The sequence below is a fragment of the Cupriavidus pauculus genome (genome assembly GCF_008801835.1).
In the GTDB taxonomy this organism is placed as follows: Bacteria; Pseudomonadota; Gammaproteobacteria; order Burkholderiales; family Burkholderiaceae; genus Cupriavidus; species Cupriavidus pauculus.
On the sequence record NZ_VZOW01000003.1, the window covers coordinates 1 to 57,671 of the forward strand.

General features: G+C 64.4%; 48 protein-coding genes and 1 tRNA gene (1 of these 49 running past the window's edge). 34 read left to right on the forward strand and 15 right to left on the reverse strand.

Annotated elements, in window-relative coordinates:
* Nucleotides 1–385: 385 nt before the first annotated feature.
* A complete protein-coding gene (locus F7R19_RS04485) occupies nucleotides 386–1,324 on the forward strand; it encodes a DUF3047 domain-containing protein (RefSeq protein WP_061960010.1) in 939 nt (312 codons plus the stop codon).
* 41 nt (nucleotides 1,325–1,365) lie between these two features.
* Here F7R19_RS04485 and F7R19_RS04490 read toward each other — a convergent pair whose 3' ends face one another.
* Nucleotides 1,366–2,397, reverse strand: coding sequence for a DUF2891 domain-containing protein (locus F7R19_RS04490; RefSeq protein WP_150979499.1), 1,032 nt, complete (start codon nucleotides 2,395–2,397; stop codon nucleotides 1,366–1,368).
* 41 nt (nucleotides 2,398–2,438) lie between these two features.
* Nucleotides 2,439–3,632 carry a M20 aminoacylase family protein gene (locus F7R19_RS04495; protein WP_150979500.1) on the reverse strand — a complete coding sequence of 398 codons (1,194 nt, stop codon included), beginning with the start codon at nucleotides 3,630–3,632 and terminating at the stop codon, nucleotides 2,439–2,441.
* Nucleotides 3,633–4,100: 468 nt separating this feature from the next.
* Between F7R19_RS04495 and F7R19_RS04500 the strand changes: the two genes are divergently transcribed.
* The 5 genes from F7R19_RS04500 (at nucleotide 4,101) to F7R19_RS04520 (ending at nucleotide 9,894) form a co-directional block, all read left to right on the forward strand.
* Nucleotides 4,101–5,699, forward strand: coding sequence for an ABC transporter substrate-binding protein (locus tag F7R19_RS04500; protein ID WP_061960007.1), 1,599 nt, complete (start codon nucleotides 4,101–4,103; stop codon nucleotides 5,697–5,699).
* Nucleotides 5,700–5,896: 197 nt separating this feature from the next.
* Nucleotides 5,897–6,874 carry an ABC transporter permease gene (locus F7R19_RS04505; RefSeq protein WP_061960006.1) on the forward strand — a complete coding sequence of 326 codons (978 nt, stop codon included), beginning with the start codon at nucleotides 5,897–5,899 and terminating at the stop codon, nucleotides 6,872–6,874.
* A 3-nt stretch (nucleotides 6,875–6,877) separates the two neighbouring features.
* The gene (locus F7R19_RS04510; RefSeq protein ID WP_061960005.1) at nucleotides 6,878–7,807 is read left to right on the forward strand and encodes an ABC transporter permease; all 930 of its coding nucleotides are present in this window, start codon (nucleotides 6,878–6,880) and stop codon (nucleotides 7,805–7,807) included.
* 24 nt (nucleotides 7,808–7,831) lie between these two features.
* The gene (locus F7R19_RS04515) at nucleotides 7,832–8,830 is read left to right on the forward strand and encodes an ABC transporter ATP-binding protein (protein WP_150979501.1); all 999 of its coding nucleotides are present in this window, start codon (nucleotides 7,832–7,834) and stop codon (nucleotides 8,828–8,830) included.
* On the forward strand, nucleotides 8,827–9,894 hold the full coding sequence (locus F7R19_RS04520) for an ABC transporter ATP-binding protein (protein ID WP_150979502.1): 1,068 nt from the start codon (nucleotides 8,827–8,829) through the stop codon (nucleotides 9,892–9,894). The genes F7R19_RS04515 and F7R19_RS04520 overlap by 4 nt, the downstream gene beginning before the upstream one ends.
* Before the next feature lie 61 nt (nucleotides 9,895–9,955).
* On the opposite strand, the gene F7R19_RS04525 is transcribed toward F7R19_RS04520, so the two are convergent.
* Complete coding sequence (locus tag F7R19_RS04525) at nucleotides 9,956–11,152, reverse strand: ABC transporter substrate-binding protein (protein ID WP_150979503.1); 1,197 nt, start codon at nucleotides 11,150–11,152, stop codon at nucleotides 9,956–9,958.
* A 310-nt stretch (nucleotides 11,153–11,462) separates the two neighbouring features.
* Here F7R19_RS04525 and F7R19_RS04530 point away from each other — a divergent pair, with 310 nt between their 5' ends.
* The 4 genes from F7R19_RS04530 (at nucleotide 11,463) to F7R19_RS04545 (ending at nucleotide 17,351) form a co-directional block, all read left to right on the forward strand.
* Nucleotides 11,463–13,568, forward strand: coding sequence for a molybdopterin-containing oxidoreductase family protein (locus tag F7R19_RS04530; protein ID WP_150979504.1), 2,106 nt, complete (start codon nucleotides 11,463–11,465; stop codon nucleotides 13,566–13,568).
* Complete coding sequence (locus F7R19_RS04535; RefSeq protein WP_150979505.1) at nucleotides 13,565–14,704, forward strand: aminopeptidase; 1,140 nt, start codon at nucleotides 13,565–13,567, stop codon at nucleotides 14,702–14,704. The genes F7R19_RS04530 and F7R19_RS04535 overlap by 4 nt, the downstream gene beginning before the upstream one ends.
* A 61-nt stretch (nucleotides 14,705–14,765) precedes the next feature.
* Complete coding sequence (locus F7R19_RS04540) at nucleotides 14,766–15,431, forward strand: TetR/AcrR family transcriptional regulator (RefSeq protein ID WP_200899109.1); 666 nt, start codon at nucleotides 14,766–14,768, stop codon at nucleotides 15,429–15,431.
* Between the two features lie 237 nt (nucleotides 15,432–15,668).
* Nucleotides 15,669–17,351: a long-chain fatty acid--CoA ligase gene (locus F7R19_RS04545; RefSeq protein ID WP_061955244.1), complete on the forward strand. Its 1,683-nt coding sequence runs from the start codon at nucleotides 15,669–15,671 to the stop codon at nucleotides 17,349–17,351.
* Nucleotides 17,352–17,432: 81 nt separating this feature from the next.
* Here the strand turns inward: F7R19_RS04545 and F7R19_RS04550 are convergent, their stop codons facing one another.
* From F7R19_RS04550 to F7R19_RS04565, 4 genes are all read right to left on the reverse strand, one after another.
* Nucleotides 17,433–17,897: a hypothetical protein gene (locus F7R19_RS04550; RefSeq protein ID WP_223505848.1), complete on the reverse strand. Its 465-nt coding sequence runs from the start codon at nucleotides 17,895–17,897 to the stop codon at nucleotides 17,433–17,435.
* Between the two features lie 35 nt (nucleotides 17,898–17,932).
* Nucleotides 17,933–18,439, reverse strand: a complete 507-nt coding sequence (locus F7R19_RS04555) for a MarR family winged helix-turn-helix transcriptional regulator (protein ID WP_061955247.1) — start codon at nucleotides 18,437–18,439, stop codon at nucleotides 17,933–17,935.
* Between the two features lie 74 nt (nucleotides 18,440–18,513).
* Complete coding sequence (locus F7R19_RS04560) at nucleotides 18,514–19,515, reverse strand: Bug family tripartite tricarboxylate transporter substrate binding protein (RefSeq protein WP_061955250.1); 1,002 nt, start codon at nucleotides 19,513–19,515, stop codon at nucleotides 18,514–18,516.
* A gap of 162 nt (nucleotides 19,516–19,677) precedes the next feature.
* On the reverse strand, nucleotides 19,678–20,862 hold the full coding sequence (locus tag F7R19_RS04565; RefSeq protein WP_061955252.1) for a porin: 1,185 nt from the start codon (nucleotides 20,860–20,862) through the stop codon (nucleotides 19,678–19,680).
* 343 nt (nucleotides 20,863–21,205) lie between these two features.
* On the opposite strand from F7R19_RS04565, the gene coq7 reads away from it, so the two are divergent.
* The 18 genes from coq7 (at nucleotide 21,206) to lpxC (ending at nucleotide 41,914) form a co-directional block, all read left to right on the forward strand.
* Nucleotides 21,206–21,829, forward strand: coding sequence for a 2-polyprenyl-3-methyl-6-methoxy-1,4-benzoquinone monooxygenase (gene coq7, locus F7R19_RS04570; protein WP_150979506.1), 624 nt, complete (start codon nucleotides 21,206–21,208; stop codon nucleotides 21,827–21,829).
* A gap of 526 nt (nucleotides 21,830–22,355) precedes the next feature.
* Complete coding sequence (gene mraZ, locus F7R19_RS04575) at nucleotides 22,356–22,784, forward strand: division/cell wall cluster transcriptional repressor MraZ (RefSeq protein ID WP_061955256.1); 429 nt, start codon at nucleotides 22,356–22,358, stop codon at nucleotides 22,782–22,784.
* Between the two features lie 7 nt (nucleotides 22,785–22,791).
* Nucleotides 22,792–23,769, forward strand: a complete 978-nt coding sequence (gene rsmH / locus F7R19_RS04580; RefSeq protein WP_150979507.1) for a 16S rRNA (cytosine(1402)-N(4))-methyltransferase RsmH — start codon at nucleotides 22,792–22,794, stop codon at nucleotides 23,767–23,769.
* Nucleotides 23,766–24,083, forward strand: coding sequence for a cell division protein FtsL (ftsL, locus tag F7R19_RS04585; RefSeq protein WP_061955260.1), 318 nt, complete (start codon nucleotides 23,766–23,768; stop codon nucleotides 24,081–24,083). Before rsmH ends, ftsL begins: the two co-directional genes overlap by 4 nt.
* Nucleotides 24,080–25,897, forward strand: coding sequence for a peptidoglycan D,D-transpeptidase FtsI family protein (locus tag F7R19_RS04590; RefSeq protein ID WP_061955262.1), 1,818 nt, complete (start codon nucleotides 24,080–24,082; stop codon nucleotides 25,895–25,897). The genes ftsL and F7R19_RS04590 overlap by 4 nt, the downstream gene beginning before the upstream one ends.
* On the forward strand, nucleotides 25,894–27,441 hold the full coding sequence (locus F7R19_RS04595; protein WP_150979667.1) for a UDP-N-acetylmuramoyl-L-alanyl-D-glutamate--2,6-diaminopimelate ligase: 1,548 nt from the start codon (nucleotides 25,894–25,896) through the stop codon (nucleotides 27,439–27,441). Before F7R19_RS04590 ends, F7R19_RS04595 begins: the two co-directional genes overlap by 4 nt.
* Nucleotides 27,438–28,838, forward strand: a complete 1,401-nt coding sequence (locus F7R19_RS04600; RefSeq protein WP_150979508.1) for a UDP-N-acetylmuramoyl-tripeptide--D-alanyl-D-alanine ligase — start codon at nucleotides 27,438–27,440, stop codon at nucleotides 28,836–28,838. Before F7R19_RS04595 ends, F7R19_RS04600 begins: the two co-directional genes overlap by 4 nt.
* A 15-nt stretch (nucleotides 28,839–28,853) precedes the next feature.
* The gene (gene mraY / locus F7R19_RS04605; RefSeq protein ID WP_061955266.1) at nucleotides 28,854–30,023 is read left to right on the forward strand and encodes a phospho-N-acetylmuramoyl-pentapeptide-transferase; all 1,170 of its coding nucleotides are present in this window, start codon (nucleotides 28,854–28,856) and stop codon (nucleotides 30,021–30,023) included.
* A 48-nt stretch (nucleotides 30,024–30,071) separates the two neighbouring features.
* A complete protein-coding gene (gene murD / locus F7R19_RS04610; RefSeq protein ID WP_150979509.1) occupies nucleotides 30,072–31,583 on the forward strand; it encodes a UDP-N-acetylmuramoyl-L-alanine--D-glutamate ligase in 1,512 nt (503 codons plus the stop codon).
* The gene (ftsW, locus tag F7R19_RS04615; protein WP_150979510.1) at nucleotides 31,580–32,821 is read left to right on the forward strand and encodes a putative lipid II flippase FtsW; all 1,242 of its coding nucleotides are present in this window, start codon (nucleotides 31,580–31,582) and stop codon (nucleotides 32,819–32,821) included. Before murD ends, ftsW begins: the two co-directional genes overlap by 4 nt.
* A gap of 109 nt (nucleotides 32,822–32,930) precedes the next feature.
* Complete coding sequence (gene murG / locus F7R19_RS04620; RefSeq protein ID WP_150979511.1) at nucleotides 32,931–34,001, forward strand: undecaprenyldiphospho-muramoylpentapeptide beta-N-acetylglucosaminyltransferase; 1,071 nt, start codon at nucleotides 32,931–32,933, stop codon at nucleotides 33,999–34,001.
* 10 nt (nucleotides 34,002–34,011) lie between these two features.
* Nucleotides 34,012–35,427 carry a UDP-N-acetylmuramate--L-alanine ligase gene (gene murC / locus F7R19_RS04625; RefSeq protein WP_061955273.1) on the forward strand — a complete coding sequence of 472 codons (1,416 nt, stop codon included), beginning with the start codon at nucleotides 34,012–34,014 and terminating at the stop codon, nucleotides 35,425–35,427.
* Nucleotides 35,424–36,407 carry a D-alanine--D-alanine ligase gene (locus F7R19_RS04630; RefSeq protein WP_150979512.1) on the forward strand — a complete coding sequence of 328 codons (984 nt, stop codon included), beginning with the start codon at nucleotides 35,424–35,426 and terminating at the stop codon, nucleotides 36,405–36,407. Before murC ends, F7R19_RS04630 begins: the two co-directional genes overlap by 4 nt.
* 37 nt (nucleotides 36,408–36,444) lie before the next feature.
* Entirely contained in the window at nucleotides 36,445–37,335 is an 891-nt protein-coding gene (locus F7R19_RS04635; protein ID WP_061955277.1) for a cell division protein FtsQ/DivIB, read from the forward strand.
* A complete protein-coding gene (gene ftsA / locus F7R19_RS04640; protein ID WP_061955279.1) occupies nucleotides 37,332–38,564 on the forward strand; it encodes a cell division protein FtsA in 1,233 nt (410 codons plus the stop codon). Before F7R19_RS04635 ends, ftsA begins: the two co-directional genes overlap by 4 nt.
* A 188-nt stretch (nucleotides 38,565–38,752) precedes the next feature.
* On the forward strand, nucleotides 38,753–39,943 hold the full coding sequence (gene ftsZ, locus F7R19_RS04645) for a cell division protein FtsZ (RefSeq protein ID WP_061955281.1): 1,191 nt from the start codon (nucleotides 38,753–38,755) through the stop codon (nucleotides 39,941–39,943).
* Between the two features lie 394 nt (nucleotides 39,944–40,337).
* The gene (locus F7R19_RS04650; RefSeq protein WP_150979513.1) at nucleotides 40,338–40,844 is read left to right on the forward strand and encodes a peroxiredoxin; all 507 of its coding nucleotides are present in this window, start codon (nucleotides 40,338–40,340) and stop codon (nucleotides 40,842–40,844) included.
* 152 nt (nucleotides 40,845–40,996) lie between these two features.
* The gene (lpxC, locus tag F7R19_RS04655) at nucleotides 40,997–41,914 is read left to right on the forward strand and encodes a UDP-3-O-acyl-N-acetylglucosamine deacetylase (protein WP_061955286.1); all 918 of its coding nucleotides are present in this window, start codon (nucleotides 40,997–40,999) and stop codon (nucleotides 41,912–41,914) included.
* A 118-nt stretch (nucleotides 41,915–42,032) separates the two neighbouring features.
* On the opposite strand, the gene F7R19_RS04660 is transcribed toward lpxC, so the two are convergent.
* Nucleotides 42,033–42,536, reverse strand: coding sequence for a DciA family protein (locus F7R19_RS04660; RefSeq protein WP_061955288.1), 504 nt, complete (start codon nucleotides 42,534–42,536; stop codon nucleotides 42,033–42,035).
* Nucleotides 42,537–42,642: 106 nt separating this feature from the next.
* Between F7R19_RS04660 and F7R19_RS04665 the strand changes: the two genes are divergently transcribed.
* The 6 genes from F7R19_RS04665 to F7R19_RS04690 all read left to right on the forward strand — a co-directional run bounded on the left by F7R19_RS04665 (nucleotide 42,643) and on the right by F7R19_RS04690 (nucleotide 51,472).
* Nucleotides 42,643–43,575 (forward strand): M23 family metallopeptidase, encoded by a 933-nt coding sequence (locus F7R19_RS04665; protein ID WP_150979514.1) that lies wholly within the window; start codon nucleotides 42,643–42,645, stop codon nucleotides 43,573–43,575.
* A gap of 253 nt (nucleotides 43,576–43,828) precedes the next feature.
* Nucleotides 43,829–46,621: a preprotein translocase subunit SecA gene (gene secA / locus F7R19_RS04670; protein ID WP_061955292.1), complete on the forward strand. Its 2,793-nt coding sequence runs from the start codon at nucleotides 43,829–43,831 to the stop codon at nucleotides 46,619–46,621.
* 142 nt (nucleotides 46,622–46,763) lie between these two features.
* The gene (argJ, locus tag F7R19_RS04675; RefSeq protein ID WP_150979515.1) at nucleotides 46,764–47,990 is read left to right on the forward strand and encodes a bifunctional glutamate N-acetyltransferase/amino-acid acetyltransferase ArgJ; all 1,227 of its coding nucleotides are present in this window, start codon (nucleotides 46,764–46,766) and stop codon (nucleotides 47,988–47,990) included.
* Between the two features lie 39 nt (nucleotides 47,991–48,029).
* Nucleotides 48,030–48,920: an ATP-binding protein gene (locus F7R19_RS04680; RefSeq protein WP_061955295.1), complete on the forward strand. Its 891-nt coding sequence runs from the start codon at nucleotides 48,030–48,032 to the stop codon at nucleotides 48,918–48,920.
* Between the two features lie 5 nt (nucleotides 48,921–48,925).
* Nucleotides 48,926–49,372, forward strand: a complete 447-nt coding sequence (locus tag F7R19_RS04685) for an NUDIX domain-containing protein (protein WP_061955297.1) — start codon at nucleotides 48,926–48,928, stop codon at nucleotides 49,370–49,372.
* 69 nt (nucleotides 49,373–49,441) lie between these two features.
* Nucleotides 49,442–51,472 carry an OPT family oligopeptide transporter gene (locus F7R19_RS04690; protein ID WP_150979516.1) on the forward strand — a complete coding sequence of 677 codons (2,031 nt, stop codon included), beginning with the start codon at nucleotides 49,442–49,444 and terminating at the stop codon, nucleotides 51,470–51,472.
* Between the two features lie 17 nt (nucleotides 51,473–51,489).
* Here the strand turns inward: F7R19_RS04690 and F7R19_RS04695 are convergent, their stop codons facing one another.
* From F7R19_RS04695 to F7R19_RS04725, 7 genes are all read right to left on the reverse strand, one after another.
* Entirely contained in the window at nucleotides 51,490–51,681 is a 192-nt protein-coding gene (locus F7R19_RS04695) for a DNA gyrase inhibitor YacG (RefSeq protein WP_061955301.1), read from the reverse strand.
* A 5-nt stretch (nucleotides 51,682–51,686) separates the two neighbouring features.
* Complete coding sequence (zapD, locus tag F7R19_RS04700) at nucleotides 51,687–52,445, reverse strand: cell division protein ZapD (RefSeq protein WP_061955303.1); 759 nt, start codon at nucleotides 52,443–52,445, stop codon at nucleotides 51,687–51,689.
* A gap of 251 nt (nucleotides 52,446–52,696) precedes the next feature.
* Nucleotides 52,697–53,320 (reverse strand): dephospho-CoA kinase, encoded by a 624-nt coding sequence (coaE, locus tag F7R19_RS04705; protein ID WP_150979517.1) that lies wholly within the window; start codon nucleotides 53,318–53,320, stop codon nucleotides 52,697–52,699.
* 51 nt (nucleotides 53,321–53,371) lie between these two features.
* Entirely contained in the window at nucleotides 53,372–54,265 is an 894-nt protein-coding gene (locus tag F7R19_RS04710; RefSeq protein WP_150979518.1) for a prepilin peptidase, read from the reverse strand.
* 18 nt (nucleotides 54,266–54,283) lie between these two features.
* On the reverse strand, nucleotides 54,284–55,549 hold the full coding sequence (locus F7R19_RS04715; RefSeq protein ID WP_061955312.1) for a type II secretion system F family protein: 1,266 nt from the start codon (nucleotides 55,547–55,549) through the stop codon (nucleotides 54,284–54,286).
* Between the two features lie 27 nt (nucleotides 55,550–55,576).
* On the reverse strand, nucleotides 55,577–57,301 hold the full coding sequence (pilB, locus tag F7R19_RS04720) for a type IV-A pilus assembly ATPase PilB (protein ID WP_061955314.1): 1,725 nt from the start codon (nucleotides 57,299–57,301) through the stop codon (nucleotides 55,577–55,579).
* A 366-nt stretch (nucleotides 57,302–57,667) separates the two neighbouring features.
* A tRNA-Pro gene (locus F7R19_RS04725) sits at nucleotides 57,668–57,671 on the reverse strand; it runs 73 nt beyond the window's last position.

Here is a 57,671-nt window from a genome sequence, read left to right on the forward strand (position 1 = left end):
AACAGGACCGTGAAACGACTTTGCGCCGATGATAGTGCGGACTACCCGTGTGAAAGTAGGTCATCGCCAGGCTCTTATCCCCAAAACCCCCAAGCCCTAAAAGCTTGGGGGTTTTGCTTTTGAGCGAGCGGTTTACAGCGCCGCCATACATCGGCGGGTTGCTGCCTCTACCCGGCCCTCTCCTGAAATCTCGGTTGTTCTCTGTTGTATTCAGGGTAGCCGAGCATTCCCGGCCAAATACGCATCTGATAATGTCCGCACTCAAGCGTGTCACTGAGGTGAGCGCGATGCATTCTGCAACAGCAAAGCTACGGCGCCGAAAGGCCTGACGCGCAGGATGTTGGGATTCGACGAACGGGTTGAGAAACAGGGTTCAGGGGGTTAAATGGCCACGAAGTTTCGGCCAGTAGTGGCATATGCATTGAGCGCGCTCGCGCTCGCCGGTTGCGCGAGTTCGCCGATGACAGCGACGGATCCATCGCAGATGGTTGCGGTCTCCGATGGGAATTGCGCGACGTTCGCGGCAAAAGCCGCTAAAACGCTTCAGACGTCCAACTTCACGCCGGACCCGCTGGAATTGGCCAATCGCCTGCAGCCATCGGATTCGGATAACGATGTCGGCTCAGACAGCGCCGATGGCGCCGACACCGAGCCGAAAGTCCCACTGCTGCCGCTGCTCACCCAGCTGCCGCAATTTTCCACATCGCCCGAAGTCGCCCCGATCCCGATCGGCTGGCAACCGTGGACCATCAATCGCAACAAGACGCCGACACGCTATTCGCTGACGGAAGTCGATCAACGCAAGGTGTTGCACGCGCAGGCGGACGGTTCTGCTTCCGGGCTCTATGTTCCATTGATTCAGCGGGATCCAGGCTCGCTGAGCTGGATGTGGAAGACGCGCGACGTCATCCGCGTAGCCGACAATGCGGTGAGCCATCGCGAGGATTCGCCGTTACGTATCTTTGTCGCATTCGACGGGGATCGCAGTTCTTTATCGCTACGCGATCAACTGATGTACGAAATGGCGCGAATCACCACCGGGCGCGAGATGCCCTACGCAACGCTGATGTACATCTGGGGCGGCAAGCGCCCGGTTGGCACCATCCTTAACAATCCTCATACCGATCGTGTCCGCATGATCGTGGTCGACTCGGGCACACGCCATACCAATGAATGGCGATGCCATGAGCGTGACCTGCGCGCCGACTACCGCAAGGCATTTGGCGCGGAACCGGGCAAGATCCTTGCGGTGGGATTGATGACGGATACCGACAATACTAAAAGCCGCGCCGAGGCTTGGTACGGCGACATCTTCCTAGATTGAGAGAATTTAGCGGGATTTGACGGGAATTGGAGCGGCCCGCGTCATCCACAACCCGCTCGCTCATCCTCGAGCGCCAGCAGCGCAAACGTCGCCAGCCAATGCGTGGCGACGTAATGACCATCGACGGCCTGCGGCAACGATGCTTCCAGATGATCGGACCATGCCCGTACCGCAAGCGCCTGCAGCTTGGGCGGTAACGATGGCGCAAGCAGCCTCCAGCACCAGGCGCGCGACAGGTTCAGGCCGTCGAGATGTGACATTTTCGGATCGGTCCGATCGGCAACTTCCACTGGCGTGAGCCAGGTTCCCATCTCGGCCTGGGCAGGCGCAAACAGCTCCCACCACTCGGCAAACGCCTCCTCGCTGGAGATCAGACGCATCAGCACCGCCTCCATCAGGCCGCCCGACAGGAATTCATCGCCGCCTGGTTCGTACCGCGCCGGGTAGCGTTGATCGTGTCCAAACCAGCGATGCGCGCGGCGTACGATTGCCTTGCGGAAGGCGGGATGATGCCCGATCTTCGCGTAAGACAACGCCATCACCAATGCAAAAGCGCTGTTGAAGTGCGTCCCGGTGCGAATAGGAAAGGTTGCCGTTTCGATGTAGTCGTGCAGCCGCTGCGCGAGATGATGGGCCAGCGGCGCGCAGGCGTCGGCCCAAGCCGCGGCCTCGCCATCGCGTTCGGCCAGCGAAGACATTTCGGCCTGAAGGCGAAGCATCCAGGCCCAGCCATAAGGCCGCTCGAAGGTGCGCGACGACGCGCGCTCGAAGTAGGCAAGCTCCACTGCAATGGCGTCGGCCCGCAGCCGCGCGGTCAGCGTTTCCCGAATCCGCTTGGCGATAGACAGATGCGGGCGTAGCGCCAGCAGTCTGACCAGCAGCCAATGCATATGGACCGACGAGTGCCAATCGTAGCTGCCGTAAAAGACCGGATGCGCAACGGTGGGCGTGGACAGGTCCTCCTCGCTCACCATCAGATGGTCGACCTTGTACGGATACGGCCGCACGATATTCTCGAGCGCGACTTCCGCGAATCGGGTCGCGGTAGCATCGTCCAGTTGCGTGTGAGTCATCGTGCGGCGTGGATTTCAGCGGAACAGATCGCGTCGCCGCATCACGCAGGCGCCAGCCATTTCTCCACCAGCTTTACGAAGAACGTCGAGCCCACCGGCAGCAGTTCGTCGTTGAAATCGTAGCTGGGATTGTGAAGCATGCACGGTCCCATGCCGTGACCGGCCTCGCGGTGCGACCCCTCGCCGTTACCGATAAACAGATAGCAGCCGGGCTTTTCCTGCAGCATGAAGGAGAAATCTTCCGCGCCCATCGTCGGCTCGACATTCCCGTCGACATTCGATGCGCCAACCACCTCCGCGGCCACATCGATTGCAAACTGCGCCTCGGCGCTGTTGTTGATCGTCGGCGGATAGTTGCGATGAAATTCGAAATCGATGGTGCAATCGAATGCCTGGGCCACGGCGCGCGCCACTTCTTCCATGCGACGCTCGATCAGATCCAGCACAGGCACGGTGAAGGTGCGCACCGTGCCGCCGAGCCACGCTTCATTCGGCACGATATTTGTCGCATCGCCCGCGTGGAACTGCGTGACGGAAATGACAGCAGTGTCGATCGGGCGCTTGTTGCGCGTGATGATGCCTTGCAATGCCGACACGATCTGCGCGCCGGTAAAGACAGGATCGCAACCGTTGTGCGGCATGGCCGCGTGCGCGCCCTTGCCCCGCACCACGATCTTGAATTCGTTGCTCGACGCCATCAGCGGGCCGGCCGTTGTGCCGAAGGCTCCCACCGGCATGCCGGGCCAGTTGTGCATGCCGAAGACGGCGTCGCACGGAAAGCGCTCGAACAATCCGTCCTTGATCATCTCGCGCGCACCGCCGCCGCCTTCCTCGGCGGGCTGGAAAATCAGGTTCACGGTGCCGTCGAAGTTGCGGTGCTCGGCCAGATAGCGCGCGGCGCCGAGCAGCATGGCGGTATGTCCGTCATGACCGCAAGCATGCATCTTGCCGTCGTGCTGCGAACGATGGCCGAAGGTGTTGGCTTCCTGCAGCGGCAGCGCGTCCATATCGGCGCGCAGGCCGATGCTGCGCGATCCCTTGCCGTTGCGGATCACGCCGACGAGTCCCGTTGTGCCAAGCCCGCGATGGACTTCGATGCCCCACGATTCGAGGCTTTTCGCCACAAGATCGGCGGTGCGCTGTTCCTGGAAGCAGAGTTCGGGATGGGCGTGGATATCGCGGCGAAGGGTTCGGATTTCGGCTTGCGCCTGCAGGATTTCGGGGATGAGCTTCATGATGCCAGTCCGGGCAATTGGGGCATTGGAATATCGGGATCATACGACGGCTATCCATCGCGCGCCAAAACCCAGGCGTTGTCGATGGCGCGCGGCCAGGTCGGACGTGCACGGCCGCGCGCCGCCCCAGGCCGTTCGATGTCGCCACAATTCGCCGCAAGCCGCTCCAGCGCAGTCACCCTCCGCTACCCAGCCGCCACGCGCGACGCCCTTCCGCAGCTTGCCCTCGGGGGGCAATGTGTGTCGCGGCGCAGCATTGCGCGCCCTATTCTGCGCGGGTGGGTTTCCCCGCATGGCGGCCGACTGGCAGTGCTGGAACAGTTCATGCTTGAAGTGCCCGGCCTGCCGCGCGCTACGCTGCCTTGCGGAACGCCGCACCAAAATGCGGCCGAATCCGTTATGGCACCGGCGATAAACGCGGTTGATCCTAAACGTCATTTCAAGCATTCCCACAGGGAGAATCGCGCGATGTCCCTTCGTCACTTCAAGAAGGTTGTCGGCAAGACGGTGGGCGCCGTCCTGCTGACCGGTGTCCTCGGCCTAGGTCTGGCTGTGCCGGCGCATGCGGCGGATCTGAAGATCGCCATGAGTTCGCCGCCGACCTCGATGGATCCGCACTTCTACAACCTGTTCTCGAACATCAATGTGTCCGAGCACGTGTTCGATACGCTGATCAAGCTCGATCCGGACAGCCGTGTGATTCCTGGTCTGGCCGAATCGTGGAAGCTGGTGAACAACCTCACCTGGGAATTCAAGATCCGCAAGGGCGTGAAGTGGCATGACGGCACCGAACTGACCACCGAGGACATCGCGTGGTCGCTCGATCGTCCCGCCACGATCGTCAATAGTCCCGGCAAGTTCGATGTGTATACGAAGGCGATCATCAACAAGAAGATCATCGACAAGTACACGATCCAGCTGACCACCAATCAGCCGTATCCGCTGATGCTGAACGACCTGACATCGGTCTTCATGGTGCAGAAGAAAGCCACGCAAGGACTGTCTTCGGACGATTTCGCGCAGGGCAAGGGCATGATCGGCACGGGTCCCTTCAAGTTCGTCAGCTATGCGCGTGACGACCGGGTCGAGCTGGTCAGGAATCCCGACTACTGGGGGCCCAAGCCTGCGTGGGAGAAGGTGACGCTGCGCTTCATCCCGAATCCGGCCACGCGCCTGGCCGCGTTGCTGTCCGGCGATGTGCAGGCCATCGAGAACGTCCCGACGCCGGATCTGCCGAAAGTGCGCAACGATCCCAAGCTGTCGTTCTTCTCGAAGATTTCCCATCGCGTGATCTATCTGTACTTCGACACCAAGCGCGACAAGTCGCCGTTTGTCACGACGAAGGACGGCCAGCCGATGGACAAGAATCCGCTGAAGGATGCACGCGTGCGCATCGCCATCAGCACCGCCATCAATCGTCAGGGCATCAAGGATCGCCTGATGGAAGGCTTGTCCGAGCCGACCAACAACCTCGTCCCGCCGACGATGTTTGGCCACAATCCCGCGCTCAAGACGCTCAAGTACGACCCGGAAGCGGCCAAGAAAATGCTGGCCGATGCGGGCTATCCGAACGGTTTCGGCCTGACGCTGCATACGCCGAACAACCGCTACGTCAACGACGAGAAGATTGCCCAGGCGATCGCGCAGAACCTCACCCGTATCGGTATCAATACGAAGGTGGAGGGTATGCCGATGGCCACGTATTCGTCGAAGGCAATCCGCCACGAATGGTCGTTCGGGCTGGTCGGATGGGGCGCGCAGACCGGTGAAGTCAGTTCGCCGCTGCGTGCGTTGCTGGCGTGCGAGGACTCGAAGAAGGGCTTTGGCACCACCAACTGGGGCGAGTACTGCAATCCGAAGATGGACGCGGTGCTGGAAAAGGCGCTGGCCACGGTCGATGACAACGAGCGCTCCAAACTGCTGCAGGAGGCCACCGCCATCGCCATCCTGGACGGCGGCATCATCCCGGTCCATCATCAGGTCACTACGTGGGCCACGCAGAAGGGCATCACCTATGTGCCGCGCACGGACGAGCGTACCTACGCGCACAACTTCAAGCCGCAGTAAGCCAGCGGCAGTCAGCCGGCCCCGGGACGGGCTGGCCTTCAGGCAATGCGGCGCCGGGCGCGTCATGCGCCGGCTCCGGTATGATCGCGGCCCCGGCCCGGACGGCGGGTCGGGGCGAATCTTCCGCGACGTGCGCGTGGGATCGCGAACACGCCGACCGCCTTCGCGGCGGTCAGCGAAAGGATAGCGTCTGAAAAATGCTGGTCTTCATCATTCGGCGTCTGATGCAGAGCGTGGTTGTGCTGTTGGTCATGTCGCTGCTCGTGTTCCTCGGCGTCTTTGCCATCGGCAACCCGGTCGACATCCTGATCAGCCCGCAGGCGGATCAGGAAGACATCAAGCGCACCATCGCGGCGCTCGGCCTGGACAAGCCGCTCTGGGAGCAGTACTGGATATTCCTGCAAAACGCCCTGCACGGTAACCTCGGCACGTCGTTCGCGCATGGCACGCCGGCGCTCAAGCTGATCTTCGAGCGCATGCCGGCGACGATGGAACTGGCCGTCTGCGCCATCTTGCTGGCCATCGTGCTGGGCATTCCGCTCGGGCTTTGGGCCGGCCTGCGGCCGAATGGCGTGGCGGGCAAGACCATCATGACCGTGTCGATCCTGGGGTTCTCGCTGCCCACGTTCTGGGTGGGACTGATGCTGATCATGGTGTTTGCCGTGCAGCTTGGCTGGCTGCCGTCAAACGGACGAGGCGAGACCGTCAGCGTGCTGGGCGTGCCGCTGAGTTTTCTTACGGTCGACGGCATTCGCCACCTGATCCTGCCGGCCGTCACGTTGTCGCTGCTGAATATCGCGATGGTGATTCGCCTGACGCGCGCGGGCGCGCAGGAGGCCATGCTGCAGGACTACGTGAAGTTTGCCCGCGCCAAGGGCCTGTCCAACGCGCGCATCGTGGGCGTGCACGTACTCAAGAACATCCTGATTCCGATCGTCACCGTTATCGCGCTGCAGTTCGGTTCGATCATCGCGTTTGCCATCGTCACGGAGTCGATCTTCGCGTGGCCTGGCATGGGCAAACTGATCATCGACTCGATCCAGTTGCTGGACCGGCCCGTGATCGTCGCCTACCTGATGGTGATCGTGACGCTGTTCATCCTGATCAACCTCGTGGTGGACATCATTTACAGCATGCTCGATCCGCGCGTGCGCATCGCCGACAACAAGGGCTGAGCCATGAGCACTTCCACCGCATCGCAGGAAGCCGCCGCGCCGGCCAAGACAGTCAAGGAACAGACGCCATTCCGGCGCTTCGTCCGGCAGTTCTTCGAAAGCAGGCTCGCCGTGCTTGGGCTGGTCGTGCTGGTGGCGATCCTGCTGATTGCCATCTTTGCGCCGCTGATTTCGCCGCAGAATCCGTACGATCTGTCGACCATCAGCACGCTGGAGAACTTCCGCACACCGGGCGAGGTGGGCGACGATGGCGTGCGCTATCTGCTCGGCACCGACGAGCAGGGCCGCGACATGCTGTCGGCCGTCATGTATGGCCTGCGCATCAGCATCGGCGTGGGCGTGTTCAGTACCGTGGTGGCGCTGATTCTGGGCGCCACGCTCGGCCTGCTGGCCGGCTTCGTCGGCGGTCGCGTCGAAGCGTTCATCATGCGCGTGGCCGATCTGCAGCTGTCGTTTCCGCCCATCCTGCTGGCGTTGATTCTGCTGGCATTCCTGCGCCCCGGCATCGGCAATATCGTCATTGCCCTCGTCGCCGTGCAGTGGGCCTACTACGCGCGCACCACGCGCAGCGCCGCGCTGGTGGAACGCCGCAAGGAATACATCGAGGCGGCCACCTGTCTTGGTCTGCCGCCGCAGCGCATCATGTTTCGCCATCTGCTGCCCAATTGCCTGCCGCCGCTGATCGTGATCGCCGCGCTGCAGGTGGCCTCGGCGATCACGCTCGAGGCGACGCTGTCGTTCCTCGGCCTGGGCGTGCCGGTGACGGAGCCGTCGCTGGGCATGCTGATCGCCAACGGCCAGCAGTACATGCTGTCCGGCCGGTACTGGATCAGCTTCTTTCCCGGGATCGCGCTGGTGGTCACCATCGTCGCGATGAATCTCGTGGCCGATCAGTTGCGCGATGTGCTGAACCCGCGCTTGCAGACCCAGTAATCGCGGGCACGGAACGGAGCCAATATGACGCAGCCAACCCTGGTCGTCGAACATCTGAAGACGCAGTTCTTTACACGCGCTGGCGTGGCCAAGGCCGTGGACGACGTGTCGTTCACGGTGGGTCGCGGCGAGATCCTCGGTTTGGTCGGCGAATCGGGATCGGGCAAGTCGATGACCGGCTATTCGATCATGGGATTGATCGACGCACCGGGCAAGGTCGTGGATGGCCGTATCGCGCTGACCAGCCGCGACGGCGTGACGCGCGACCTGCGTGCGCTGACGCCTGCGCAACAGCGCGACGTGCGGGGCAATCGCGTGGCGATGATCTTCCAGGATCCGATGATGACGTTGAATCCGGTCCTGCGCATCGATACGCAAATGATGGAAGCAGTGCGCGCGCACGATAACGTCAGCAAGGCCGTCGCGCGCGAGCGCTCGCGCAATGCGCTGGCGCGCGTCGGGATTCCATCGCCGGACGAGCGGCTGCTGGCGTATCCGCATCAGTTTTCCGGCGGCATGCGGCAGCGCGTGGCGATCGCCATCGCCTTGCTCAACAAGCCCGACCTGATCATCGCCGACGAACCGACCACCGCGCTCGACGTGACCATCCAGGGCCAGATTCTTTACGAGATGCAAACGCTATGCCGTGAATCGGGGACGTCGCTGATCTGGATCACGCACGACCTGTCGGTGGTGGCGGGCCTGGCCGACAAGGTTTGTGTGATGTATGCCGGCAAGATCGTGGAGTCGGGCGATGTGCGCCAGGTGCTCGAACATCCGCAGCATCCCTACACGCACGGACTGATTGGTTCGGCGCCGTCGCGCAATCCGCGCGGCACGCCGCTGCGGCAGATTCCGGGCATGACGCCGTCGCTGCTGAACCTGCCCGGCGGCTGTTCGTTCCGTAATCGGTGTCCCTATGCGACGGACGTCTGCAAGACCGACCCGCCCCTGGAAATCTCCGCGGACGGTCGCCAGTTGCGCTGTTTCCATCCAGTGCATGTCCAGCAGGAGGCAGCATGAACGCCACGGTGATTGATACCGCCGCCGAACGCGCCGCGACCGCGCCGGCCGGGCAGACGGCCATGCCGCCCGCGCCCTTGCTCGAAATGCGCGGCGTCTCGAAGCGCTTCGTCAAGTCGCTCGACGTTGCCGCGAAGATCGCCAACGTGTTTGGCGCGAAGCAGCGCACCGAGGTGGTCCACGCGGTCGACAAGGTCGACCTGGCGATCCGTGCGGGCGAAGTGGTCGGACTGGTCGGGGAATCGGGCTGCGGCAAATCCACGCTGGGACGCATGGTGGTCGGCCTGCACACGCTGACCGAGGGCGAGCGCTTCTGGCGCGGCACCGATCTGGACCGGCTGCCGCCGGAGAAAAGACGCGAACGGCAACTGGCGATCCAGATGATTTTCCAGGACCCCTATGCGTCGCTGAATCCTCGGCTACGCGTGCTCGATATCGTCGGCGAGGCGCCGGTGGTCCACGGCATGGTCGAGAAGCGTGCGCAACAGGCGTATGTCGAGGACATGCTCGTGCGCGTCGGGATGGACCCGACCGTCCTGCGCCGTTTTCCTCACCAGTTTTCGGGCGGGCAGCGCGCGCGCATCGGCATCGCGCGGGCGCTGGCCGTCAAGCCGGAATTTCTGGTCTGCGACGAATCGGTCGCGGCGCTCGATGTATCGATCCAGGCGCAGGTGCTGAACCTGTTCATGCGGCTGCGCGAAGAGCTGGACCTGACCTACCTGTTCATCAGCCACGATCTCGGCGTGGTCAAGCACATCAGCGACCGCGTGGTGATCATGTACCTTGGACGCGTGGTGGAATCGGCGCCGACCGAGCAGGTATTCTCCGCGCCGAACCATCCTTATACGCAGGCGCTGCTGGCCGAAGCGCCCAAGCTGGAGGTGGGCAAGAAGACGTACGTCGCGATCAAGGGCGAAATCCCGTCGCCGCTCAATCCGCCGCCGGGCTGCCATTTCCACCCGCGCTGTCCGCATGCGATGCCGCGCTGCAAGATCGAACAGCCGCAGTTGCGGGAAATCGCGCCGCTGCGGTTTTCCGCGTGTCACCTGAACGACATGAGCTGAACCCGGCGCGCCCGCTCATTCCCTTTGCCGGGAACGAACGGGCGGGCTGGCTGCATATCACTCAGCGGATCACGACGCCGCGCGAGTTGATGATGGTCATCTCGACAAACTTCGAGCCGACGTGGTTGTCCGGACCGAACTGGACGATAAAGCCGCCGAGATCGACGTTGCGCATGCTTTCCATCGCGCTGACAAAGCGTTCGCGCGTGAGGTCCTTGCCGGTGCGGCGCAGTCCTTCGACAAACGCCTTGGCGGCGATGAAGCCCTCGATGCTGGCGTAGTCGAAGTCGTTCTGCTTGCCGGCAGCCTGCAGCAGCCGCAGATATTCGCGCACCACCGGCAGCGTGGCATTGCCCGGATGCGGCATCACCTGCGAAATGATCACGCCGCTGCCTTGCGGGCCCACTTCCTTGGCCAGCGCCTGCGTGCCGACAAACGACACGTTGTAGAACTGTCCGCTGTAGCCGCGGCGCAGCGCTTCCTTCACGAAGGCGCCAACGGTGCGGTAGGCGCTGATCATGACGATCGCATCGGGTTTGGCCTTCATGGCACCCTGCATCGCGTCGCCGATTTCAACCGTGTTGCGGATCACGTTTTCCTGTGCCACGAGCTGCACGCCGCTGTCCGCAGGCAGCGACTTGATCGCATGCTCGATCCCCGCGATGCCGGCGCGGCCATAGGCGTCGTCGTTGTAGACCACGGCGACGCGCTTCAGGCCGGTCGTGCGGATCTGGCGCACGATAGCGGCCGTTTCCTCGTCGTAGCCGGCGCGCACATGGAACACGTAGCGGCTCTGCGGCTGGCGGAGCGATTGGGCGCCGGTGAACGGGGCGAAGAACGGCACGCGCGCCTGGTTGATCATCGGCAACACCGCCTGGCTGGTGGGCGTGCCGACATAACCGAACAGCGCAAAAACGCGTTCTTCCTCGATCAGCTTTTTGGTGTTCTTGATCGCCTCGTCGGGCTCGTACATGTCGTCGAGCGCCTTGAGTTCGATCTTGCGGCCAAACACGCCGCCCTGGCCGTTGATGAAATCGAAGTAGAGGCGCGCGCCTGCGTTCATCTGCTCGCCCAGCACGGCCGTGGGGCCGGTCAGCGCAGCCGATTGGCCCAGTACGATGGTGTCGGCGGTAACGCCCGCTTCGCCTGCCGTCGTGTTGGCGGCCAGCGCGACGCCCGGCACGCCCGTCGCGGCCAGCGCGGCCGCCATCATCGCGCCGACCACTTGCCGGCGCTTGACCCCAGTTGTGAAACCCATGTGAATCCCCGTCAAAAATCCGTAAAACGTTTCTTGTTGCTTCTGTGCTGCTTTCGGACCGTGCGTCCCGATCCGGTCTGGCGCCGGTGCGGGGACCCCGGCCCGCAAGCCGGGCAGTGCGGCCGGGGCCGGACTGCGCCGGCACATCATAATCGAATACAATCGGACTCAAACACTTTCTCCCGGTCCGGCATGTTCGGCCGAGGCCGCTGCGCCACAGTCGGTTCAATGACCAGCGCGCGGGGCCATCCGCCCGCCTCCATGCCCGTACCGGGCGCCCCCCACAGCCCCATTGCCTGCCGATACCACCATGGCCACCCGCATTGTCCGTGCCGCCTGTCCCCACGATTGTCCCGATACCTGTGCGCTGCTCGTCACCGTCGAGGATGGCCGCGCCGTCAAGGTGGCGGGCGACCCGGAGCATCCCGGCACCCAGGGCGTGCTGTGCACCAAGGTGTCGCGCTATACCGAACGCACGTATCACCCGGATCGCCTGCTCACGCCGTTGCGCCGCGTCGGCAAGAAGGGCGAAGGCAAGTTCGAGCCGATCTCCTGGGACCAAGCGCTCGACGAGATCGCGCAGCGCCTGTCGGCCATCGCCGCGCGCAGCCCCGAGGCGATCGTGCCGTACAGCTACGCCGGCACGATGGGACTGGTGCAGGGCGAAAGCATGGCGGCGCGCTTTTTCCACAAGCTCGGCGCGTCGTTGCTCGATCGCACGATCTGCGCCAGCGCCGGCGCCACGGCGCTGCGCTACACCTACGGCGCAAGCGTCGGCATGGACATCGAGCATGTGGCCGATGCGAAGCTGATCCTCATCTGGGGCGGCAACCCGATTGCGTCGAACCTGCACTTCTGGACGCGCGCGCAGGAAGCCAAGCGCCGCGGCGCTACGCTGGTGGCGATCGATCCGTACCGTTCCCTGACGGCCGAAAAGTGCCACCGGCATATCGCGCCGATGCCCGGCACCGATGGCGCGCTGGCGTTGGCGATGATCCATATCCTGATCCGCGACGATCTGCTCGACCACGACTACATCGCGCAGCACACGATCGGATTCGACGCGCTGCGCGAGCGCGCGATGGAATTCCCGCCGGCGCGCGCGGCGCAGATCTGCGGCGTGGCCGTCGAGGATATCGAATGGCTCGCCGGTCTCTACGGACAGTTGGCGATCAAGGAACGCGAGCCCGTCGCCATTCGTCTCAACTACGGCGTGCAGCGCGTGCGCGGCGGCGGTCAGGCGGTACGCGCGGTGGCGTCGCTGCCGTCGCTGGTGGGCGCGTGGCGCCATGCTGCCGGCGGTCTGCAATTGTCGACGTCGGGTTTCTTTCCGGTCGATACCGCCGCGCTGCAACGCCCAGACCTGCTGCCGAGCTGGCCGAAGCTGCCGCGCACCGTCAACATGAGCACCATCGGCGACGCGCTGCTCGACGACGGCACTGGTGGCAACGGTCCCAAGATCGAGGCCGTGGTGGTCTACAACAGCAACCCGGTGGCCGTGGCGCCGGAATCGGTCAAGGTGGCGCAAGGGTTTGCGCGCGAGGACCTGTTTACGGTGGTGCTCGAACACTTCCGCACCGATACCGCGGACTATGCCGATATCGTGCTGCCCGCCACTACCCAGCTCGAACACATCGACGTGCACAAGGCCTACGGCCACACCTATTTCCTGGCCAACAACCAGTCGGTGGCGCCACTTGGCCAGGCGTTGCCGAACACCGAGATCTTTCGCCGCCTGGCTGCGCGCATGGGCTTCACCGATCCGTGCTTTGCCGATAGCGACGAAACCATCGCCGACCAGGCCATTCTTCGCAATGACAGCCGTGCCGAGGGCATCAGTTGGGATTCGCTGAAGGCGCGCGGCTGGCAGAAACTGAATATCGGCGCGGCGCCGTTTGCCCAGGGCGGCTTCCCGACGCCGTCGGGCAAGTGCGAGTTTTATTCGGCAGCGATGGCGCGCGATGGCCTTGATCCCGTGCCCGCCTATTTGCCGCCCTACGAAGCGCCGGCATCCGCGCCGGAACTGGCGGCACGCTACCCGCTGGCGATGATTTCCCCGCCCGCGCGCAACTTCCTGAACAGCTCGTTCGTCAATGTCGACAGCCTGCGCGCCACCGAAGGCGAACCGCATCTGGACATCCATCCGGCCGACGCCGCCGCGCGCGGCATCGTGCACGGCGATATGGTGCGCGCGTTCAATGATCGCGGCAGCATGCAGGCGCGCGCCCGCGTGACCGATCGCGCCCGCCAGGGGCTGGTTGTCGGTCTGTCGATCTGGTGGAAGAAGCTCGCGCCCGACGGCAAGAACGCCAACGAGCTGACCAGCCAGCGCCTGACCGACCTCGGCCGCGCGCCGGTGTTCTATGACTGCCTCGTGGAAGTGGAGGCGGTCCGGTCCGAGACGCTGGCGTCATGATCCGCAGGCCGCGCCGCCGACGCATGGCAGGCATCGTGGCGATGCTTGCCGCGGTTTTGCTGGCGGCCGGCTGCGATACGGTCGGCTACTACTACCAGTCGATCGGCGGACACCTTGGCGTGATGTCGCGCGCGCAGTCGCTTGACGACGCCATCGCGACGGCCAACGGCGCGCACGACGTCAAGCTGGCCAGCCGGCTGGAACTGGCGCGCCGCATCCGCGACTACGCCTCACGCGAACTGAAGCTGCCCGACAATGGCAGCTATCGGCGCTATGCCAATCTGCATCGGCCCTATGTGGTGTGGAGCGTGTTTGCCACGCCGGAGCTGTCGATGGAACTGCGCAAATGGTGCTTTCCGATCGTCGGCTGCATCACATACCGCGGCTACTACGACCAGAACGACGCGCAGCATTACGCCCAAAACCTGCGGCATGACGGTTTGGAAGCTTATGTCGCAGGCATTCCCGCCTATTCGACGCTCGGCTACTTTGACGATCCGCTGCTGAACACGTTCGTCTACCAGCCCGAGGGCGAGCTGGCGCGTCTGATCTTCCACGAGCTAGCGCATCAGGTGGTCTACGTGCGCAACGACACCGCGTTCAACGAGTCGTTTGCCACCGCCGTGGAAACGGCCGGCGTGCAGCGCTGGCTGGCACAGGACGGTTCGCCCGATGCACGGGCCAGCTACGCGATCTACGATGCCCGGCGTCGCCAGTTCCGCGCGATGCTGCTGAGCACGCGCGACAAGCTGGTGACGCTGTACAAGTCGCCGCTCGACGACGCGGCCAAGCGCGAGGGCAAGGCGCGCATCTTCGACGGCCTGCGTCACGACTATGCGGCGCTGAAGACGGAGTGGGGCGGCTACACCGGATACGATCGCTGGTTCGACCAGCCGCTGACCAACGCCCATCTGGCTGCCGTGGCCACGTATCAGCAATGGGTGCCCGCGTTCACGGCGCTGCTGGCGCAGTCGGGCGGCGACTGGGAAAAGTTTTATACGGCCGTACGCCGCATTGGCGACCTGCCGCCGGCCGAGCGCGACGCCGCGCTGCGCAGGCTGGCGCCGCCCGCCACCGAAGTGACGCCGCTGACTGCGCGCGGCGCCGACGCCGCGTCCGCCGCACCCCATCCCTGAACGCCCGGACGCGGGACTTTCCCCGATGGTGGCGCGCGCGCTGCGTGCGAGAATGGCGCCCATGTCGCACGCTCCCCGAAAAACAGGTCACCCGCCACGCGCCACCGAAGCCGCCACGCTGAGCGAAGACGGCCCGGCTCGCTCGCACGTTGCCGAGCGCCAGGAAGCGCGTCGGCGCCAGATCCTCGACACCGCCGCCCAGCTTTTCTACACCAAGGGCTATCCGGGCATGACGATGAACGACCTGTGCCGCGCGCTGGGCGTCACCAAGCCGGCGGTCTATTACTACTTTGCCGACAAGTACGAGATTTTCGACATCCTGTGCCGGGAGTCGGCGCAGACCTGCCTGCCGGTGATCCGCGAGACCGCCGATCCTTCGCTGCCGATTCGCGAGCGCCTGCACACATGCCTGCTCGAAATGGCGCGCCGCTGCGTGCGCTGCCATGTGGCCGCCGCGTTGAGCTTCCGCGACAACCAGTACCTGCAGCCCGAGACCGTGACCTGGCTCAATAGCATGGCGCGCGAGTTCTATCGCGATCTGTACGGGATGCTCGAAGAAGGCCGCGCCGCCGGCGTGTTTGCATTTGGCGATGCGCGCGTGACGGCGCATACGATCGGCGGGGTGGTCGGCTTCATGTACACGTGGCACGAGCCGGGACGTATGGATCCGGAGGCGCTGGCCCAGGAGCTCGCGCACAACATGATGAAGCTGGTGCTGCCGATCTGAGCCGCACGGAACGGCGGGCGCAGACGTTGCCCATGCGGCTGCGCGCCGCTCGCGGCCGACCCGACCTGGCGCGGAACGGTCAGGGTATTCCCTTGAAGCGCGCCGCGCGTGGCGCATAATCCACTGTTTCCGCCGAGAAATTCGTGGAGGACTTCGTCTAACAGGTTGTGCTCGGGCGGCACGCGCGTTTAGCATTCCCAAAAAATCGAACGATCATTCAGAAATTCAGGAGACGGTATGGAAAAGCTGTGGCTGAAACACTATCCGGCAGGCGTTCCCGCGGAAATCGACGCCAGCCAGTTCCGGTCGCTGGCCCAGTTGCTTGAGGAATCGTTCCATACCTACGCCGATCGCCGCGCGTTCATCTGCATGGACAAGGCCATCACCTATGGCGAACTGGACCAGCTTTCGCGCCAGTTTGCCGCGTGGCTGCAGTCGCGCGGGCTGCGGCCCGGCGCGCGCGTCGCGCTGATGATGCCCAATGTGCTGCAGTACCCCGTGGCCCTGGCTGCCGTGCTGCGCGCCGGCTATGTGGTGGTCAACGTCAATCCGCTGTACACGCCGCGCGAACTGGAACACCAGCTCAAGGACAGCGGCGCCGAGGCCATCGTCATTCTTGAGAATTTTGCCGCGACGTTACAGGCGGTGCTGCCCGCCACGCCGGTCAAGCATATCGTGGTGGCCAGCATGGGCGACATGCTGGGCGGCCTGAAGGGCGCCATCGTCAATTTCGTCGTGCGCAACGTCAAGAAGATGGTGCCGGCGTGGGAACTGCCCAACTGCGTGCGCTTCAACGACGTGCTGGCTGAAGGCCGGCGCATGGAACTGAAGCCGGTCACCACCGGCCCCGACGACATCGCGTTCCTGCAATACACGGGCGGTACCACGGGCGTGTCCAAGGGCGCGACGCTGCTGCACCGGAACATCGTCTCCAACGTTCTGCAGTCCGAAGCATGGATGCAGCCGGCGCTGGCCAAGGGCGCGCATATCGATCAGGTGATCACGATCACGGCGCTGCCGCTGTATCACATCTTCGCGCTCACGGTCTGCTGCCTGCTGGGCATGCGCAGCGGCGGCCTGAGCATCCTGATTCCCAATCCGCGCGATATTCCGGGCTTCATCAAGGAACTGCAGAAGTACAAGTTCAACATGTTCCCGGCGGTCAACACGCTGTACAACGCGCTGCTCAACCATCCCGATTTCAGCAAGGTCGATTGCTCGGGTTTGCGCGTGGCCAATGGCGGCGGCATGGCCGTGCAGGAAGCCGTGGCCAAGAACTGGCTGGCCAAGACCGGCTGCCCGATCATCGAGGGCTATGGCCTTTCCGAAACCTCGCCGTCGGCCACCTGCAACCCGACCGATACCGACGCGTTCTCGGGCACCATCGGCCTGCCGCTGCCTTCGACCGAAGTGTCGATCCGCGATGACGACGGCAAGGAACTGCCGCTCGGCCAGCCTGGCGAAATCTGCCTGCGGGGTCCGCAGGTCATGGCCGGCTACTGGAATCGCCCCGACGAGACGGCCAAGGTCATGACGCCCGACGGCTTCTTCAAGACCGGCGATATCGGCGTGATGGACGAGCGCGGCTACACCAAGATCGTCGACCGCAAGAAGGACATGATTCTGGTGTCGGGCTTCAACGTGTATCCGAACGAGGTGGAAGGCGTGGTGGCCGAATGCCCGGGCGTGCTGGAAGTGGCCGCGGTGGGCGTGCCCGACCAGCACTCGGGCGAGGTGGTGAAGCTGTTCGTGGTCAAGAAGGATCCAGCGCTGTCGGAAGCCGATGTGATCGCGTTCTGCAAGGACCGCCTGACCGGCTACAAGCGGCCGAAGTACGTCGAGTTCCGTACCGAATTGCCGAAGACCAATGTCGGCAAGATCCTGCGCCGCGAATTGCGCGACAGCCGCAAGGCGGCCTGACGGGACTTCAGCGTCTGGCGTCGCGCGCGCCCTCCGGCCCGTCGCGCAGGAGGGCGTACGCTAACCGCGTCGCCGATCGATTCAGCATTCGTTGGACGGCGCCATTTGCGGCTGCGTCGAGCCATCGGCATAAATCAGCCGCACGCACGTGCCCGCTTCCAGGCCTGGCGCCGCCGGGCCATTGACCTGTGCCACCGTGCCATCGAGTGTCTTGACCGTGTATTGGTACAGGTCTATCTGCGGCGCCGGTTGCTGACGGTTCAGCAGCCGCGTCAGGTCCACCGAAAATCCCATTCCCACACCGCCGCCTCCGCCTCCGCCGCCGGCCACTCCGCCAACGCCAACCCCATAGCCGCCATAGCTGCTGGCCTGCGGCACATCCACGCGCGACAGAAACGTTTTCCCGGTGACGCGGCCAAGCTTGATGGTGGCGTTGACCGGCGTGACCTGCGGGCCGGCCGGTGCGCTGCTGCATGCCGCCAGGGCGGTCAAGGCAACTGCGGTCACGGTGGCCAGGGCGGCCGCGCGGACTGCGCCGGCTGGCATGGGCCGCGGGCTAAATAGACGAAATGGACGATAGATCATGGCGTGGTCAGGCTGGTCTTCAGGCGGCCAAGCACGCGAAACAGCGTGCGTCGATCCGTTTCGGCAAGCCCTGCGAACAATTGTTCCACCCAGCTTTCATGCGCGCGCGCCATGCGCGAAAACGCCTCCCGCCCGGCCGGCGTCAACCGGATCAGAAAGGCGCGACGGTCGGTGGGCAGGGCTTCGCGCGTGACCAGGCCTTCCTGCTGCAACTGGTCGGTGATGCCCGTGACATTGCCGCCCGTTACCATCATGCGGCGCGACAGCTCGCCCATCTTGAGGCCTTCCGGGTGACGGTCGAGTTGCGACATCAGGTCGAAGCGCGGCAACGTGACGGCGAACTCCTGCCGCAGGCGCGAGCGGATGTCGCCTTCGATCAGCGTGGTGCAGGTCAGCAGGCGCAGCCAGAGTCGCAACGCCTCGTGGTCCGACTCGCCGGCGCTCGTTTCGAGATCGACCGGCGGGACATCGGCAGCACTGCCGGCGGCGGAAGGATTGGGCATCGTAATGGAGCAGGTTCGAACATTTGATGCCTCAAGTATATGCGCTGGCGGCGGCACCACCTTGTGGTTTGACGCTAGTCCACCTTGGCGCCCGAGTCCTTCACGACCTTGGCCCATTTGATGTGCTCCGCGCGAATGAACGCGGCGAACTGCTCGGGCGTGTTGCCGACCGGGTCCGCACCCTGGGCCATCAAGCGCTCGCGCACGGCGGGCGAGTTCAGGCTCTTGGAAACTTCCTGCTGGAGCCGGTTGATGATCTCTGGCGGCGTTCCCGCTGGCGCCAGCAGGCCAAACCACGAGCTGGCTTCGAAGGTGGGCAGGTTTGCCGCGGCGGCGACGGTCGGAATGCCCGGCAGCGCCGGCGACGGCTTGGCGCTCGTCACGGCCAGCGCCTTGAGCTTGCCGGACTTGATCAGTTGCATCGACGACGGCAGATTGTCGAACATCACCTGCATCGTGCCGCCGGTCAGATCGGTCAGCGCCGGACCGCTGCCGCGATACGGGAAGTGGACCATGAAGGTTTTGGTCTGCGTCTTGAACAGTTCGCCCGCCAGGTGGATCGACGTGCCGTTGCCGCTCGACGCCATGTTCAGCTTGCCCGGATTGGCACGGGCGTAGGCGATCAGGTCGTTGACGCTATTGATCTTGTTCTGCGCCGCGAAGGCGGGATTGACCACCAGCACGTTCGGCACCGACGCCACGGCGGTGATCGGCGCGAAATCCTTGATCGGGTCGAACGGCAGCTTGCCGTACAGCGACTGGTTGATGCCATGCGTACCAACCGTGCCCATCAACAGCGTGTAGCCGTCCGGCGCGGCCTTGGCCACGATGTCGGAGCCGATATTGCCGCCCGCGCCCGGCTTGTTGTCGACCACCACGTTCCATCCCGGCAGCTTCGATAGCTCGGCCGACACCGCGCGCGCCATGATGTCGGTGGTGCCGCCCGCGGGAAACGGCACGACCAGCCGGATCGGCCTGGCGGGATACGCGTCGCTGGCGTGGGCCGCCTGGATGGCCAGCGGGCTCAGCGCGAGCGACAGGAGCAGTGCGACGGTGCGTCGGCGGGGGTGATGCATGACAGGGTCTCCGAGGGATGGCGGCCGGTATTTCGGTCTGAGGGCATTCTAGTCGGGCGCGACATACTTCTTGGATGGGGTGAAGCCCTTAAGACATGGCTCACGCGCATGAAAAAAGGCGCCCGAAGGCGCCTTCAAAATCAGGACAAGTCGTGCCGCGGATCAGAACTTGTGGCGGATACCGACGGCCACGCCGATCTGGCTGTCCTTGCCTTGCTGCAGCGGGTAGCCGTTTGCAAAGCTCACTGCCGACGTGTCGAAGTTCAGGCCCGAGTTCTTCACGTAGCCAGCCGTCAGGTAGACGTCCGTGCGCTTCGAGAAGTTGTAGTCGGCCACGAAGCTGATCTGCCACGGGTTCTTGGGATTGTCGGCGGCAAACGCCGACGACGCACGCATCGTCTTCACGTCGTCGTAGAAGTACGCCAGCGTCAGGCCCAGCGGCGCCGTCACCTGATAGTTCAGGCCCAACCAGAAGTAGTTGTCGCGCAGCAGTTCGGCGCCCGCGTTGTCCGTGGTGCGGCCGTAGCGGTAGCCAGCCATCAGCTTGGCCGGGCCATACGTGTAGCTGCCGGCTGCGCCGATTTTGCGCGAACGGCCCGGTTGGCCGATCGTGATTGCCGGACGCCATTCGTCGTAGGCCACCGTCAGGCCCAGCGGACCGCTCAGGTAAAGCAGGCCCGCGCCGCCGCCGGCGTTGTTGTTGAAGTTGCCCGGCGTTTCACCGGCGCCCGAATTGGCGAGCGGCACCGGACCGATGGCTGCCACGCCCGTGCCGAAGCTCCAGTGCGCCTCGGCCGTGACCGGACCAACCACGGCCGTGTACTTGACGGTGTTGTCGGAGCGGAAGTTGGTGCCCAGCTGCGCCACCACCGGCTCATAAATCGTCGCGTAGCCGGTCGGCGAGAAGTTCGCGAACATGTCGAACATGGTCGTGTACTGGCGGCCGAACGTCACGCGGCCGTACGTATCGCTCTGCAAGCCGACGAATGCCTGACGACCGAACAGACGGCCGCCTTGCTGCGACCTGCCATCGTCAAGGCCGAAACCGCTTTCCAGCACGAACAGCGCCTTCAGGCCGCCGCCCAGGTCTTCGGTGCCACGCAGACCCCAGCGCGAACCGGACAAGCCGCCGCCGGTCTGCAGTCCGACGCGGCTGCCGCCGCCAGCCAGCGAGGGCGGGCGGCCGTTCGGGCCCCATGTGGCGGGATTGGTGTTGAAGCCGGGTGCCAGATTGTTGTTGTATTCGATCGGCAGGTCGACGACGCCGTACAGCGTCACGCTCGTCTGCGCATTTGCAGCAGTGGCAAATGCGCTCATCGCGGCAAGCGCGAGTAGCGATTTTTTCATGCTGGGTGATCTCCACTTAAGAATTATTAGTAGTTGAAGCTATGCGGAAGGACCTCCTGTCAGCCCTCTACATCCTTCCGTGCTTGACTTCCTTGGAAGCTGCCGATCACTCTAGCAAAAGCGAACTTCTTTTGACCCTCAGGTAAACGTCTTGTCTTGTTTTCACAACTCAGGGTTTTTGAGTACCCGGCCGTAGCGCCAGCGCGCTTTCGCCGCGGGCGTGGCCGACCTGCACAAAGCGGCGCAGGTACAATGCGGGAAATCCCGAGGCACGCTAGAGGCGGACCCCTACTCCAGAGTGGGGCATGCGCGCCGGGCGTTTGCCGCTTATTGACTGACACGCATGGATACGTTGATTCGAGAATTCGATGTCGCATTGCGCGCGATCGCCGGTGCCACGCGCGCCGGCCGAGCCAATCCCGCCGATCGGCTTGCCCCGGACACAGAAGGGATGAGCGCCGATGAGCGTCGCCACGTGGCCGGACTGATGCGCGTCAACCATGTCGGCGAGGTCTGCGCGCAGGCCCTGTACCAGGCGCAGAAGCTGACCGCGCGCAGCGCGCAGGTGCGCGCGCAAATGGATACCGCCGCGCAGGAAGAAGAAGACCATCTGGCCTGGTGCGCGGAGCGCCTGCGCGAACTGGGCTCGCGGCCGAGTCTGCTGAATCCGGTGTGGTACGCCGGCGCCTTTGCCATCGGCGTGCTGGCCGGCCGTGCGGGCGACCGCGTGAGCCTTGGCTTTGTGGCCGAGACCGAGCGCCAGGTCGAACATCATCTGAACGGACACCTCGATCGCCTGCCCGAAGCCGATGGACGGTCGCGCGCCATTCTGGAGCAGATGCGCGATGACGAAGTCCGCCACGGCGATGCCGCTCGCGCGGCCGGCGGGGTGCCGCTGCCCGGACCGGTGCGGGCGCTGATGCGCGTAGCGTCCAAAGTCATGACCTCCACCGCCTACCGCATCTGATATTGCGCGCTGCCATTTTCGGCATCGCGCCTCGCAGGTAAAAGCGGGCGTTGCCATTTCATGTCCCACGCGATTATCGGAAGACCGCGCCGCTTTATCGCGGCGGTCCGCCGAAATCGCCGCCAGCCCCCGTCCCGCCGAGGCTCAAAGCAAAACGTTGTATCCTTCACCACGGCGCGGAACTGATTGCAGACCGCGCTGTCGGCAGTATTCCCTCGCTGGTTCTCAGGTGGTTTCTCTGCTTTCTTCCCCAAGTTCTTCATTTCATTAGGGATTCACGTTTACGGTGCGTGAAGTTGGCGCGCTAAGTCTTTGTTCTGATTAAAAAAATCCCTTTTCTTGCCCCATGGCGAGCCTTGACCGGCCAAAACGCTTCCTCTAAAGTGGGAAATAGTGTGAGGAAGTGTATTTTTGTGTGATTAACACGACTGTGTCTGCGATCATTTGCGCGTGACGAGACGGTTTCACACGAGACGAATCGACATGCCAACGACGCCAGACGTCGGCGGTTACCGGGGGAACGAGCTTGTTTCAGGGAGCATCGGCGCTGTCGCTGGATGCCAAGGGGCGGATGTCCATTCCGGCCCGGTATCGCGAAGCGCTGCAAACGCAGGCCGAGGGCCGGGTGACGCTGACCAAGCACCCGGACGGCTGCCTGCTGCTCTTTCCCCGGCCAGAGTGGGAAGTCTTTCGCGGTCGCATTGCCGCACTGCCGATGGACGCCCACTGGTGGAAGCGGATTTTTCTCGGTAATGCCGCCGACGTGGATATGGATGGCGCCGGCCGCGTGCTGATTGCACCGGAATTGCGCAGCGCCGCCCTGCTGGACAAGGAAGTGATGCTGCTCGGCATGGGCAGCCATTTCGAAGTCTGGGATGCCGCCACGTATGCCGCCAAGGAGCAGGCTGCGATGGCGCAAGGCATGCCGGATGCATTGAAGAATTTCTCTTTCTGAAGAGGTCATGACCCCTACCGAAACGCCGGGGACCACCGCCCTGCGCCATCGCACCGTGTTGCTGGACGAGGCCGTCGAGGCGCTCGTCTGGCGGCCCGACGGCGCCTACGTGGACGGCACCTTCGGAAGAGGCGGTCACAGCCGGGCCGTCCTGGCGCGGCTGGGGCCGGCCGGCAGCCTCGTCGCCTTCGACAAGGATCCGGCAGCAATCGCAGAAGCGGGCACCATCAAGGATGCCCGCTTCTCCATTGAGCACGCGAGCTTTGCGGAAATGGGCGACCGTCTGCGCGATCGGGCCCCGGTGGCTGGTGTGCTGCTCGACCTGGGGATTAGCTCGCCCCAGATCGACGAGGCGGCGAGGGGATTTTCCTTTCGTTTCGAAGGCCCGCTGGACATGCGCATGGACACCACGCGCGGCGTCACCGCCGCCGAGTGGCTTGCACAAGCGGACGAGCACGACATTGCCAGGGTGATACGAGACTATGGGGAAGAACGGTTTGCTGTACAGATTGCAAAGGCGATTGTTGCTCGCCGGCGCGAATCCGACGATGGCGGCCCAATCGCCACTACTTCAGACCTTGCCGCGCTCGTGGCGAAAACCGTCAAGACACGCGAGAAGGGTCAGGACCCTGCGACCCGCACCTTTCAAGCTCTACGGATTCACATCAATCAAGAGCTTGCGGACCTCGAAAACGGCCTGAAGGCGGCGTACGACCTGCTCCAGCCGGGCGGGCGCCTGGTGGTGATCAGCTTTCACTCGCTCGAGGACCGCATCGTCAAGCGTTTCATGCAGGCGTACGCGAAGCCGGACCTGGACGCCGACCCGGCGCTGCGTCGCGCACCGCTGCGCGCGGCCGATCTGCCGCAGCCGACGATGAAACTGCTGGGCCGTTTCAAGCCCGGCGCCGAAGAAGTGGCTGAAAACCCGCGCGCCCGTTCCGCGGTGATGCGCGTGGCCGAAAAGCTTGGAGCCCGGACGGCATGAACCGCCTGACCTTCTTCCTCCTTGCCGCCCTGATGCTCTGTGCACTGTCGCTGGTCAGCGCGCAGCATCAGGCGCGCACGCTGTTCGTCGCGCTGGAGCGCGCGCAGTCGGAAGAAAAGCAGCTCGATGTCGATTGGTCGCGCCTGCAATACCAGCAGAGTTCGCTCAGCAAGAGCGCGCGGATTGCCGACGCGGCGCGCGCGCAGCTCAAGATGTCGCCGGCCGTCGCGGGCCGCACCCAGTACCTCCAGGGCGTGGTATTGCCCGACACGCCTCCCGATGCACAGCAACCCGCAGGGGGCGCAAGCAAATGAGCATGGCCCGCCCCACCCTGAACCGCGCCCGCGCAGCCGGCAAGCCGCGTGGCGAAGCGGCGCGTCCGCGCACCGGCCAGTTTTCGGCCAGCCCGGTGCTGGGCCTGCGCCTGCCGATGTGGCGCTCGAAGTTCGTGGTGTTCCTGATGTTCGCCGCGTTCCTGGCGCTGGCGGCGCGCGCCATGTGGATCCAGGGCCCGGGCAACCAGTTCTACGAGATGGAGGGCAAGAAGCGGTTCCAGCGCACGCTGGAATTGCCTGCCACGCGCGGCAAGATCCTCGACCGCAACGGACTCGTGCTGGCCACGAGCCTGCCCGTCAAGGCGATCTGGGCCGTGCCCGAGGATGTGCCCAACGACATCGAGCCGCAACGCATGCGCCAACTGGCCAAGCTGCTCGATTTGTCCGAAAAAGACCTGCGCGCCAAGCTTAACGAGGACAAGAGTTTCGTTTACCTGAAGCGCCAGGTGCTGCCGGACGCAGCCGACAAGATCGCCGCGCTCAAGGTCGAAGGTATTCACCAGACGCGCGAATACAAGCGCTTCTATCCGGAAGGCGAGGCGATGGCGCACATCGTCGGCTTTACCAATGTCGAGGACAAGGGCCAGGAAGGGGTGGAACTGGCCCGGGAAGCCGGGCTGGCCGGCCGTCCCGGCGCGCGCCAGGTGATCAAGGACCGGCTGGGCCGCGTGGTTGAGGACGTTGGCGTGCTCAAGACCCCGCGCGACGGCGAGGACATGCAGTTGTCGATCGACGCCAAGATCCAGTACCTCGCCTACAACGAGGTCAAGGCCGTGGTGGAGCGCAACAAGGCCAAGGCGGCCAGCGCCGTGGTGCTCGATGCGCAGACCGGCGAGGTGCTGGCGCTGGCCAACTGGCCCACCTACAACCCGAACGACCGCACCCGCCTGTCCGGCGAGCAACTGCGCAACCGCGTGCTGACCGATACCTTCGAGCCCGGATCGATGATGAAGCCGATCTCGATCGGCCTGGCGCTGCAGTTGGGGCGCGTGACGCCGTCCACGACCGTCGTCACGACCGGCAAGTACAACTTCGAGGGCGCGACGATTTCCGATACCCATAACTACGGCACGCTCACGGTGGGCGGCGTGATCCAGAAGTCGAGCAACATCGGCACGACAAAGATCGCGATGATGATGAAGCCGCAGGAAATGTGGGACATGTTCACCAGCGTCGGGCTTGGCCAGGCGCCGAAGATCGGCTTCCCGGGCGCCGTGGCCGGTCGCGTGCGGCCGTGGAAGAGCTGGCGTCCGATCGAGCAGGCCACGATGTCCTATGGCTACGGCTTGTCCGTGTCGCTGTTCCAGATCGCCCATGCCTATACGATCTTCGCGCACGATGGCGAACTGATCCCGGTGTCGATCTACAAGACCAACGGTCCGGTCACGGGCGAGCGCATCCTGTCGCCGACGGTGGCGCGCGAGGTGCGCGGCATGCTGGAAACCGTGACGGCGCCCGGCGGCACCGCGCCGGAAGCGCAGGTGATGGGATATCGCGTGGGCGGCAAGACCGGGACGGCGTACAAGCACGTCGGCCGCGGCTACGACCGCAGCAAGTATCGCGCATCGTTCATTGGCCTGGCGCCGATGTCGAATCCGCGCGTGATCGTCGCGGTCAGCGTCGACGAACCGACGGCCGGCAGCCACTACGGCGGCGCGGTGGCCGGACCGGTGTTTTCGGCGATCACCGGCGGCGCGCTGCGATCGCTGAACGTCCAGCCCGATTCGCCGATCCGCCAATTGATGGTGACCGACAAGGTGCCCGAGAGCGAGCCATGGAGCGCGACGCCATGACGGCCCAGCCGCTTCTGCCTCTCGAAGTCTCCGTCCAGGCCAGCAACGCGCTGGCCTGGCTGCATGCGCATGCGCCGGCCGGCGCAAAGTTGACCGGCGACACGCGCCGGCTGCAGCCGGGCGACGTCTTCTTCGCGTATGTGCTGGGCAACGAACGCCTGGCGACCGACGGCCGTCCGCACATCGACAAGGCGATCGCGGTCGGCGCCAGCGCGGTGATCTACGAAGCCGAGGGCTTCACGTGGACGCACGGTGACGGCGTACCCCATCTCGGCATCCCGCGCCTGCATGAGCTGGCCGGGCCGATCGCGGCGGGCTGGTATGGCATCGCCGCGCGCGGGCTCACGGTCACCGGCATCACCGGGACCAACGGCAAGACGTCGTGTGCCCAGTGGCTGGCGCGTCTGCTGCAGGCCACGGGCACGCCGTGCGCCACCATCGGCACGCTCGGCACCGGGTTTCCCGATGCGTTGCGGGCAACCGGCTTCACCACGCCGGACGCCGTGCAGTTGCAGGCCAGCCTTGCCGATCTGAACGACGCCGGCGCGCGCGCCATCGCCATGGAAGTTTCGTCGCACGGACTGGAGCAGGGCCGCGTGGCGGGCACCGGGTTTGCGGTCGCGGTGCTGACCAACCTGACACAGGACCACCTCGACTATCACGGCACGATGGCCGAATACGAGGCCGCCAAGGCGCGCCTCTTCAAATGGGACGGGCTGCGCGCCGCCGTGATCAATCGCGATGACGACATGGGTCGCCGTCTGCTCGATGGCAACGCGATGGCGGTCACCGCCGCGCAGGTCATCGAATATGGCATCGACGGCCGCGCCGGCGCCTCCGCCACGCGCGGACAGTGGCTGCGCGCCACGGGCGTACGCGCCACCGCTACCGGCACGGCCTTCCACGTCGACGGCAGCTTTGGCAGCGCGGACGTGACCACGCCGATGATCGGCGCTTTCAACGTGAGCAACCTGCTGGCCGTGCTCGGCGCCGCGCTGGCGCAGGGCGTGGCGTGGGACGCGGCCCTTGCTGCGCTGCGCACGCTCACGCCCGTCGATGGCCGCATGGAACTCTTCGGCGGCCACGATGCGCCGCTGGCCGTGGTCGATTACGCCCATACTCCGGATGCGCTGGCGCAGACGCTGGCCGCGCTGCGTCCCGTCACCGATGCGCGCCAGGGCAAGCTGTGGTGCGTGTTCGGCTGCGGTGGAGATCGCGATGCCACCAAGCGTCCGCTGATGGGCGGCGTGGCCGAGCGGCTGGCCGACGAAGTCGTGCTGACCAGCGACAACCCGCGCAGCGAAGACCCGCGCGACATCCTCGAACAGATCGCCGACGGCATGCAGGATCGCGGCCGGGTTCGCATGATCGAGGATCGCGCGGCCGCCATTCTCCACGCCATCAAGCACGCCGCCCCGGCCGATGTGGTGCTGGTGGCCGGCAAGGGCCACGAATCCACGCAGGAGATCCAGGGCCGCAAGCGTCCATTTTCGGACCGCGAGCACGTACGCCTGACCCTGGGCACGCGGGGGGTGTCGGCATGAACGGACACCACATGACCAATTTGCAGCAAGCCGCCGGCTGGATGGCCGGCGCGCGTATTTCCGGCGATCCGTCGTGCACGTTTTCACGCGTGCATACGGACAGCCGAACCGTCGAACCGGGCGACCTGTTCGTCGCCCTGAAGGGCGAACGTTTCGACGCCCACGATTTTCTGGCCGATGTGGTCGCGCGCGGCGCGGCCGCCGTGCTGGTGAGCCGCGATATCGACGCCGGCATTCCCGCCCTGATCGTGCCCGACACGCGGCTCGGCCTGGGCGAGCTGGCCGCGGGCTGGCGCCGCCAGTTTGCGCCGCCCACCGTGGCGGTGACTGGCAGCAACGGCAAGACCACGGTCAAGGAAATGATCGCGGCGATCTTCGCCGCCGCGGTTGGCGACGACGACCGGCTGGCCACTGGCGGCAACCTGAACAATGACATCGGCCTGCCGCTGACCGTGCTGCGCATGCGCGCGCACCATCGGCTGGCCGTGCTCGAGCTGGGCATGAACCATCCGGGCGAAACGGTTTATCTGGCCGCAATCGCCCAGCCCACCGTGGCCGTGATCACCAATGCGCAGCGCGAGCATCAGGAATTCATGGTCAGCGTGGAAGCCGTGGCGCAGGAGCACGCCAGCGCGCTGGCCGCATTGCCCGCCGACGGCGTGGCGGTGTTCCCGGTCGATGCCGAGAGCGGCGGCGCGCACGCCCGGATCTGGCGCGAGGCGGCTGGCGCGCGGCGCGTGCTGGCATTCGGCACCGATGCCTCGGCCGATGTGCGCGCCACGGTCTCGCTCGACGACGGCGTGCAGGTGCTGCACGTCACGGCGCCCGGGCAGACATTCGATTTGCGCTTGCAATTGCTGGGCATGCACAACGTGCGCAATGCGCTCGCCGCCACGGCGTGCGCGCTGGCGGCTGGCGTGGGCGTCGACGCGATCCAGCGCGGCATCGCAGGCTTCGCGGCGGTCAAGGGCCGCCTGCAGGTCAAGCACTCGCCGGCCGGCACGGTGGTGATCGACGATACGTACAACGCCAATCCCGATTCCATGCGCGCCGCCATCGACGTGCTGGCGGGGTTTGCCGCGCCGCGCGTGCTGGTGCTTGGCGACATGGGTGAGGTTGGCAACCAGGGGCCGGCGTTCCATGCCGAGATCGGCGAGTACGCGCGCCAGCACGGTATCGAGACGCTCTGGGCCACCGGTGAGCTGGCGCCGCATGCGGTGCAGGCCTTTGGCGCGGGCGCGCGTCATTTCGCTACGGCCGAAGGCCTGATGCAGGCGCTGCAGGAAGACAGGGAGAGCGTGGTGGCCGGTGCGGCCGCCGTGCTCGTGAAGGGGTCGCGCTTCATGCGCATGGAACGGATGGTCGCTGCGCTGGTCGCAACACCTTCCGCTCACTAACGAATAAGACAAACGATGTTATTGGCACTGGCCCAGTGGCTGCAAAACGATTACAGCTTCCTGCGGGTCGTCAACTATCTGACTTTCCGCGCGGTGATGGCCAACCTCACCGCGCTGGTGATCGGCCTGGGTTTCGGGCCGTGGGTGATCCGTCGCCTGACGGAGCTCAAGATCGGGCAGGCCGTGCGTACGATCGGTCCGCAGACCCATCTGGTCAAATCGGGCACGCCCACTATGGGCGGTGTGCTTGTGCTGATCTCGATCGCCATCTCCACGTTGCTGTGGTGTGACTGGGGCAACCGTTTCATCTGGGTGGTGCTGCTGGTCACCCTCGGCTATGGCGCGATCGGCTGGGTCGATGACTATCGCAAGGTCGTGTATCGCGATCCGCGCGGCATGTCGAGCCGCGAGAAATTTTTCTGGCAGACGCTGATCGGCTTGATCGCGGCGGTTTATCTGGCGTTCTCGGTGTCCGAGGCCAGCAACGTGCGGGTGTGGAGCCTGTTCCTCGGCTGGATCGAGGGCGGCATGTTTGCCGACGTGCCTTACAAGACCAACCTGATCGTTCCGTTCTTCAAGGAAATCAGCTACCCGCTGGGCGTGACCGGTTTCATCGTCCTCACGTACCTGGTCATCGTGGGATCGAGCAACGCGGTGAACCTGACCGATGGCCTCGACGGCCTGGTGATCATGCCCGTGGTGCTGGTGGGCGGCGGCCTCGGCGTATTCGCCTACGTGATGGGCAGTTCGGTCTACAGCAAGTACCTGCTGTTTCCCCATATCCCGGGGGCGGGCGAGCTGCTGATCTTCTGTTCCGCGATGGCGGGGGCCGGGCTGGCATTCCTTTGGTTCAACGCCCATCCGGCGCGCGTGTTCATGGGCGATGTCGGCGCACTGGCACTGGGCGGCGCGCTTGGCACCATCGCCGTGATCGTGCGCCAGGAAATCGTGCTGTTCGTGATGGGCGGCATTTTCGTGGTCGAAACGCTGTCGGTGATGCTGCAGGTCACGTGGTTCAAATTTACGAAGAAGCGCTATGGCGAGGGCCGGCGCTTGTTCCGCATGGCGCCGCTGCATCACCATTTTGAACTCGGCGGCTGGAAGGAAACGCAGGTCACCGTGCGCTTCTGGATCATCACCATGCTGCTCGTGTTGATCGGGCTGTCGTCGCTGAAACTGCGCTGAGCTGCGCGACATTGAATAACTGACGGACTCTGAAGGCAGGAAATCGAAGTGTTTGGCGTGTTGCAAAAACCTCATGTGCTGGTACTTGGCCTCGGCGAATCGGGGCTGGCCATGGCGCGTTGGTGCGGCCTGAACGGCTGCCGCGTGCGTGTGGCCGACACACGCGAGGCGCCCGCCAATCTTGCGCTGCTGCAGTCCGAGCTTGCCACCGCGCAGTTTGCCGGCGGCCCGTTTGCCGAAGGATTGCTCGACGACATCGGACTGGTGGCGATCAGCCCCGGCCTGTCGCCGCTCGAAGCCGGCACCAGCGCGCTGCTGGCAGCAGCGCGCGCGCGCGGCATCCCGGTCTGGGGCGAAATCGAACTGTTCGCGCAGGCGCTGGGCTATCTGGAGGCCACCTCGGGGTACGCGCCCGCCGTGCTGGCGATCACCGGCACCAACGGCAAGACCACCACCACCGCGCTGACCGGCCGGCTGATCGAGCGCGCCGGCAAGAGCGTCGGGGTGGCCGGCAATATCAGCCCGTCCGCGCTGGACAAGCTCTCGGCGTGCATCGCCAGCGCCACGCTGCCAGACGTGTGGGTGCTGGAACTGTCGAGCTTTCAGCTTGAATACACGTTTTCGCTGGCGCCGCATGCGGCGACGGTGCTCAATATCTCGCAGGATCACCTCGACTGGCACGGCAGCATGGAAGCCTATGCCGCCGCCAAGGCACGCATCTTCGGCCCGGCCGGCAAAGGTTGCGTGCAGGTACTGAATCGCCAGGACCGCCTCACGCTCGATATGGCGCGCCAGGGAGCGACGCTGGTCACGTTCGGCACCGATTTGCCTGAAACGCCGGGCAGCTACGGCGTCCTGCGCGAAGGCGGCATGCCGTGGATCGTACTGGCCGAGCCGGACACCGAATCCGACAGCGAACCGAAACCGCGCCGCCGCAAGAAGGACGAGGTCGTGGACCAGGCGGTGCCGGTACGGCACAAGCGCCTGATGCCGGCCGACGCCCTGCATATCCGCGGCATGCACAACGCCACCAACGCGATGGCCGCGCTGGCGCTGTGCCGCGCCATCGACCTGCCGATGAATGCGTTGCTGCACGGGCTGCGCGAGTACCGCGGCGAACCGCATCGCGTGGAATGGGTGGCGACGATCGACGAGGTCGAGTACTTCGACGACAGCAAGGGCACCAATGTCGGCGCGACCGTGGCCGCGCTGAACGGCCTGGACAAGCGCGTGGTGCTGATCGCCGGCGGAGAAGGCAAGGGACAGGATTTCTCGCCGCTGGCGGCACCGGTCGCGCAATATGCGCGCGCCGTGGTGCTGATCGGCAAGGACGCCGGTGCGATCCGCGCGGCGCTGGCTGGCTGCGATGCACCGATCGTCGACGCGCAGTCGCTCGATGAAGCGGTGGAGAAATCGGCCAGTCTGGCGCAAGCCGGCGATGTCGTACTGCTGTCGCCGGCTTGCGCCAGCCTCGACATGTTCCGCAACTATGTCCATCGCGCGCAGGTGTTCCGCGGCGCGGTGGAAGAACTGGCCCTGTCCCGGGGGATCATGCCATGAGCGAATCGCAGGTCAAGCGCAGCGGATTCATCGGCGCCACCATCGGCAACGCCTGGGGCGGATTGCGCGACGCCGTGTCGGGCGTCAAGCCGACCCGTTCGCGCATGATGGAATACGACCAGCCGCTGCTGTGGGTGGCGATCGTGCTGCTGACGTTTGGCCTGGTGATGGTCTACTCGGCTTCGATCGCGCTGCCCGATTCGCCGCGCTACGCCAACTACCGCGAGGCGCATTTCCTGGTGCGCCACGCCTTCGCGCTGTTCATCGGCCTGTCGATGGGCTTGGTGGCGTTCCAGATTCCGGTCAAGGTGTGGGGCAAATACGCGCCCAAGCTGTTCGTCATCTCGCTGATCCTGCTCGTCATCGTGCTGGTGCCGTTCGTCGGCAAGGGCGTGAACGGCGCCCGGCGCTGGATTCCGCTCGGCGTCATGAACTTCCAGCCGTCGGAACTGATGAAGCTGGCCGTGGTGCTCTACGCGGCCAACTACACGGTGCGCAAGCAGGAATGGATGCAGACGGTGTCCAAGGGTTTCCTGCCGATGGGCGTCGCGGTGGTGGTGGTTGGCATGCTGCTGCTGCTGGAGCCGGACATGGGCGCGTTCCTGGTGATCGCCGCCGTGGCCATGGGCATCCTGTTCCTGGGCGGCATCAACGGCAAGCTGTTTGCGGGCCTGGTGGGCGTGGCGGTGGGCGCGTTCGGCCTGCTGATCACCGCATCGCCGTGGCGTCGGGAGCGGATCTTTGCGTACCTCAATCCCTGGGAAGAGAGCAACGCCCTGGGCAAGGCCTATCAGCTTACCCACTCGCTGATCGCCTTCGGCCGCGGCGAATGGACGGGCGTCGGCCTGGGGGGCAGCATCGAAAAGCTGCACTACCTGCCCGAAGCCCACACCGACTTCATCCTCGCGGTGATCGGCGAGGAATTCGGGTTTGTCGGCGTGCTCGTGATGATCGTGCTGTTCTACTGGCTGGTGCGACGCTGCTTCAACATCGGCCGCACCGCGCTGCAGCTGGACCGCACGTTCGCCGGCCTGGTGGCCAAGGGCATGGGCGTGTGGATCGGCTGGCAGACCTTCATCAACATGGGCGTGAACCTGGGCCTGCTGCCGACCAAGGGCCTGACGCTGCCGCTGGTGAGCTACGGCGGCTCCGGCATCTTGATGAACTGCGTGGGCCTGGCCATTGTGCTGCGGATCGATTATGAAAATCGCGTGCTGATGCGCGGAGGGAAGGTATGACCGCAGCGCATCAGCACGCGATTTCGGCGAAGGCTAACTTCCTGCGCGAGCAGGAAGTTAAGCGCAGCGGCCGGAGCCAAAATCCTTTTTCGATGCGCGGAGGCAAGGTATGAGCGCGCGCACGCTGCTTGTCATGGCGGGCGGTACTGGCGGCCACGTGTTTCCGGGGCTGGCGGTGGCGCGCGCGTTGCGTGACGAAGGCTGGCGTGTGGTCTGGCTGGGAAATCGCGCGGGCATGGAAGCCACGCTGGTGCCAAAGCACGATATTCCGATGGAATACATCCAGTTTGGCGGACTGCGCGGCAAGGGCCTTGTGACCAAGCTGTTGTTGCCGCTGAACCTGTTGCGCGCGTTCTGGCAAAGCCTCGGTGCGCTGCGCCGCGTCAAACCGGACGTCGTGCTTGGCATGGGTGGATACATCACGTTCCCGGCGGGGATGATGGCGTCGCTGCTGGGCCGGCCGCTGGTGCTGCACGAACAGAACTCGATTGCCGGACTGGCCAACAAGGTGCTGGCGAAGGTCGCGGATCGCGTGCTCTGCGCGTTCCCCGATGCCCTGCCGCACAGCGAGTGGACTGGCAACCCGGTGCGCGCGGAACTGGCTGACATGCCGGCGCCCGAGTCGCGCTACGACCATCGCACCGGGCCGCTGCGGATTCTGGTGGTCGGCGGCAGTCTCGGCGCCGCAGCCTTGAACGACGTGGTGCCCAAGGCGCTGGCGAAGTTGCCCGAAGCGCAGCGGCCGTCGGTCAAACACCAGGCCGGCGCCAAGCAGATCGACCAACTGCGCGCCAACTATGCCGCCGCCGGCGTGGCCGGCGAGACGGTGCCGTTTATCGACGACATGGCGGCGGCCTATGCCGACGCCGATCTGGTGATCTGCCGCGCCGGCGCGATGACGGTGTCGGAAGTCGCCGCCGCGGGTGTGGCCGCGTTGTTCGTGCCGTTTCCTCACGCGGTGGACGATCACCAGACCACCAACGCAAAGTTCCTGTCGAAGCAGGGCGCGGCCCTGCTGGTGCCGCAAAACGAATTGAGTGCGGAAGGCCTGGCGAAAACCATCGCCGGCCTGTCGCGCGAGCAACTGAAGGACATGGCGCGCGCTGCGCGCAGCCTGGCCAAACCGGAGGCAACCCGGCGCGTCGCCGAGATTTGCCGCCAGATGGCGGGTGACAAGTGAAACGAATTCAATGAAGCATATCGTCAAGAACATCCACTTCGTAGGCATTGGCGGCGCCGGCATGAGCGGTATCGCCGAAGTCCTGCTGAACCTGGGCTACAAGGTCTCGGGCTCCGACATGGGCAGCAACGCTGCCACGCGGCGCCTGACCTCGCTCGGCGCCCGGGTGGCGCACGGGCACGACGCCGCCAACGTGGAAGGCGCCAACGCCGTGGTGGTGTCCACCGCGGTGACCAACGACAACCCCGAAGTGCTGGCCGCGCGCGCCAAGCGCATTCCCGTGGTGCCGCGCGCCGTGATGCTGGCCGAACTGATGCGCCTGAAGCAGGGCGTCGCCATCGCCGGCACGCACGGCAAGACCACCACCACGAGCCTGGTGGCGTCCGTGCTGGCCGAAGGCGGGCTCGATCCGACCTTCGTGATCGGCGGCCGCCTCAATTCCGCGGGCGCGAATGCGCGCCTGGGCACTGGCGACTTTATCGTGGCCGAAGCCGATGAATCGGACGCGTCGTTCCTGAACCTGTTTCCGGTGATGGAAGTCATCACCAACATCGACGCCGACCACATGGACACCTACGGGCACGACTTTGCCCGTCTGAAGCAGGCGTTCGTGGAGTTCACGCAGCGTCTGCCGTTCTACGGCATTGCCGTGCTGTGCGTCGACGATCCGAACGTGCGCGAGATCCTGCCGTTCGTCTCCAAGCCAGTGGTGCGCTACGGCTTTGCCGAAGACGCGCAGATCCGCGCGATTAATGCGCGCGCCGTCGATGGCCAGATGCATTTCACCGTGCTGCGTCAGCTGAACGGCCATGCCGAGCCGCCGCTCGACATCGTGCTGAACCTGCCCGGCCTGCACAACGTGCAGAACGCGCTCGCAGCCATCGCCATCGCCACCGAACTCGAAGTGCCGGACGCATCGATCGTCAAGGCGCTGCGCGAGTTCCACGGCGTGGGCCGCCGCTTCCAGCGCTATGGCGAGGTGGCAACGCCCGACGGCACCGGCACGTTCACGCTGGTGGACGACTACGGCCACCATCCCGTCGAAATGGCCGCCACACTGGCCGCCGCGCGCGGCGCTTTCCCGGACCGCCGGCTGGTGCTGGCGTTCCAGCCGCACCGCTTTACGCGCACGCGCGACTGCTTCGAGGATTTCGTCAAGGTACTGGGCACGGTGGACGCGCTGCTGCTGGCCGAAGTCTATGCCGCGGGCGAGGCGCCCATCGTGGCCGCGGACGGCCGGGCGTTGACCCGGGCGCTGCGCGTGGCCAACAAGGTAGAACCCGTTTTTGTCGAGCAGATCGAAGATATGCCGCAGTCGATTCTGAATGCCGTGCGACCTGGCGATGTGGTCGTGACAATGGGCGCCGGTACGATCGGCGCCGTCCCGGGACAGCTGGTCTCGCATCAGACGGGAGGTCAGCAATGAGCTTCGTGGCCCATCCCAATATCGATCCGAAATCGCTGGGCAAGGTTGGCGTGCTGCTGGGCGGCCGCTCCGCCGAGCGCGAGATCTCTCTGATGTCAGGCAACGGCGTGCTGGCCGCGTTGAAGTCGCGCGGCGTCGACGCACATCCGTTCGATCCGGCGCTGCAGTCCGTCGCCGAGCTCGCCGCGGCGAAGTTCGACCGCGTATTCATCGCGCTGCACGGCCGCTATGGCGAGGACGGCACGATGCAGGGGCTGCTCGAACAACTGGGCGTGCCGTACACCGGCAGCGGCGTGCTGGCGTCCGCGCTGGCCATGGACAAGCAGGCTACCAAGCGCTTGTGGACCACGCACGGCCTGGCCACGCCGCGCTTTGCGATGTTGCAGGCGGACACCGATTTCGACAGCGTGGTGCGCGACCTGGGGCTGCCGCTGATCGTTAAGCCGGCGCGCGAAGGGTCCTCGATCGGCCTGACCAAGGTCACCGCCGCAGACCAGATGCGCGAGGCATTCGAGAAGGCGGCAGCGCTCGATGCGGACGTCATCGCCGAGACGTTTATCGACGGCGCGGAGCTGACTTGCCCGGTTGTGGGCGAGGGCGCAACCGCCGAAGCGCTACCGGTCATCAAAATTGTCGCGCCCGAGTCGAACTACGACTATCAAAATAAGTACTTTACTGACGATACCCAATACCTGTGCCCCTCGACTTTGCCCGAAGCACTTGAGAACGAAGTGCGCGCGCTGGCCGTCGAAGCATTCCGCGTGCTGGGTTGCCGGGGCTGGGCCCGCGCGGACGTGATGCTGACGCGCGACGGCAAGCCCTATTTGCTCGAAATGAATACGTCGCCTGGCATGACCGGCCATTCGCTGGTGCCGATGGCCGCGCGCGCGCAGGGCATCAGCTATGAGGACTTCGTCATGCAGGTGCTTGCGCTCGCCACGCTGGACCTGCATCCGAACGAGCACTGGAAACCCGAATAACCGCATTACCAACCGGCTTATCGCCTGACCGAAAACCATGTGGCAAAACGCGCGCCTGCTTAACCTGATCGCCTCAGCGCTTTACGCGCTGGTGGCGCTCATGGCGCTTGGCGCTGGCCTGTTGTGGCTGGCGCAACGGCCAGTGTTTGCCATCACCCACGTGGAACTGACAGCGATGGGCGGCGGGCCGCTGCGCCATGTGAACGCGCCGAGCGTACGTGCCAATGCGCTGGGCAAGCTGTCGGGCAATTTCTTCACGCTCGACCTCAATACCGCGCGGCAGGCGTTCGAATCGGTGCCCTGGGTGCGCCATGCGAGCGTGCGGCGCGAGTGGCCCAATGGTCTGGCGGTGCAGGTCGAGGAACACGAGGCGCTGGGCACCTGGGGCAATGCGGACAGCGGCCGGCTGATCAACACCTACGGCGAAGTGTTTGTCGCCAATACCGCCGAAGCCGAGGAAGACGCGCAACTGCTGGCGCTGGATGGCCCGCCCGAGAGCGAGGAGGACGTCGTCGAGAAGCTCGAGACCATGCGCGACTGGTTCAAGCCGCTGAAGCTCGAACCGCTCGCGGTGGCCCTGTCGGGCCGCTATGCGTGGCGCGCCAAGCTGTCCAACGGCATGGTGGTCGAATTTGGCCGCGAGCAGAACGACGAGGACCGCGCGGCCATGGAAGCGCGGGTCAAGCGTTTCGTGGCGTCGTGGCCGCAGCTCACTGAGCAGTGGGGCAAGCAGATCGACTATGCAGATCTGCGCTACCCGAACGGCTTTGCGATCCGCACGGCCAGCGTGCGCTTTTTGACGGATGCACAGGCGGCCGCCGCGGCCAAGGCAGCCGCCAAGGCGGCAGCCCCCCAGGCGGCTTCGGCCGGTAACACCAATAACAATCCGACGCGACTCAAGAGTAAGAACGCGGAGAAAACTCGATGAGCAAGGAATACAAGGACCTGTTGGTCGGTCTCGACATTGGCACCTCCAAGGTGGCCGCGGTGGTGGCGGAATTGCGCCCCGACGGCAGCTACGAGGTGATCGGGATGGGCCAGTCCGAGTCCAAGGGTTTGAAGAAGGGGGTCGTGGTCAACATCGAAGCCACCGTTCAGTCGATCCAGCGCGCGCTGGAAGAGGCCGAACTGATGGCCGATTGCAAGATCGCCGAGGTCTTCACCGGTATCGCCGGCAGCCATATCCGCAGCTTCAATTCCAGCGGCATGGTGGCGATCAAGGACAAGGAGGTCACGCAAACCGACGTGGCGCGCGTGATCGAGACCGCCAAGGCGGTGAACATCCCGACGGACCAGCAGATCCTGCACATCCTGACGCAGGAATTCATCATCGACGGCCAGGAAGATGTGCGCGAGCCGATCGGCATGAGCGGCATCCGCCTGGAAGTGAAGGTGCATATCGTGACCGGCGCGGTCAGCGCGGCGCAGAACATCGTCAAGTGCGTGCGCCGTTGCGGCCTGGAAGTGCATGACCTGATCCTGCAGCCGCTGGCGTCAAGCCTGGCGGTGCTGACCGAAGACGAGAAGGAACTGGGCGTGGTGCTGGTCGATATCGGCGGCGGCACGACCGACATCGCGATCTTCAGCGAGGGCGCGATCCGGCACACGGCCGTGATCCCCATTGCCGGCGACCAGATCACCAACGACATCGCCATGGCGCTGCGCACGCCGACGCCCGACGCCGAGGACATCAAGATGCAGTACGGCATCGCCAAGCAGGCCATCGCCGATCCGGAAGACATGATCGAGGTGCCCGGCGTTGGCGACCGCGGCACCCGCACGTTGAGCCGCCAGGCGCTGGCGGCCGTGATCGAGCCGCGTATCGAGGAGCTCTATTCGCTGGTGCACCAGGTGGTGCGCGAGTCCGGCTACGAAGAACTGTTGTCGTCGGGCGTGGTGATCACCGGCGGCACGGCGATGATGCCCGGCATGGTGGAACTGGGCGAGGACATCTTCCTGAAGCCTGTGCGCGTGGGCGTGCCCGAATACCGCGGCAATCTGCACGAAGTGGTGAAGAGCCCGCGCTATTCGACCGTGATGGGACTGCTGCAGGAAGGTTGCGTACAACGCATGCGGGGCCGCAAGGTGGCCGTGCAGAGCGGGCAGGTCAAGCAGGTGTGGACACGCATGAAGGAATGGTTTGTCGGCAACTTCTGATGCCGATGCGTGTCAGGAAAGTTTCCGCGTTTCGATCCACCGCATGGAGCGATACGGGTCGCGGCGCATCGAGCAAGGTTGTTCCAGTTTTTTTGGCTAGTGGTTCTTTGAAGGTTTCTTGTTCAGGAACCAAGGGTTGCGGCGGGGAGGCCGCAGCGTTTGGGGACTGATTTTTCTCGGAGGCAGTGATGGACTTTGACATGATCGAAACGGAGATTCAGGACGGCACCATCATCAAGGTGGTGGGCGTGGGCGGTGCTGGCGGCAATGCCGTGCAGCACATGATCAGCCGCGGTGTGCAGGGTGTGGAGTTCATTTGCATGAACACCGATGCCCAGGCGCTGAAGCGGTCGACGGCTTCGCGCGTTCTGCAACTCGGCAATTCGGGTCTGGGCGCCGGCGCCAAGCCGGAAGTGGGTCGCAATTGCGCAGAGCAGGCACGCGAGCAGATCGCCGATGCGCTGCGCGGCGCGCACATGGTTTTCATCACTGCCGGCATGGGCGGCGGCACCGGTACGGGCGCGGCCCCGATCGTGGCGCAGGTGGCCAAGGAGATGGGCATCCTGACCGTCGGCGTGGTCAGCAAGCCGTTCGACTTCGAAGGCGCACGCCGCGCCAAGGTTGCCGAACATGGTTCGGGCGAACTGGAATCGTCGGTCGATTCGCTGATCGTTGTGCTCAACGAGAAGCTGTTCGAAGTGATGGGCGACGATGCCGAGATGGACAAGTGCTTCCAGTGCGCCGACGACGTGCTGCATAACGCGGTGGCCGGCATCGCCGAAATCATCAATGTCGACGGTCTGGTGAACGTCGACTTCGAAGACGTGAAGACGGTGATGGGCGAGCAGGGCAAGGCGATGATGGGCACGGCAACCGTGTCCGGCGTCGACCGCGCCCGTCTGGCCGCGGAACAGGCAGTGGCCAGCCCGCTGCTGGAAGGCGTTGATCTGTCCGGTGCGCGCGGCGTGCTGGTCAACATCACGGCAAGCCGCTCGCTCAAGCTGTCGGAAACCAAGGAAGTCATGAACACGATCCGCAGCTATGCCGCGGAAGACGCGACCGTGATTTTCGGTACGGTGTACGACGATTCGATGGGCGACGCGCTGCGCGTGACGGTGGTGGCGACCGGCCTGGGCCGTTCGGCCAAGAAGCAGCAGCCGATGACGTTGCTCAAGACCGGTACGGACAATATCCCCGTGCAGATGATGGCTGGCCTGACCGCCGCGCCGTCGCATGCGTCGCCGGACTACAGCAACCTGGATACGCCCGCCGTGTGGCGCAGCTCGCGTGAGTCGGCATCGGCCCACGTGGCAGCACTGCAGGAAAAGGGCGTGGATACGTACGACATTCCGGCCTTCCTGCGCAAGCAGGCAGACTGAGTTGGCCTCCGGCAGGGCGGCGGCAGTGGCCGTGCGCCTGGCAGGTTGTCGGCGGTCCTTCCCGCGTCGCCCGAGCGCTCCCTATCCGCTCGACGATCGCCTGGACTGACGCAACTCGTCAGCGCGCCCGGCTGCGCCGCACCCGCGCCGCATGTCGTCCATCGCATCCCGTTGCCGGGAAAGGCGGGCCATCGGCCGCCTCCCCGGACTGCTTTCCCGCGCACCGGCGGCGGGATGCCATCGTCCGCGCGGCGCGTCCAACCGACGCGCCGCGCGGCCTTTTCAGCAAGGTGTTTCCCCTGCACCTGGAGCGCGCCATGGCGCTTCACGCTTGGTGGATGATCGCATCCGCCCCTATGATGCAGGCAGGGTTTTCCCCACAGGATCGAATACCATGATCGCCGTTGGCCAACGCGTCCCGGACGCGACGTTGTACGAATTTTTCGAAACCGAGTCCGGCGGCTGCGCGCTGGGACCCAACGCCTTTTCCGTGGCTGAGCTGGTCAAGGGCAAGAAAATCGTGGTGTTTGGCCTGCCCGGCGCATTCACGCCGACCTGCTCGGCCAAGCATGTTCCGGGATTCGTCCAGGCGCACGACCAACTGCGCGCGGCCGGCGTGGATGAAGTATGGTGTCATGCGGTCAACGACGCCTTCGTCATGGGCGCGTGGGCACGCGATCAACAGACTGGCGACAAGGTCCGGATGATGGCCGACGGCGCGGCGCAATGGGCCAGGGCGCTGGGCGTCGATCAGGATCTGAGCCAGCGCGGACTAGGCGTTCGCGCAAAGCGCTACGCGATGATCGTCGAGGACGGCGTGGTGAAACATCTGGCCGTCGAAGCGCCCGGTGAATTCAAGGTCAGCAGCGTGGAAGCTGTATTGGAAGCGTTGCGCTCCTGATACGAACACGCAAATATTGTGGCGTTTAGTTATCTTTGACGGCGTTGCCTAACACTCGGAAACAATGTGGTGCATCGCAATATACCGAGTGATGGTAGTATCGCATTATTAGAATTTACGCCCAATAGCTTTTTATAATAGTTGAGGCCGTCATGCTCAAACAGCGCACTATCAAATCCCTGGTGAAGACGGTTGGCATTGGTTTGCACTCGGGTCGAAAAGTGACGCTGTCGCTGAGGCCCGCTCCCGCCGATGCCGGCATCGTCTTTACCCGCGTCGACCTGCCCGAGCCGGTGGAAATCCCGGTGGCCGCGTCGGCAATCGGCGATACCCGCCTGGCTTCGGTGCTGCAGAAGAATGGTGCACGTGTCTCCACCGTGGAGCACTTAATGTCGGCTTGCGCCGGGCTTGGCATCGACAATCTTTATGTGGACGTCGATGCCGAGGAAATCCCGATCATGGACGGCAGTGCCGCCTCGTTCGTGTTCCTGCTGCAATCGGCCGGTATCGAAGAGCAATCGGCCGCCAAGCGCTTCATCCGCGTGAAGAAAGCCGTGGAAGTCCGCGAAGGCGACAAGCTGGCGCGGCTGGAGCCGTTCTTTGGCTTCAAGCTCGCCTTTACGATTGACTTCCGTCATCCCGCAGTCGACAAGACTGGGCAGACGTTTTCGATCGACTTCGCCGACACGAGCTACGTGCGCGAGATCGCCCGCGCCCGCACCTTCGGTTTTGCCCATGAGGTGGAAGCGTTGCGCGAGATGGGCCTGGCGCGCGGCGGCAGCCTGGACAATGCCATCGTGCTCGACGAGCACCGCATGCTCAACAATGAGGAACTGCGCTACGGCGACGAGTTCGTCCGCCACAAGATCCTGGATGCTATCGGCGACCTGTACGTGGTCGGCCATCCGCTGATCGGTTCGTATATTGCGCACAAGTCGGGCCACGGCCTGAACAACCAACTGTTGCGCGCGCTGCTGGCGGACCAGGAAGCCTATGAGTTTGTGACCTTCGATAAGGTCGAGGAAGCACCGACCGCTTTCCTGCCGCAGGTGCAGCCAGCCTTCGCCTGACCGCCGCCCGGCCTTCGGGCTGCTGCAAGAAAAAAACCCCGCAATCGTAAGAATGCGGGGTTTTTGCTTGGGAGAGCCCGACTTTGCGTGGGCCAGGGCGTGCGATGTCGACGCCGGTCTAGCGGTGCCGCGACAGCAGCGTCTGCAGCGCGTCCTTCAGCGGCGATTCGGGCAGGCTGCGCGCCAGCGCGTCCATGCTCTGCAGGCCGTTAGAGGGAATATTTGCGGTGCGCGGCTTGCGCTCGACGGGGCCGACGTCCCAATCGGCGCGCCCAACCTCCGGTTGTACCCGCACACGGATTGCAGTAACCTGCGAGCCGCGTTGCTGCAGCCTTGAAAGCAAGGTCGGCACCACTTGCCGGACGCGCGCGGCCGCCGCGCCATGTGCGGCCAGCAACAGCAAAGTCTGCTCCGCCTGAGGTCCCCGGGTGTCGGTCTTCACGCCTGCCACGGCAATGCCGGCCCGCATGCCCGGCGGCAGCAGCGACAGTACTTCCGCCTCCAGCGATGCCAGTTGCCGCGCCGTCTGCATCAGCGCCGAAACCGGCCCGGCCTTCGTCAGCCAGTCATTGAGCGGCTTGGCGGCGGGTGTCTGGAGGGCATGGTGAGTGAACAAGCGCATGCGCGCATTCTAGCGCGCAATCCTCGCTGTCCGGGCGCGGGGACGTGATGGCCGCATGCGCGTCGGCGCCAACTGGCGCCGATCCTGGGGGATTGGGGCAAGTCTCATGCAAATCATCGTTCTGCATCCGCGCGCACCGCGGGTGTTCCGCATGCAATTGACGCGGACACGCGTCGCGCTGCTAGGTCTCGCGCTGTGCCTTCTGGTGGCCGCTGCGTCGTCTGGCCTGACGTGGCTGTTGACCCGTCACAACGCCGCCCCGCAGATTGCCCGCCAGGCGCATGACAACGCATATCTGCGCGAAAACCTTGCGGTGCTGGCCGCGCGCGTGGGCGAGTTGCAGGCGCAGATGGTGCGGCTCGACGCCCTCGGCGAGCGCGTCTCGGGCCTCGCCGGCATTTCGCCGCAGGATTTCGATTTCAGCCGGCTGCCTGCGCGCGGAGGGCCCGCCAGCCCGGCGCTGTCCCGCGAATTGACGCTGCCCGAATTGCGCGCCGAACTGACGCGGCTGGGCGAGCAGGCCGGACACCGCACCGACTATTTCGATGTCATCGAGACGGCTCTGATGGATCGCCAGATGCGCGAGCGGCGCCAGCCGAACGTTGTCCCGGTGGCGACGGGCTACGATGGATCGAGCTTCGGTGCGCGCATCGACCCGTTCACCGGACGGCGCTCCCAGCATGAGGGTGTGGATTTTGTGGCGCCGTCGGGCACGCCGATTCTTGCCGCGGCCGGCGGCGTGGTGGTGGCCGCGGAATGGCACCCCGAGTACGGCAACATGATCGATATCGAGCACGGCGACGGCATCAAGACGCGCTACGCCCACCTGTCGAAATCGTTGGTGAAAGTGGGCGATCTGTTACGTCCCGGGCAAATGATCGGGCGCGTCGGCAGCACTGGCCGTTCGACCGGCGCCCATCTCCATTTCGAGGTCCATGTGAACGGCATGCCACGCAATCCCGCGACTTTCCTGCGCGCCGCAACCCCGGCGCCGCTCGCGCTGGCGCCGGTCGCCACGGACCGCACCGCCATCCGCTGAGCCGCTGGGCCGTTGGGCCGTCCCTTCGGCGGCGGGCGCCCGGAACATTGAAGATCTTGCCATTGTCCCAACCTGCTGGATTTGCAACTCGGCACTACGGCGAGGCTGTTGCACCTGTGCAGATTCTGTGCTGGCAACAGGTCGGGCCAGCTCATCGGCACATGATAAACTCGGCGTTTCGCGCCAATCTACCCATTCCTCACGCGTGGCCGCACGGTTTCCTACCGGGCGTTCAGGCAGGTGAAAGCACTCGATGATCACGGGCCTTCTCAAGAAAGTCTTCGGCAGCCGCAACGAACGGCTGATCAAACAATATCGGCGCACGGTTGCGCAGATCAACGCGCTGGAGCCGAAGTTCGAAACGCTTTCGGACGACGAACTGCGCGGCATGACCGAGACGTTCCGCCAGCGCCACGCCGGCGGCGAATCGCTCGAGTCGTTGCTGCCCGAAGCATTTGCCGTTTGCCGCGAGGCCAGCAAGCGCGTCATGAAGATGCGCCACTTCGACATGCAGCTGATCGGCGGCATGGTGCTGAACGACAACAAGATTGCCGAAATGCGCACCGGCGAAGGCAAGACGCTGACCGCCACGCTGCCCGTCTATCTCAATGCGCTGACCGGCAAGGGCGTGCATGTGGTGACGGTCAACGATTACCTGGCCCAGCGCGACGCCGAATGGATGGGACGCCTGTACAACTTCCTGGGTCTGTCGGTGGGCGTGAACCTGTCGCAGATGCCGCACGACCAGAAGCAGGTGGCGTACAACGCGGACATCACCTACGGCACCAACAACGAATTCGGCTTCGACTATCTGCGCGACAACATGGTCTACGACCCGTCGCAACGTGTGCAGCGCCCATTGCATTACGCCATCGTCGACGAGGTGGACTCGATCCTGATCGACGAAGCGCGTACGCCGCTGATCATTTCGGGTCAGGCCGAAAACCAGACCGATCTCTATCAGCGCATGAACGGCATTCCGCAACTGCTGGAACGCCAGATCGGCGAGGAAAAGGCCGACGGCACCGGCGTGGAAAAACCGGGCGACTATTACGTCGACGAGAAGGGACACCAGGTCTACCTGACCGAAGCCGGCCACGAAAAGGCCGAGCAGGTGCTGGCGGCCCAGGGTTTGATCGCCGAAGGCGAATCGCTCTATGCGCCGCAGAACATCACGCTGATGCATCACCTGTATGCGGCATTGCGCGCGTACTGCCTGTTCCATCGCGACCAGCACTATGTGGTCCAGAACGACGAAGTGGTCATCGTCGATGAATTCACCGGCCGCCTGATGACCGGCCGCCGCTGGTCCGACGGGCTGCACCAGGCCGTGGAAGCCAAGGAAGGCGTCACCATCCAGCAGGAAAACCAGACGCTGGCGACCATCACGTTCCAGAACTACTTCCGCATGTACGAGAAGCTGGCCGGCATGACCGGCACGGCCGACACGGAAGCGTACGAATTCCAGGAAATCTACGGCCTGGAAGTGGTCGTGATCCCGACCAATCGTCCGGCGCAGCGCAAGGACCTGCAGGATCAGATCTACAAGACCTCGAAAGAGCGCTACGACGCCGTGGTGCGCGACATCCGCGACTGCTACGAGCGCGGCCAGCCGGTGCTGGTCGGCACCACCTCGATCGAGACGTCCGAATATCTGTCGGACCTGCTGAACAAGGAAAAACTGCCGCACCAGGTGCTGAACGCCAAACAGCACGCGCGTGAAGCGGAGATCGTGGCGCAGGCCGGCCGTCCGAAGATGATCACCATTGCCACCAACATGGCTGGCCGTGGCACCGACATCGTGCTGGGCGGCAACGTCGAGAAGCAGGCCGGCTTTATCGAGGCCGACGCCAGCCTGTCGGACGCAGAGAAGGCGGCCAAGATCGCGCAACTCAAGGACGAATGGCAGTCGCTGCACGAGCAGGTCAAGGCTGCGGGCGGCCTGCATATCGTCGGGACCGAACGCCACGAATCGCGCCGTATCGACAACCAGCTGCGCGGCCGCGCCGGTCGCCAGGGCGATCCGGGCTCGTCGCGCTTCTATCTGTCGCTGGACGACCAGCTGCTGCGCATTTTCGCGGGTGATCGCGTGCGCGCCATCATGGAGCGCCTGAAGATGCCCGAGGGCGAGCCGATCGAGGCGGGTATCGTCACGCGTTCGATCGAATCGGCGCAGCGCAAGGTGGAAGGTCGCAATTTCGACATCCGCAAGCAACTGCTGCAGTACGACGACGTCGCCAACGACCAGCGCAAGGAAATCTACAAGCTCCGTAACGACGTGTTGGAAGCGCAGGATGTGGGCGACATGGTTGCCAATCTGCGCGAAAGCGTGATTGTGGAACTGTTCCGCGAATACGTGCCGGCCGACACCATGGAAGAGCAATGGGATATCGCCGGCCTGGAGCAGCGCCTGCGCGACGACTGGAGCCTGGACGTTCCGCTGGCCAAGACCGTCGAGGCCGCGCAGAGCATCGAAGACGAAGACCTGCTGAACCTGATCCTCAAGACAGCGCGCGAAACCTACGACGCCAAGGTGGCTCAGGTGGGGCGCGAATCGTTTGCCGGCTTCGAGCGCTCGGTCATGCTGCAGAGCATCGACACGCACTGGCGCGAACATCTGGCGGCGCTCGATCACCTGCGTCAGGGCATTCACTTGCGCGGTTATGCGCAGAAGGATCCGAAGCAGGAATACAAGCGCGAATCGTTCGAGTTGTTTGCGCGTCTGCTGGATGTGATCAAGAGCGAAGTCACGCGGGTGGTATTCAACGTGCAGATCCAGTCGCCAGAGCAACTGGAGCAGGCTTCCGAGCAGATCGAGGAAGGACTGTCGCATCTGGAGAACATTCAGTACAAGCATGACGAATTCGCGGAAGGTGGCGAATCTGTTGAAGACGCAACCGCGCGCCGCAGCACGTCAACCGCGGCGATGGCCGCGATGGGCGGCGCCGACCTCGCGCTGGCCGGCATGCCGAAGGTCGGCCGCAACGATCCCTGCCCGTGCGGATCGGGCAAGAAGTTCAAGCAGTGCCACGGCAAGCTGAGCTGATCACGCCAGCCTGTTGCCCGATGACCGCGCCCATGCCACGCTGAAGCGCAGATCATCGACCCCGTTACAAGGACATGCCCGCTCGACCCCTGTGTCAGCGGGCATCTTCGTCAGATGCGTCAGAAGAATTGAGGATACGAACATGCCCGTGAACCTTCCCCTTCCCCAGGCAGAAAACCTGAAAGCCGTCGCCGGCGTCGAACTTGGCTGGGCCGAGGGCGGTATTCGCAAGGCCAATCGGAAGGATGTGCTCGTGGTGCGTGTCGACCAAGGCAGCACCGTGGCCGGCGTTTTCACGCAGAACCGCTTCTGCGCCGCGCCGGTACAGGTGTGCCGCGAACACCTGGCCGCTGGCGCCGGGATCCGCGCGCTTGTGGTCAACACCGGTAACGCCAATGCCGGCACTGGCGAGCAAGGCCTTGCCGCGGCACGCGCCACGTGCGATGCCCTGGCCAAGCAGCTCGGCATCGCCGCCAACCAGGTGCTGCCGTTTTCCACCGGCGTGATTCTGGAACAACTGCCGGTGGACCGCCTGACCGCGGCGCTGCCCACGGCCATCGCCAATGCGCGCGCCGACAATTGGCTGGCCGCGGCTGAAGCGATCATGACCACCGACACGCAGCCGAAGGCAGCATCGCGCACGGTGCAGATCGACGGAAAGACCGTGACGATGTCGGGCATCAGCAAAGGCGCGGGAATGATTCGCCCGAACATGGCCACGATGCTCGGCTTTATCGCCATGGACGCGGCCGTGCCGCAGGCCGTGCTGCAGAAGCTGGTGGCGCATGCAGCGGATCATTCGTTCAACAGCATCACGATCGATGGCGATACGTCCACCAATGATTCGTTCGTGCTGATCGCCTCGGGCAAATCGGGCGCGCGCGTGGACAGCGCGGAAGGCCCCGCTTTCGAGGCGCTGCGCAACGCCGTCACCGACCTGGCGCAGGAGCTCGCGCAGATGATCGTGCGCGACGGCGAGGGCGCCACCAAGCTGATGACGATCCGCGTCGAAGGCGGCAAGGACGTCGCCGAGTGCCGCCAGATCGCATATGCAGTGGCGCATTCACCGCTGGTGAAGACCGCTTTCTACGCGTCGGACCCCAACCTCGGCCGCATTCTTGCGGCGATCGGCTATGCCGGCGTGAACGATCTCGACGTCAACCGCGTGAACATGTGGCTGGACGATGTCTGGGTGGCGCGCGATGGCGGCCGCAACCCCGACTATCGCGAAGAGGACGGCCAGCGCGTGATGAAGCAGGCCGAGATCACCGTACGGATCGCCCTGGGCCGGGGCAACGCCGACGCCACGGTATGGACGTGCGACCTGTCGCATGACTACGTGTCGATCAACGCCGACTACCGTTCGTAACATCGCAGCTTCACTGTCCGTTTTCTGAAGAATCGCCCCATGTCCGATCTCGCAGCACGTCTCGACAGCTTTCTTGCCCGTCTTGAACAATGGCTTCCGCCGGAATTGACCGATGCGGACTGGAAAGAGGCGGTCGCGTTCCGCTGGCGCAAGCGTCAAAGCCTGTTTGGCAATATTGGCTACCTGCAGGCGATTCGCCAGCTGCCGCCGATATACCTGAACGATCTGAAGAACATTGATCGCCAGAAAGATGCAATCGTCGCCAATACGCGCCAGTTCGTGGGCGGCCTGCCTGCCAACAATGTGCTGCTGACCGGCGCGCGCGGCACGGGCAAGTCGTCGCTGATCAAGGCGTGCCTGAACGAGTTCGTCAAGAATGGCCTGCGTCTTGTCGAGGTCGACAAGGACGACCTCGGAGATCTGGGCGATATCGTGGAAAGACTGGCGTCGCGTCCGGAACGGTTCGTGGTTTTCTGCGACGACCTGTCCTTCGAGGACGGCGAATCGGGCTACAAGTCGCTGAAGTCGGCGCTCGATGGCTCGGTGGCGGCGCAATCGGACAACGTCCTGATCTATGCCACGTCGAATCGCCGCCATTTGCTGCCCGAGTACATGAAGGACAACGAGACCTACCACCACACGTCCGATGGCGAGATCCATCCGGGAGAGGTGGTCGAGGAAAAAATCTCGCTGTCCGAGCGCTTCGGCCTGTGGTTGTCGTTCTACCCGCCCAAGCAGGACGAGTATCTGGCAATCGTGGGGCACTGGCTGGCGCACTTCGGTTGTACGCCGGCGGATGTCGAGGCGGCACGCGGCGACGCGCTGGTCTGGGCGCTGGAGCGCGGTTCACGTTCGGGGCGGGTGGCCTGGCAGTTTGCCCGTGACTGGGGCGGCAAGCATGGCAAGCCGTTTCTCGCCGGCAAGGAATGATGGGCATGACGGATGTCGCAGTGGAAACCGTGACGACGGCCGACGGGCAGACGCGCAAGGTCACGGAAGTGGCGGTTGGCGTGATGATCCAGCCCGATGGCCGCTTCCTGCTGGCGCAGCGGCCGGCGGGCAAGCCCTATGAGGGCTACTGGGAATTTCCTGGCGGCAAGCTCGAGCCCGGCGAGAGCGTCGAGGCGGCCTTGGCGCGCGAACTCCACGAGGAACTGGGCCTGGACATCCTGCGCAGCGAACGCTGGCACATCCTTGAGCATGACTATCCGCACGCGTATGTGCGGCTGTATTTCTGCAAGATCACCGAGTGGCGCGGCGACCCGGTCGGCAGGGAGGGCCAGGCCTTTTCCTGGCAGGCGGTGCCGGTCGACGTCGGGCCGCTGCTGCCCGCGACGATTCCGGTCGTCGAATGGCTGGCGCAAGAGTCGCGCCCCGTCTGAAACTGCAACAAATAGTGCCCGGTCCCGACCGGGCTTTTTTTTACTTCGCAACACGAATCAGGAGGATCAATGCAACGTGTCGATCGTATCGATGACGCTGTTTCGCTGCCCGAACTGACGCTGCGCGGCATCATTCTCGGAGCCTTGATCACGGTGGTGTTCACCGCCTCGAACATTTACCTTGGTCTCAAGGTCGGGCTGACGTTCTCGTCGGCGATCCCGGCTGCTGTGATTTCGATGGCCGCGCTTCGCCTGTTTCCGGGGGCCAATATCCTCGAGAACAACATGGTGCAGACCCAGGCGTCTGCCGCGGGGACCCTGTCATCCATCATCTTTATCCTGCCAGGCCTGGTGATGCTCGGTCACTGGCAGGGATTCCCGTTCTGGCAAACGCTGGCGATCTGCGCCGCAGGCGGCATGCTCGGCGTGATCTTCAGCATTCCCTTACGCCACGCGATGGTGGTGCAAAGCGATCTGCCGTACCCCGAAGGCGTAGCGGCCGCGGAAATCCTGCGTGTCGGCAGCGCCGGCACCGATGCTTCCGGCAAGAAGCAGGCGACCGGCCTGGCGGACTTGATGGCAGGCGGCCTGGCAGCGGGTTTGTTCAGTTTTGCCGCGGGCGGACTGCGCGTGCTCGCCGAAGGCGCAAACGCCTGGTTTGCCGTCGGCGCTTCGGTGGTGCGCTTGTCGATGGGATTTTCGCTCGCCCTGGTGGGAGCCGGCTATTTGGTAGGCATCGTCGGAGCCCGGGCAATGCTGCTTGGACTGGTCCTGACGTGGGGCATTGCAGTGCCATGGCTGACGGCGATCACGCCGATGCCGGCCGATGCGACCCTGCAGAGTTTCGGCACGTCGATCTGGAGTTCCCAAGCTCGCTTTATCGGTGCGGGCACCATCGGCATCGCGGCGATCTGGACGCTCGGCACGCTCTTCAAGCCCATGCTCGATGGCGTGCGCGCGTCGATGGGCGCCCTGCGCGGCAGCGCGGCGAGCGCGGGTGGTGAGGTGCCTCGCACGCAGCGGGACATGCCGGCGCGCTGGATTGGCGCGATCACGCTGGCACTGCTCGTGGTGATGGTCATCACGTTCGGGCATTTCCTCGCACCCGCGCCGCTCGATGGCGCTGCGCAATGGAAGTTGGTCGGTTGCGCGGTATTGTTCGCGTTTGCCTTCGGCTTTCTCGTCGCGGCGGCGTGCGGCTATATGGCGGGACTGGTCGGGTCGTCCGCCAGCCCGATTTCCGGGATCGGCATCATTGCGGTGATCCTCGTGTCGTTGCTGATTCTCGCGCTGGGCTCGCTCAACGGCCTGCTCGATACGCCTGCGGGCGGCAAGTTTGCTATTGCCCTGGCCATCTTCACCACGTCCGCGGTGGTGGCCGTGGCATCGATCGCCAACGACAACTTGCAGGACCTGAAGACCGGCTGGCTTGTCGGCGCCACGCCGTGGCGTCAGCAGATTGCGTTGCTGATCGGCTGCGTGGTGGGCGCCGCGGTCATTCCGCCGGTGCTTGACCTGCTCTACAACGCCTATGGATTCGCGGGCGCATTGCCGCGCGCGGACATGGATCACAACCAGGCTCTGGCTGCGCCGCAGGCGACGCTGATGACCGCGATCGCCACCGGCATTTTCACCCACAAGCTGAACTGGACGATGATCGTGATTGGCGTCGGCGTGGGCGTCGTGCTGATCGCGATCGACGAGATGTTGCGCCGTCGCGGCGGCGTGGCACGCTTGCCAGTGCTGGCCGTGGGGATCGGGATTTACCTGCCGCCGACGATCAGTTCCGCGCTGGTGGTCGGCGCAGTCCTGTCATGGTGGCTGAAACGCTCGGAGCGTCAACGGGCGCTGGCGCGCGGAGAAGAAGTCAAGACCGCGCTCGATCACGCCGAGAGAAGGGGCACGCTGCTGGCGTCGGGGCTGATCGTGGGGGAAAGCCTGGTCGGCGTCGCGCTGGCCGCCGCCATCGGCTTGTCGGGCAAGGAAGCGCCGCTGGCGCTGGTGGGACCCGATTTTGGCGTGATGGCCCAGTGGCTGGGCCTCGCCGCATTCATCGTGGTTTGCCTGGCGTTCCGCCACCGCGTTCTAGCGGCAAGGTAGGGCGGCAATACAGGAGGTCAGTCCTCTTCGTCCGCGGGCAGGTCCGGCGAGGGTGTTTCGCCGGGCTTGCCGCCGATGACATATTTTTCCGAAGCCCACGCGCCAAGGTCGATCTGTTTGCAGCGATCGGAGCAGAAAGGGCGGAACTTGTTCTCCTGCACCCAGGCAACATCCTTGCCGCAGGTGGGACATTTGACGACAGCTGGCATGGACTTCAGAAATTACAAAGCTTGAGCAGGAACGGAATGTCCGCATCGACCGAGCGCGGCCGCATGTCGCCGTCCTGCTGCGTGAAGCGCACCCAGAGCATGTACTTGTTGGCGCTCATCTCGGGGATGAATGCCAACAGCGACTCGTCCAGGTACACCTGCATCAGCTGATGGCTGCGGCCCGATAGCATTTGCTGGTAGCTGCCGCCGGTGGCGATGACCTTGCCGCTCTGGCCTGACTCGCGCAGCAGGCGTAGCACGATGGTCGCACCCATGCGCAGCGACGCCAGCGGGCGCGCCCATTTGAGGATGTCGGCACGCCGATCCTCGGCCGGCCGGTGTTGCCATGCAAAATACGCTGGCAGATCGAACTCGCACGTCCCGCCGGGAATGATGGCGCGACTGCGGATGCTCGTCAGCCATTCATTGTCGGTCAGCAGTTGTCCGGCCTTGCCGACGGTCTGGTTCAGCGCCGCAATGCCCTGCTCGATTTCCGAAATGACGCTGGCCAGCGCATCCTGATCGATCTGCGGATTTGCGCGCAGCGGCGCCAACGCCTGGCGCTGACGCTCCAGTTCCTTGATCAGGTCGGTCTTCAGGTCGGCACGTCCCGCCACGTCGATGATCTCGAAGATCGTCGTGATGGCAACGTGATGCTGGAGTGGATGTTCCTGCGCGAGGAAATAATCCAGCCGATCGAACAGATCCTCCAGGCGCAGGAGCGTCCTGATGCGTTCGTTGAAAGGATATTCGTACAGGATCAAGTCGGTGTCCGTGCTACGCGCCGATTGGCGGTTCGTTTCAGTCGGAGGCAAGGGGTGCCGTCCGCGGCGGGTTTCCTCGATGCATCGGCCAGCATCAGCGACATTCCCAGCAAGCCGCCCGCGCCGGAAACCGTCACACAACGTACTTTTGCCGGCATGTTTCAGCGCATTCTATGCGAGTCAGGGCGCGAGGACAAATCGAATTCTGTCCAAGCGGCGTTGGCGGGACGTGAGCGGCATCGTGCCATCGCCTAAACGCTGCCGGCGGCGCCGGACAGCCGTCGATAGGCGGCATCGAGCATGTCAACCTGGGGCGCCAATGCCTCCGGCGGCCCGTCGTTGTCGATCACATCGTCGGCCACCGCCAGCCGCTGCGCGCGAGACGCCTGTTTGCGCATGATTGCCTGAACCTGTTCGCGCGTGAACCCATTGCGCGCCATCACGCGCGATATTTGGGTTTCCTCACGGCAGTCCACCACCAGTACGCGGCCGACGCGCGTGCGCCACGTGCCGGATTCCACCAGCAGCGGCACGACGTAGATCAAGTATGGGTATGCGCCGGATTCTCGCAGCGCCGCCGCGTGCGCTTCGGTGAGCTGGCGGATCAAGGGATGCGTGATCGCTTCGAGCTTCGCTTTGGCCAGCGGATCCGAGAACACCAGAGCGCGCATGGCGTCGCGGTCCATGGCGCCGTCGGGGCGCAGGCATTGCGGGCCAAATGCATCCACCAGCGGAGCGATGGCGGCGCCGCCCGGCGCGGTAATCTCGTGCGCGAGCAGGTCCGTATCGATCAGGGCAGCGCCGCGTGCCGCGAACATATCGGCAACGCGGGTCTTGCCGGAGCCGATGCCGCCGGTCAGGCCTATTTCCAGCATGGGAAAGAATTGTTCGTGTGGCGAATGCCGCCAACGATACCAGTTTTGAGACTATCGCCCGGCAACGAGGCCCAGCGGCAGCACGTCCGGGCCGAAAAACAGAATGATCAGGCCCGCACCGGCGATGTAAGGTCCAAACGGAAATGTCGTCTCGCTGCCCTTGCGCTGGAGCAGCAGCATCGCGCCGCCCAGCACCGCGCCCACGATCGACGACATCAGGATGAGCGCCGGTAACGCCTGCCATCCAAACCATGCCCCGAGCGCACCCATTAGCTTGAAATCGCCGTAGCCCATGCCTTCGCGGCCGCGGATCAGCTTGTACAGCCAATAGACGCTCCATAGCGACAGATAGCCTGCCGCCGCGCCGATCACGGCGTCCTGCAGCGGCACGAACCATCCCTGCAGGTTGAGCAGCAGGCCAAGCCACAGCAACGGCAGCGTGATCTGGTCCGGCAGCAGCTGCGTGTCGGCGTCGATCATGAACGCCGCGATGAGCGCCCAGATCATTACGATGGCCGCCAGCGCCTGGACGGTCGGACCGAAATGCCACATCGCCAGCGCGCTGAGCACGCCGCTGACCGCTTCTACCAGCGGATAGCGGATGCTGATCGGCGCCTTGCAAGCCGAACACCTGCCGCGCAGGAATACGTAGCTGACGATCGGAATGTTCTCCCACGCGGCGATCTGGTGACCACAATGCGGGCACGCGGAGCGCGGCGCCATGAGGTTGTAGCGCGCCGGATGCGGCAACGGTTCGCCGCGTACTTCGGCGATGTAGTTGGCCTCGTCGAAGTCCATCATCCGGGGCAGACGATGAATCACCACGTTGAGAAAACTGCCCACGATTAGTCCGATCGCCCCGGCCATTCCAATCAGCATCGCCGGCGGCAGCGCGGCCAGCGACGCCAGCGTGACGGCGCCGCCTGCGCCAAATACAGGTTCCATGCTTGAAAGCTTCCGACGTTAAACCACCTGGCCCAGCTTGAAGATCGGCAGATACATGGCCACCACCATGCCGCCGATCAGCACGCCAAGAATGACGATGATCAGCGGCTCGATCAGGCTGGAAATGGCGGCCACGGCGTCGTCGACTTCGCGCTCGTAAAACTCGGCCACCTTGAGCAGCATGTTGTCGAGCGCGCCAGATTCCTCACCAATTTGTGTCATCTGCAGCACCATGTTGTCGAACACGTGCGTGGCCTGCATCGCGTTGGTCAGGCTGGTGCCGATGCGCACCGACTGTTCGATCTCGCGCGTGGCGTCGTAGTACAGCCAGTTGCCCGCGGCGCCCGCCACGGACTCCATCGATTCCACCAGCGGCGTGCCGGCGGCGAACATCGTGGCCAGCGTGCGCGTCCAGCGGGCAATCACGGCCTTGCGGAACAGGCTGCCAAAGATCGGCATCCTGAGCAGCGCCTTGTCATGCCAGCGCTGCACCTTTTCCGATTTTCTGCGCGCGTGGATGTAGCCGATGATGGAGAAGATCGGCACGCCAATGATCAGATACCAGTGGTCGACAAAGAAGTCGGACATGCCGATGACCATCTGGGTGGGCGCGGGCAGCGCGGCGCCGAAGCTTGAGAACACCCCCTTGAAGGCCGGGATCACGAAGATCATCAACACCACGGTCACGGCAAAGGCCACGGTCAGCACCGCGATCGGATAGATCATCGCGGACTTGATCTGGCTCTTCAGCGCGATGCTCTTTTCCATGTAGAGCGAAAGGCGTTCCAGCAGGGCGTCGAGAATACCGCCCTGTTCGCCGGCGTCGATGAGATTGCAATAGAGCGTGTCGAAGTAGCGCGGATGGCGGCGGAACGCCGTGGCCATGCTGCTACCGGCTTCGATGTCGAAGCGGATGATGTTGAGCAGCTGCGTGAAATTCGGGTTGGCGTGGCCGCGCGCGATGATGTCGATGGACTGCAGCAGCGGAATGCCGGCCTTGAGCATTGTCGACAGCTGGCGCGTGAAGTACGCGATGTCCTTTTCGGTGATCTTCTTGCCGCGCGCCGCCTTGCGCTTTTTCATCTTGACGACGGTCAGCCCCTGCTTGCGCAGGGTGGCCGTGACTTCGGCCTGGCTCTCGGCCCGCTGCTCGCCCTTGAAGGACTTGCCTTTGCGGTCCTTGGCTTCCCATTCAAAGATGTATTGCGTGGGCGCCTTCTGCCCCGATTTGGCCCGCGACGGCGCTGCCGTCCGGGCGCTCGCCGCTGGTGCGCGCGTCGCCATGATGTTGACCCCCGACTAACTATTGTTTTACGTGTTTGTGGTCGCCAGCACTTCTTCGAGTGACGTGACGCCCTGCTTGACCTTCTTGAGTCCAGCTTCCCGCAACGATAGCACGCCCTCCCGACGGGCTTGTTCGGCTATCTGGAGCGCCGTGCCGTGCGACAGAATGATCTGCTGCATCGGCTCCGAAATCGGCATCACCTGATAAATGCCGCAACGTCCCTTGTATCCGCTGCCGTTGCAGCGCTCGCAGCCGACCGGATGGTAAGGCTGCCAGCTGCCGTCGATGTCGGCCTCCGAGAAGCCGGCGTCGATCAGCACCTGCGGCGCCAGCTCGCCGGGCCGCTTGCACGTGCACAGCCTGCGCGCCAGCCGCTGTGCGGTGATCATCAGCACCGACGAGGCGATATTGAACGGCGCCACGCCCATGTTCATCAGCCGCGTCAGCGTGGTCGGCGCATCGTTGGTGTGCAGTGTGGACAGCACGAGGTGGCCCGTCTGCGCCGCCTTGATCGAGATGTCGGCCGTTTCCAGATCGCGGATTTCGCCCACCATGATGATGTCCGGATCCTGGCGCAGGAAAGACTTCAGCGCTGCCGCAAAGGTCAGGCCGGCCTTGTCGTTGACGTTGACCTGATTGATGCCCGGCAACTGGATTTCCGCCGGATCCTCGGCCGTGGAAATATTGATGTCGCCCTGATTCAGCATGTTCAGGAACGTATAGAGCGATACGGTCTTGCCGCTGCCGGTCGGGCCGGTGACCAGCACCATCCCGTACGGCCGCTTGATCACGTCGAGCAGCAACTGCTTCTGTTCGGGCTCGTAGCCGAGCTGGTCGATGTCGAGCTTGTCGGATGACGAATCGAGAATCCGCATCACGATTTTTTCGCCGAACAGCGTAGGCAGTGTCGACACGCGGAAGTCGATCGCCTTGTCGACCGTTTCCTTGCTGTCCTTTTCCTTCGGCACCGAGATCAGCAGCTTCATCCGGCCGTCTTGCGGCACGCGCTTTTCGGAAATATCGAGCCGCGACAGTACCTTGATGCGCGTGGCGATCTTGTCGCGGATATCGAGCGGCGGCCGCGCAACCTCCTGCAGCACGCCGTCGACACGGAAACGCACGCGGTAGAAGAATTCGAATGGTTCGAAGTGCAGGTCCGATGCGCCGCGATGGAAGGCTTCGGTCAGCAGCTTCTGCAGGAAGCGCACCACGGGCGCATCGTCGATGTCGTTGGACGGGCCCTTGCGCGCGCTTGCCGCGGCCGCTGTCGGGTCGTACTCGATCATCTTCTGCACCGTGGGCGTAACGGGCGAGATGTTCTTTAGCGTGCCGACGGATTCGCCAGCCGCGCGCACGTGCTTCATCAGCTTGTCGTGCTCGACGACGACGGTTTCCACCGGCAGGTTGAACTTCTGGCGGATCGCGTCGATGCCGGTTTGATTCGCCGGGTCAGACATCGCTACGATCAGCCGGTTTTCGCGCCGGCCCAGCGGCAGCAGGCGATGGGCGTGGAACTCCCGATTACCGGCCAGCGCCGGCGGCACGCGATTAAGGTTGTATTGCGACAGGTCCAGCAGCGGCAACTGATACTTGTCCGCGGCAAAGATCGCGACGTCATGAGCCGACATCGTGCCGGTGCCGATGATTTCATCGATCAACTGCGTTTTCTTTTCCCGTGCCGACTGCTCCAGCTGAGCTAGCAGCGCTGGCGCGATCCGCCGGCTCTGGGCAAGCGCAAGGCCTAGTGTCATGGCGAAAAACTGTGCAAGTTGCGCTCGCTCGGCCCTGAAACCAGCAAGGCGGGCGGCGCGGTTGACTGCGGCGGGATCGAGCGGGGCGAGGGTCCCGGATCGGGGCAGTTTGCAGCCGGGGTCACTTTTTGTAAAGCCGGCCCGCGCGCGCGTTGGCGTTTGCGCGACACGGCTGCAACCCTACTTGCGCGGGGCAAAAAAACGGAGGCGGGAGCAAGGCGGGGCGGAGCGCCCGGCCGCGGCGGACAGCGCTGCGCGCGAAGGCAGGCAAAGGCGGGATCGGGCAGCAAATGCAAAAAAGCCGCACATTGCTGCGCGGCTTTTCTGTTGATGCTTGGGATGACCGGCGTGCCGATCATCGAAATCTGGT

Coding starts and splice junctions, on each gene's coding strand:
- ftsZ (WP_061955281.1), top strand. CDS start 38,753: ATGGACTTTGACATGATCGAAACGGAGATTCAGGACGGCACCATCATC.
- F7R19_RS04505 (WP_061960006.1), top strand. CDS start 5,897: ATGCTGGTCTTCATCATTCGGCGTCTGATGCAGAGCGTGGTTGTGCTG.
- F7R19_RS04495 (WP_150979500.1), bottom strand. CDS start 3,632: ATGAAGCTCATCCCCGAAATCCTGCAGGCGCAAGCCGAAATCCGAACC.
- F7R19_RS04685 (WP_061955297.1), top strand. CDS start 48,926: ATGACGGATGTCGCAGTGGAAACCGTGACGACGGCCGACGGGCAGACG.
- F7R19_RS04710 (WP_150979518.1), bottom strand. CDS start 54,265: ATGGAACCTGTATTTGGCGCAGGCGGCGCCGTCACGCTGGCGTCGCTG.
- ftsL (WP_061955260.1), top strand. CDS start 23,766: ATGAACCGCCTGACCTTCTTCCTCCTTGCCGCCCTGATGCTCTGTGCA.
- F7R19_RS04525 (WP_150979503.1), bottom strand. CDS start 11,152: ATGGGTTTCACAACTGGGGTCAAGCGCCGGCAAGTGGTCGGCGCGATG.
- F7R19_RS04520 (WP_150979502.1), top strand. CDS start 8,827: ATGAACGCCACGGTGATTGATACCGCCGCCGAACGCGCCGCGACCGCG.
- pilB (WP_061955314.1), bottom strand. CDS start 57,301: ATGACACTAGGCCTTGCGCTTGCCCAGAGCCGGCGGATCGCGCCAGCG.
- F7R19_RS04560 (WP_061955250.1), bottom strand. CDS start 19,515: ATGCATCACCCCCGCCGACGCACCGTCGCACTGCTCCTGTCGCTCGCG.
- F7R19_RS04715 (WP_061955312.1), bottom strand. CDS start 55,549: ATGGCGACGCGCGCACCAGCGGCGAGCGCCCGGACGGCAGCGCCGTCG.
- ftsW (WP_150979510.1), top strand. CDS start 31,580: ATGAGCGAATCGCAGGTCAAGCGCAGCGGATTCATCGGCGCCACCATC.
- F7R19_RS04650 (WP_150979513.1), top strand. CDS start 40,338: ATGATCGCCGTTGGCCAACGCGTCCCGGACGCGACGTTGTACGAATTT.
- F7R19_RS04555 (WP_061955247.1), bottom strand. CDS start 18,439: ATGCCCAATCCTTCCGCCGCCGGCAGTGCTGCCGATGTCCCGCCGGTC.
- coaE (WP_150979517.1), bottom strand. CDS start 53,320: ATGCTGGAAATAGGCCTGACCGGCGGCATCGGCTCCGGCAAGACCCGC.
- F7R19_RS04545 (WP_061955244.1), top strand. CDS start 15,669: ATGGAAAAGCTGTGGCTGAAACACTATCCGGCAGGCGTTCCCGCGGAA.
- F7R19_RS04590 (WP_061955262.1), top strand. CDS start 24,080: ATGAGCATGGCCCGCCCCACCCTGAACCGCGCCCGCGCAGCCGGCAAG.
- F7R19_RS04660 (WP_061955288.1), bottom strand. CDS start 42,536: ATGCGCTTGTTCACTCACCATGCCCTCCAGACACCCGCCGCCAAGCCG.
- rsmH (WP_150979507.1), top strand. CDS start 22,792: ATGACCCCTACCGAAACGCCGGGGACCACCGCCCTGCGCCATCGCACC.
- F7R19_RS04690 (WP_150979516.1), top strand. CDS start 49,442: ATGCAACGTGTCGATCGTATCGATGACGCTGTTTCGCTGCCCGAACTG.
- F7R19_RS04665 (WP_150979514.1), top strand. CDS start 42,643: ATGCAAATCATCGTTCTGCATCCGCGCGCACCGCGGGTGTTCCGCATG.
- F7R19_RS04600 (WP_150979508.1), top strand. CDS start 27,438: ATGAACGGACACCACATGACCAATTTGCAGCAAGCCGCCGGCTGGATG.
- coq7 (WP_150979506.1), top strand. CDS start 21,206: ATGGATACGTTGATTCGAGAATTCGATGTCGCATTGCGCGCGATCGCC.
- F7R19_RS04535 (WP_150979505.1), top strand. CDS start 13,565: ATGATCCGCAGGCCGCGCCGCCGACGCATGGCAGGCATCGTGGCGATG.
- F7R19_RS04490 (WP_150979499.1), bottom strand. CDS start 2,397: ATGACTCACACGCAACTGGACGATGCTACCGCGACCCGATTCGCGGAA.
- lpxC (WP_061955286.1), top strand. CDS start 40,997: ATGCTCAAACAGCGCACTATCAAATCCCTGGTGAAGACGGTTGGCATT.
- F7R19_RS04530 (WP_150979504.1), top strand. CDS start 11,463: ATGGCCACCCGCATTGTCCGTGCCGCCTGTCCCCACGATTGTCCCGAT.
- F7R19_RS04680 (WP_061955295.1), top strand. CDS start 48,030: ATGTCCGATCTCGCAGCACGTCTCGACAGCTTTCTTGCCCGTCTTGAA.
- F7R19_RS04500 (WP_061960007.1), top strand. CDS start 4,101: ATGTCCCTTCGTCACTTCAAGAAGGTTGTCGGCAAGACGGTGGGCGCC.
- murC (WP_061955273.1), top strand. CDS start 34,012: ATGAAGCATATCGTCAAGAACATCCACTTCGTAGGCATTGGCGGCGCC.
- F7R19_RS04515 (WP_150979501.1), top strand. CDS start 7,832: ATGACGCAGCCAACCCTGGTCGTCGAACATCTGAAGACGCAGTTCTTT.
- F7R19_RS04595 (WP_150979667.1), top strand. CDS start 25,894: ATGACGGCCCAGCCGCTTCTGCCTCTCGAAGTCTCCGTCCAGGCCAGC.
- F7R19_RS04540 (WP_200899109.1), top strand. CDS start 14,766: ATGTCGCACGCTCCCCGAAAAACAGGTCACCCGCCACGCGCCACCGAA.
- secA (WP_061955292.1), top strand. CDS start 43,829: ATGATCACGGGCCTTCTCAAGAAAGTCTTCGGCAGCCGCAACGAACGG.
- F7R19_RS04630 (WP_150979512.1), top strand. CDS start 35,424: ATGAGCTTCGTGGCCCATCCCAATATCGATCCGAAATCGCTGGGCAAG.
- murG (WP_150979511.1), top strand. CDS start 32,931: ATGAGCGCGCGCACGCTGCTTGTCATGGCGGGCGGTACTGGCGGCCAC.
- argJ (WP_150979515.1), top strand. CDS start 46,764: ATGCCCGTGAACCTTCCCCTTCCCCAGGCAGAAAACCTGAAAGCCGTC.
- F7R19_RS04695 (WP_061955301.1), bottom strand. CDS start 51,681: ATGCCAGCTGTCGTCAAATGTCCCACCTGCGGCAAGGATGTTGCCTGG.
- F7R19_RS04635 (WP_061955277.1), top strand. CDS start 36,445: ATGTGGCAAAACGCGCGCCTGCTTAACCTGATCGCCTCAGCGCTTTAC.
- ftsA (WP_061955279.1), top strand. CDS start 37,332: ATGAGCAAGGAATACAAGGACCTGTTGGTCGGTCTCGACATTGGCACC.
- F7R19_RS04485 (WP_061960010.1), top strand. CDS start 386: ATGGCCACGAAGTTTCGGCCAGTAGTGGCATATGCATTGAGCGCGCTC.
- F7R19_RS04565 (WP_061955252.1), bottom strand. CDS start 20,862: ATGAAAAAATCGCTACTCGCGCTTGCCGCGATGAGCGCATTTGCCACT.
- F7R19_RS04510 (WP_061960005.1), top strand. CDS start 6,878: ATGAGCACTTCCACCGCATCGCAGGAAGCCGCCGCGCCGGCCAAGACA.
- mraY (WP_061955266.1), top strand. CDS start 28,854: ATGTTATTGGCACTGGCCCAGTGGCTGCAAAACGATTACAGCTTCCTG.
- F7R19_RS04550 (WP_223505848.1), bottom strand. CDS start 17,897: ATGCCAGCCGGCGCAGTCCGCGCGGCCGCCCTGGCCACCGTGACCGCA.